This is a genomic window from Actinomadura syzygii (genome assembly GCF_008085905.1).
Lineage (GTDB): Bacteria > Actinomycetota > Actinomycetes > Streptosporangiales > Streptosporangiaceae > Spirillospora > Spirillospora syzygii.
Window position 1 is genome coordinate 1 of the sequence record NZ_VSFF01000023.1, and the last position, 57,671, is coordinate 57,671.

The window sequence follows — 57,671 nt, forward strand, 5'->3', positions numbered from 1 at the left end:
CGGCCTCCGGAGCCGTGCGCGCAGGTTCGAATCCTGCAGGGGGCGCACCACCATCACCAGCGGAAACACCCGCTGACCTGCCCGAAGAGATGCGGGAGCCATCAGACGGTGTAGGCGGCCAAGTGCCGCCGGATGCCGCTGATGGCGACCCGCTGTGGACCCACTGTGGACCGGACATTCACCTATAGCGGGCACCGGCCCCGCAGAGGCCCCGCCGCCACAGGCTGCCGCCCCTTCCTCCTCCGGGAAAGAAGCCAGACGAGAAGGCCGCCCCTTCGCAGGAGCGGAAGTCGACTGTCTTAATAAACGGTGCTCGGTTTGCAACAACCTGCCCCTCCTAGCGTGAACGCTCAGGTGGGTTGCGGGCATCCACAAGCGAGTCCAGTGACAGTGCGTTTGACAATCTCCTTGCTAACCTCGATTCCGAGAGCAGGTCAGGACAACGGAAATCGGACTTCGACGCTAGCCCGGAGGTCCACATGTCAGACGATTCGCCAGAGGGCCTGGCGCTCATTAGTCCGGAGCGACGTCCCGGGGTTGTCGATCACTCGACAGAGGCAGACAAAGCCAACGAGGATACACACTGTTTCGGCGACTGGCAGAGCAGCGCCAGCAGGTTCCCCTCATGGTGTTGGGCTGCGGATGAGTTGACGTGGACCCGCAAGATTATCCCGCGTGCTCGGGCCGGCCGCCTTTTCATCTGCATCCGGTCAAGGAAGCGGCGCGCCTTATCGCGGAGGGGGTGACCGAAAGTTGGCTGCGGGAGAAAGCACGTCTGCGGGAGACCCCGCATTGTCTACTGGCGGGGAAGTACATGTTCTCCGACAAGCACCTTCGCGAGATAGTGGCGCTGTTCGAGTGCCAGCCAGTGCCCCCGAACAACGCCCAACAGCGAAAGCAATCTCCCACTCCGCCCGCCGGGACGGCTCCTTTTACGGCGCGTCGTCCGCAACGAAGGCCAACCCAGGAATGAACATCGTTCGCAGGTAAGCCGATTCGCCGCCTTTCCAGACCCGTTTCAGTCACAGGTCATAGAACACATGCGCTCCTTACGGCTCATCAACGACGGAACTCAAGCCTCCAGAGGGGCATCCGGACCCGATCACAACGAGGTCTTGGCCGCTCGGCGGGTGGTTCTGACGTCCTAAGCGAACGTCCGGGCTCCAGTCCCTTGACACCGACCACACGACTTGACGCGGCACCGGGACTAACCCTGGCGCGAGGGCAGACGACAACGATCGCAGTGAGCACCGCTCGGACGATGTGGCGGGAGGCCGCCGCGTCCGGACGGCCGTGCTCGCAGGGCGGTGAAGGTATTCCGCGCGAGTCGGTCTGCTGGTTAGATTTCACCTGGAGCTGCTACAAGTGTAGTAGCGATGTGCGTCCGCCCTGTCCGTCGCATGACGGTAGCGACGACAACAGAAGAGAGGGACTCATGGGCTTCAGACGGCTATTTGGCGCCTTCGGTGTTGGCGGCCTTTCAGTCGAGACCGTGCTTGCTACCTCACAGGCCCGGCCTGGTGACTATCTGGCCGGTGAGGTCCGGATAGCGGGCGGGGGTCAGGACGTCGTTATTCACCAGGTGGCGCTCAGTCTGGTAACTCGCGCTGAGGACGAGCACAGTGACAACGAGTTCAGCGGTATCCGCGAGTTCTACCGGGGCGCGATCACAGGCGCGTTCGTCCTAGGGGCGGGTCAGCGTCAAGCCATCCCGTTCCAGATGCCGTTGCCGTGGGAACTGCCTGCGACCGAGGTGTACGGGCAGCACCTTCACGGGATGGTGATGGGCGTCAGCACGGAACTGGAGGTCGCGGGAGCGGTGGACTCCGGCGATCTCGACGCGATCTCGGTGAGTCCGCTGCCCTCCCAGCAGCGGGTCCTGGACGCATTCGGCGCCCTCGGGTTCGGGTTCAAGAACGCCGACGTGGAGGAGGGCCGCGTCGCCGGTGTCCATCAGGAGCTTCCCTTCTACCAGGAGATCGAGTTCTACGCTCCGCCGCAGTACAGCGGCCAGGTGAACGAGGTGGAGCTTACTTTTGTGACCGATCCGGGCGGCTTGGTGGTGATCCTGGAGGCGGATCGGCGCGGAAACATGTTCTCCGAAGGCGACGATGTTTTCGGTCGTTTCCACGTCACCCACGAGGAGGCGTTGCACACCGCCTGGGAACACGAGTTGAAGAGATGGCTGGGAGCCGTTGCCGGGCATCTGCATGGCGGCCACGGCTTCGCGCACCGTGTCCCGCACGATGCATACGGGCACCACGCCGGTCACCACGGTGAACACTCCAATGGGCACGGACCGGGCTGGGGTGGAGTGGCCGCTGGGGTGGTAGGCGGGGCGGCGGCCGGATTCGTGGCGGGCGCCGTCGTCAACGAAATGCTCGACGGTGACGATCAGGATGACGAGGAGCCGTCGGTCGGTGACGTGTTCGCCGATGCGGCCGATGACGCCGTCCAGGATGCTTATCAGCAGGTCGCGTACGAACAGGCCTACGAGGCCGCGTATCAGAATGCCTATGAGGAGACGCAGGAGGACTCCGCGCAATCCTTCGGCAGCGAGGTTTTCGAGAGCGAGGACTAGACAGCGGCACGGCCCACCGGCGACGTTCGTTGGTCAGCGCGGGCTTTGCGTGGCGCGCGTGATGATCCATTCGGTAGTGCGCCGGGTGTGGCTGATCCGGCGTTCCAGCCGTGTCCGGCGTACGGGTCGCCGGGCTGCAGGGTGGCGGCTCGGCATCTGTTCGTGGTGGGCGGCGGTGCGGGCGGTCTCGCTGAATCTGGTCGCCGCTTCGGCCAATGCGGCCAGTCGGTGCTGTTCCGAGTGCGGGTCGGCGGCCTCAAGCACGCGCGCGTACAGCGCTTCGAGTTCGGCCATTTGCACGCCCAGCCGCAATAGCCGGTTTTCGTCCATCTCCTCGTCGCTCCGGGCAAGGCGTCTGCTGGATTGTGCGTCTTCGGCTTCCAGGTTGACGGCCTTCTGCTCGGGAGGGCCGTCATTTCTCGGCCAGGACGATGACGCGGTCGGCAGCCGAGAAGTTGAGCAGCGCGGACTTGTCAAGGTTGTGGACCACGCCATAGGACGGGGGGGTGTGGAAGGAAGTTCGGAGGCGGTAGCCGAGCGCGGTCTCGCCGCGGCGGCGGGCGGCTTCGATGACGGTGGCGAAGTTGGCGGGCGTGCCGGGCTTGAGGTAGTCGGAGGCGGGTTTGAGGTAGATCTCCGAGCCGGTGGGGTCGAGCAGGTCGGCGAAAACGTGGAACAGGTGTCGGTTCTCGCTGAGCTGGGTGAGCATCAGGCTGATCAGCTCGTCGCTGACCACGAAGTCGTCGGCTTTGGTGACTTGGGCGATCTCCCGGTTGGCGTCGCACGGGCGTCGGCGTGGTCGGGGTCCTGGTCTTCGTCGGACAGGACGATGAGGTGCTTGCAGGAGCCGACGTCCAGGGTTTCGAGCTGGGTGCGGTTGGTGCTGTCGCAAGTCGTGTGGCCGACGGTGAGATTGGTCAGCCGCGGCAGGGCGTCGCGCGGGTCCTGGCCCAAGGCGGCGATGTCCAGGCGGGAGCCGGGTTCGACGAAGTCGTCCAGCAGGTCGTCGCCGGTGGCGATGACGGTTTCCATGGCCGGGTTCATCGTCACCGTGCCGTCGGCGTGCCAGAGGCCGACCGGGATGCCGAGTTCATAGGCGTTCAGCGCCTGGCCGTAGGTGGTGCCGGTCAGGGACGGTTCGGGGCGGATATGGAACTCGTGGCCCTCGAAGTCCAGCAGGTCGGTGTAGACGGTGGACAGGCCGGACTGGCGGTGTGACTGGACGATGAGGCGGATGGCGATGTCGTCGGCGTCGATGACGCGGGCGAGCGGGCCGCCGGCCAGCCGCGCCGCGGGCAGGCTGGCGGTGTTGTGCACGGCGCCGACCACGTGTGGCCGACGTCCATTTCCAGGTCCGCGCGCCCAGTGACGGCAGGACCTTGATCACGTCGGTGTCGGGGTCGGCGACCGGCGGCGAGATGACCATGATGGAGCAGGAGGTGTCCGGGCTGACCAGGCCGAGGTCGGCGACCTTGAGCGGGTTGCCGCGGCGGCAGACCATCCGGGCCGGTGTCGCCGAGGCGGGCGCGGATAGCGTCCTCCATTTCGACCTTGTCGCGGTCGGCCAGGATCGCCACGCAGGAGCGGCGCTCGCTCAGGTTGGCCTCGACGAGCTCGGGTCATCGCTCGGGTCGTCGGGGGCGTGTCGGCGGGACCGGACGCGCCATGGGCTGTCGCCGCGGAAGAGCCCCAGTCCCAGGGCCAGGATGATCAAGCCGATGATGCCGTCCAGCCAGTAGTGGTTGCCGGTCACCACGACGGTGTAGGTCATCAGCAGCGGGTGCGCCACGATGATCCACCGCCACCGGCTGCGCGCGATCGCCACGACCGTGATCGCGAAGAGGAACGACCATCCGACGTGCATCGAGGGCATGGCGGCGTACTGGTTGAACAGGCCGTGGTTCTCGTACGAGCCGCCGTACACGGCGTGGCCGAAGACCTGCGCGGTGTCGGTCATCCCAAGGTCGGGGCGCATCCGCGGCGGCGCCAGCGGGTAGACGAAGTGTCCCACGAGCTCCAGGCCGGTGATGAGGACGATCACCCGGCGGAACCAGCCGAAGCGCTCCGGGTGCCACAGCAGCAGCCAGGCGCAGATGATCACGAAGTCGGTGAGGTGGACGTACTTGTAGTAGAGATCCGCCGCGCGGATTCCGGGCTCCCACTGCAGCGCCCACCGCTGCAACGACGCCTCGCTCGGGATACGCAGCCACCGCTCGACGTGCCAGACGTCGTCGGAGTTCGCGAACGCGCGGCCGATGTGCCGCCCGGCGACCGCCCGGCCGAGGGTGTAGACCATCCAGAGCGCGGCGAGGATCAGCCCGTGCCGCAGGGCGTGCCGCCAGGTCGCCCAGGAGCGCGGCGACGGCATCGGGCCGACCGGCGCGCCCGCGTCGTCATCGGACGTCACGAGATGATCTTACGCCGGGCCCGCGACACGCGCCCTAGCATGCGCGGAGAAGCGCCGCCTCACTTCCCACTGAAAGATCAGTAAACTTTGCGAAAGATCAGTAAAATCTTGTGGATCATGGTCATTGGAGGATGCGGAGGCGCTCCATGGCAGGTCCAGGGGCTTATGTGTTCGGCGACGAGGAGAGGCGCGAGGTCGAGGACGTCCTCAGAGGCGGGCACCTTTCCCGGTACGGTTCCGGCGACGACCCCGGCTTCACCCAGAAGGTCCACAGCCTGGAACGCGAGTTCGCCGCGCACTGCGGCGTCGCGCACGCCGTGGCGACGAGTTCGGGGACCGGCGCCCTGCTCATCTCGCTGCTCGCCGCGGGCATCGGTCCCGGCGACGAGGTCCTGGTCCCGGGCTTCACCTACGTCGCGACCATGGGCGCCGTCGTGCACGCCCGCGCGGTGCCGGTCCTGGTCGAGGTCGACGAGTCGCTGACGATGGACCCCGAGGACCTGCGCCGCAAGATCACCCCGCGCACCCGGGCCGTGCTCGTCGTGCACATGCTGGGCAACCCGTGCGACATGCGCTCGATCCTCAAGATCGTCGAGGATCACGACCTCGTCCTGATCGAGGACGCCTGCCAGGCCGGCGGCGGCTCCTACGAGGGCCGGGCACTCGGGTCCTTCGGGGCCCTCGGCGCGTTCTCGTTCAACCGGTACAAGATGATGACGGCCGGCGACGGGGGCATTGTGGTCACCGACGATCAGGGGCTCTACGAGCGGGCGTTCGCCCTGCACGACCAGGGCCACATCCCGCTGCGGAGCGGCGGCAAGATGGCCGGTCACGCCCGCAGCCTGATCGGGCTCAACTTCAAGATGAACGAGCTGACCGGTGCCGTCGCGCTCGCCCAACTGCGCAAGGTGGACCAGATCGTCGCGACCCTGCGGGAGAAGAAGGCGACTCTGCGAGGGCGCATCCCCGACCTGCCCGGCGTGCGCGCCCGGGTGCTCAACGACCCGGCCGGGGACTGCGGCTCGCTGCTGACCTACCTGTTCGACGACCGTTCGCACGCCGAAGCGGTGGCCGAGCGCCTCGGCGTGCGCACCGTGGCCGCATCCGGCTGGCACGTGTACGGGCTGATGGACCAGATCGTCGAGCACAAGACCCCCGTGCCAGGCTGGTCGGAGCCGGCCCGGTACGCCCAGCCCGGCGACCTGCCGCGCACCGACGACATCCTCGGCCGCGCCGTCAACATCAGCGTCGGGGTCGTCGACACCGGCATCGGCGCCGGGTTCGGCATCAACATCAACTCCTCGGACGCCGAGATCACCTCGGTCGCCGAGCGGTTCACCGCCGCCTGCACGGCGGCCGCGTGAGCGCGCCCGGCGCCGCCCCGGCCACGCCCGTGTCCCGGCCGGTGCGGCTCGGCCTGATCGGGCACGGCAGACTCGGCGCCGTCCACGCCCGGCACATCGCCGCCTGCCCGGACACCGAACTCGCCGCCGTGTGCGACACCGAACCCGCCGCGCTGGCGGCGGCCGCCGCCGAGCACGGCGTCCCGGTCGCCACCGACCTCGACGGCTTCCTCGCCATGCCGTTCGACGGCGTCGTCATCGCCTCCAGCACGCAGGCGCACGCCGGCACATCCTGGCCGCCGCCCGCGCGGGCAAGGCGATCTTCGTGGAGAAGCCCGTCTGCCTGACCCTCCAGGACACCGACGAGGTGCTCCAGGAGGTCGTGGACGCGGGCGCGCCGTTCCAGATCGGTTTCCAGCGCCGCTGGGACTCCCGCTACCGGCACGCCAAGCGGATCATCGACTCCGGCGGCATCGGCGAACCCGTCCTGTTCAAGACGCACGGACGCGATCCCGACGCCTCCAACCCGGCGAACTGGGGCCTCGACCGCAACGGCGGGCTGTTCCTCAACTGCGCGATCCACGACTTCGACGCCGCCCGGTTCCTGCTCGGACGCGAGGTGCGCGCCGTCACCGCGACCGGCGCGGCGCTGGTCCACAAGGGCCTGCGGGACAAGGGCGACATCGACACCTGCTCGACCACCCTGCACTTCGACGGCGACACGATGGCACTGACCGAGTGGAGCCGCTACGCCACCTACGGCTACGACATCGCGATGGAGGTCGTCGGCACCGAGGGCATGGTGCAGTTCGGCCGCGAACGCGGCGAGGCGGTGCTGGTCCGGCCGTCGACCCGGGACGGGGCCTCCGTCTTCGACGTGTTCGGCGACGCCTACCGCAACTCCGTCGAGGCGTTCGCGGCGTCCATCGCCGACGGGACGCCGGCCTCGCCGGGAGTGGAGGACGCTCGGACGGCCCTGCACATCGCGCTCGCCGCCCGGCGCTCGTTCGAGACGGGGCGGAGCGTGCCGGTGGAGGCCCTGCCGCCGCTGACCCGCGGAGGTGCGGCGGTCCCCCAGCCGCCGCGCGGGATCCACCCGCCCGAAGTCCTGGCGCGGAGGCAAGACGGCCAGGCCGGAAACGGTGCGTATCCTCGGCCTGACGACGGGCGGACGGCCGTGCCACTGACGGACGGTGGAGGATGAGGCGCGAGCACGAAGCGGCGTCATGACCGGGCGCGCCGGGAAAGCCAGCGGGCAGTGCGGCCCGGTCACGAGGGTGGTCTCGTGACCGGCTTGGCCGCCCTGATCGCCGTCGCGTCCGGTGGCTGTTTCGCGCTCAGCGCCGCCCTGCAGCATCACGCCGCGCACCGGGAGGCCCGCCGCGTCGCCCGGGCGCCACGCACGCTGGACCCGCGCCTGCTGGCTCGCCTGGCACGGCGGCCGCTGTGGCTGGGCGGGCGGCTGGCCGCCGTCCTCGGCGTCGTCCTGCAGGCACTGGCCCTGCGCGCCGCGCCGCTGTCCCTCGTGCAGCCGCTGCTGATGATCGGCCTGGCTCTGTGCGTCGTGCTCGAACCCCGGCTCGGCGGCGACCGCGCCGACCGCCGCACCCTCGGGGCCGCCCTGCTGGCCACCAGCGGCCTGACGGTCTTCATGATCGTCGCCGAGCCCGCCGCAGGCGACCACACACCCACGGCGACCACGATGGGCGCCGTGGCGGGAGCGTGCGCGCTGACGATCATCGGCTGCCTGGCCGCGGCCCGACGCCGCCCCGACGCCGCGGGCGCCGCGCTCGGCACCGCCACCGGCATCGCGTTCGGGCTTACCGCCGCCGTGCTCAAGGCGGGCGCCGGGACCTTCGACGACCCGGTCGCGCTCGTGACGAACTGGGCGCCCTACGCCTACCTCGCCTGCGCCGCCGCGGCCCTGCTGCTCAACCAGAACGCCTTCCTGACCGGCTCGCTCACCGCCCCGCTGACCGCGATCACCCTGAGCGAGCCGCTGACGGCCCTGCTCATCGGCCTGACCGCCTTCCACGAACACCTCGACGTCACCGTCCCGCGAGCGGTGCTCATGCTGGCCGGAGCCGCCGCGATGGCCTCCGGCGTCCACCGCCTCGCCGGGACCCGCACCGCCGCAACGCCCTCACCAGCGCCCGCCGACACCGTCGCGACCGCCGCACCCGACCGGATCAAAGTCCACCCGGTATCCCTCCACAAGCCGTGAGGGTGGTCCGCCGCGGCGGCACCGTGACCACCCATGCGGCTGCCCACAGGCGCATGGCCGGGTCATCCCAGAGCTGACGGACGCGCCGGATCAGCGCCTGAGCGTCATGTCCCCCTCGCCATCTCCACGACCAAGCCGGACAAGCGCGTCAGAGCCAACTGGCTGAGCTCACTCACAGCACTGCCGGCGGAGACACCGCGCGGATGCTCCGCGCCCTCAAGTTGTGCGAGGAACTCGGCGAGGTCACCGAAGCTCTGGAGCACGTCACCGGCACCGACCCGTCGGGACGGTTCGCCTGGCAGGACGTCCACGCCGAACTCTGCGACGTCATCCTCACCGGCATGGTCGCCTCACTCTCGTCGTCCCCGGAAGCGGTCCTCCAGGCACGGGCGTACGAGCTGGCCGAACTGCCCACGCTCCCCGACGGGGACCTGTGGGAGGCGGCCCGGACGGTCACCCACCCGAGCAACGACTCCTCGGCAACCAGTCGGGCGGCGAGTGCTGGTCAGGAGCGTGCTCGGCGTAGGTCGGTTCGCCGTCGGATCGGGCTGAGGGTGGCGGACGTAGACGGTTTGGGAATGCGCAGTCGGCGATTCGTGCGACCTTCCGTTCGAATCCGTCGGCCGGACTCCAGTTCGGTTCTCAGACGGTCGAGGTGAACGAGGAGCTCACCATGGAGCGGCCAGTCAGGGCTGTCGGCCCGCAACATCTCGGTCAGATTAAGGCGCTCCACGCGCGCGGCGTTCAGATGGTAGGCGAGTGGGTCCTCGAGATCGGTGGTTCCTGTGGCGAACTGCTGGCGGCGCATTCGCCCGTAGGTGCTCATCGCCAAAGCCAGGTGCCCGATGGTCGCGGCCAGTCGGCTTCGAGTGTCGCTTTTGGACAGGGGGTCCTCGCGCTCCTGCTCAGGCTCGTTCGCGTGGTCGGCGAGGCAGCGTGCGAGGCCGCGGATGGTGATACCGCAGTGTTCCAGTGCGGCCAAGGTCTCCCGCAGCGCCACGGTTGCCCGCAGCATTCCGACCCCTTGCGGGTTGAGTCGAATGCTCTCCTCGGCCTGGAGAAGTTCGCCGTCCACGCGTTGGACTTGCCGGCCGAGGGAGCGGGCTTGGAAGAGCAATCCGTTAAATGTGCGTGGCTCAGGGCGTTTCTCCACCGCTTCGGCGATGTCGTGGAGGTGCCGGGCCATGGTGCCGCTGAGGCCCTCTAAGGCATCCTCTGCCGCTTGGATCTTGACGGGCGAGGTCAAGATCCCGGTGATCAGGCCGGTGAGCGCGCCGACGAGGGTCTCCACGATCCGTCCCTCGGCCGCGGCGCCGTTTTCGAGGGACAGGATGAGCATGGCGCTGATCGGCACCTCGAGGGTGTAGTTGCCGAGCCGCATGACGAATCCGCAGACCAGCGCGGCCGTGATGGCGAGGCTCAGGCTCCACCAACTGAATCCCACCAGGCTCGACAGCAGTGCCGCGACCAGCACGCCGACTACGACGCTGACGACGCGCTGCCAGACATGGTGAATGGTCTGGTACAGCGTGACTTGGACGACGAGAATTGCGGTCAGAGGGGCGAGTATGGGCCTTGGGCTGGTGCCGGGCAGCCATGACGCGAGTTGGAAGGAAAGGACCGCTGTCACGGCGAGGCGGGCGATCACGATCGCCGTAGGCTGCATACGCAGCCTCCTCAGCCCCACGCGCGCTCGCACCGGCGTGAGGACAGCGTCGGCGGCCGCGCGCATCTGCCGGTTACCGCTCATCTCGCGCCCTCACAGCCGGTCATCGGTTCAGGCGCGCGAACGCCAGGCGGACGGCCATCGCCCCCTCCCCCACCGCCGAAGCGACGCGCTTGATCGAACCGCTCCGCACGTCACCGGCGGCCAGCACGCCGGGCAGGCTGGTCTCCAGCGGCAGGGCCTGAGGGCCGCCGGTGAGCACGTATCCCTTGTCATCGAGTGCGACCGTGCTCGGCAACCAGTCGACACAAGGGTCGGCTCCGATGAAGACGAACAATGCGCGCACCTCGACTCGGCGGATTTCACCGGTCCGGTTGTTCTCCGCGAGAACCTCCTCCAGATGATCGTGTCCGTGCACTTCTCGGATCTCCGTGCGCAGGAACACCTCGATCTCGGGGCAGCGCTCGATCCGGTCGATGAGGTAGCGCGACATGTTCTCGCCAAGCTCCGCCCCACGGACGAAGAGCAGCACGCGTGTGGCGTGCCGGGCCAGGAACATGGCCGCCTGACCTGCCGAGTTGCCGCCGCCGACGATGGCCACCGGCACGCGCCTGCACTGCAGCGCCTCAACCTGGGTCGCCGCGAAGTACAACCCGGCGCCGTCGAAGTCGTCCAGATGTGGGACGTCCAGTCGGCGATACCGGGCACCGGTCGCGATGAGGACAGTGCGGCCCGACAGCTCCCTGCCTCCGCCGAGGTCGACGGTGTACCGGCCGTTGCCCGGCCGCAGTCCCGTGACGTCGCCGGGCACGTGGACCTTCGCCCCGAACTTCTCTGCTTGGATGAGCGCCCGATCGGTCAACTCCGGACCCGAGACGCCGGCGGGGAAACCGAGGTAGTTCTCGATCTTGGACGACGTGCCGGCCTGGCCTCCGGTGGCGATGGCGTCGACGACCATCGTGTCCAGGCCCTCCGAGGAGCCGTACACGGCCGCGGCCAGCCCGGCCGGGCCCGCGCCGATGATGAGCAGGTCATACGCCGAGGAGGCGGGTGCCGGTGGTGGCAGCCCGAGCAGCCGTGGGAGTTCGTCGTCCTCCGGATTGCGCAGCACCCGCTCCCCGTTGAGGATCACTACGGGTGTCTGCGACGCCGGGACGCCGAGTGCCCTGAGCAGCGATTCGGCGTCCTCATCGTCCTCGACGTCGATCCATCGGTGCGGCAGACGGTTGCGCGCGGCGAAGTCGCGCAGGCGCCGGGAGCGGGGAGAGAACCGCGAGCCGATGATCCGCAGCCCGGCGCCCTGCTCGATGAGCAGGGAGCGGCGGATGAGGAATGCGCGCAGGACGAGGTCACCGAACCAGGGTTCGCGGTAGGCCAGCTCACGTAGCCGCCGGGGCGGCACGGCGATCACCTCGCCAGGCTCGGTGACGCGGGCTGTGAGGAAGGTGGGCTGACCTGCCAGCAGGCCCACTTCGCCCAGGAAGCGTCTCGAACCGTGCACGTGGATGACCTCGCCCTTGTCCAGTATCGCCACCGTCCCTGCCAGGATCAGGAAGAAGTCGTGATCGCGGTCCCCTTCCGAGAAGAGAACATCGCCACGGCGGGTCGGGCGTCGTTCCCCGTATGCGGCGACCAGCCCGATCTGCTCCCAGTCGAGTCGGGGGTAGGCGCCGTACAGATCAGGTGTCTCTTCCAAGAGCTTCCTCCACCCAGGTTCGGAGCGGACCAGCAGGTACGGCGCCCGCTCTCTGGTCGAGCACCTTCCCGTCACGCATCAGCAGCAACGTGGGAACGGCACGTACGGCGAAGCGCTCCCGGGTCTTCGGCGCCCGGTCAATGTCGATCTTCACGAGCTTCAGCCGCCCGGCCATCTCGCGGGCGATGCGCTCCAGTACCGGGCTGACCGTGCGGCACGGCGCGCACCAGGTCGCCCACAGGTCGACGATGACCGGTACCGAGGAGCGCTCGGCGACCTCGGTGAAGTTCTCGTCTCCGGCGTCCGCGATCCACGGGAGCGGCCGGTGACAGTTGCCGCAGACCGGGGTGCCGTCGGCGGCGGACGGCACGCGGTTCTTCGTGCCGCAGTGCTCGCAGCGGACGATCATCGGCCCCCCGCTCAGGAACGATGTCACCGGACAGGTACACGCGGTACTCGAACCGGCCTCATCACGTAGGCGTCGTCGGTCTCGCTCACGTCGGCTGCGGGCGCCCAGGGCATCTCCGTGGTGGCACCGATGAAGGCCGCGTTGACCAGCTGTTCCATCTGCTCGTAGAGAGGGTCGAACGCTCGCGGCCTCGGGGAGTGCATCGTGTCTCCGGGACGGCGACTCCTGGACAGTGCCATGATCTGATCCCCTCGTTGGACGTTCCCTAAATGGGACGGTGCCCGTCCGGCTGGAGCGGCGCATCCTCAGAGTTGACAGGTCTGGGACGCCCGGCTTCCGACCAACCGACTTCCCGGATGTCGCGTCTGCTCATTCCCGTCGAGGGCGTCGGTAGGCCGGGGGCGGCTCGATCTCCGTGCGGTCGGAATCCTTCTTGGAACGCCCGTCGGGACGGTCGTCGGAATGTTCGAGGACCTGCCGAGCCAGTTCGACGCGCGAACGGACGCCCAGTTTGCGGAAGACCTGCCGCAGGTGGAACGCGACGGTGTGGGCGCTCACGAACAGCTGATCGGCGATGCGCCGGTTGGTGAGCCCTTGGGCGACAAATCCGCAGATGCGCTGCTCGGTCCCGGTGAGGCTCGCCCAGCCGGTCGCCGGCCGGTCGCGCTGTGTCCAGTGCCGGCGGCGTTCCCCCATCCGCCGCAGGCGTCCTCGGATCCGGGCCGCGTCCCGCTCGGAGCCGGCCGACGCGTAGCGGGAGAGAGCCTCGTCGAACCACTGGATCGTCTGACCGCGCGGGCCGTCCAGTCCGCCCAGCAGCATGCCGAGATCCTCGTAGGCGGAGGCGCACGCCCAGCGGTCGGCGTGATCTGCGGCTGCGTGTCGCAATAGGTCCGGATCGCCGTGCAGCAGCCCGCGTGCGTGCGCGGCGGCGGCGGCCAGGCTGGGCACCCCCGGGTTCATGTCGGCGAGCCGGACGGCCGCCACGGCGGCCTTCTCGGCCGGTCCGGTCTCACCCGCCGCGACCGCCGTCCGGACCAGCCAGGCCGCCGCGGTCGGATCACAGATCAGCGCCCGGTTGTGCTCCGCCAGGCCGTCGAGGAGCCGGCTCACCCGGGTCATGGCGGCCCGCGGCCCGTCGCGCGCCTCGATGACCTGCGCCCGGATCAGCTCGCTTCGGGCCAGGTCGAAGGGGGGAGGCGTGGGCGCGCCCGCGTTCTCTCGGCCGAGGGCGTGCTCGGCGGCCGTCTCGAGATCTCCGGAGCGCAGCGCCGCGACGGACAGCGCGGACCGGGCGGATGCGCCCAGCAGGTGCGCGCCGACCGCGTCGGCCGCCTCCAAAGCCGCCCTCGCCTCGCGGATCGCCTCCCCCGGGCGCCCCTCGGCGAGCTCGATGCGTGATCGCACGATCGCCGGTCCGGCAGCCCAGCCGTCCCGCCCGATCCCATCGGCCCCGCCGGTCCCCAGCGCCATCGTCCGCCGCGCCGCGTTCAAGAGCCTGACGTCCACCAGCAACGCGGCCAAGACCAGGCCCGGGTGGAGCCGGCAATCCGGCACACCGTCGTTGGACGCCTGCCGCACGCCGGTCCGTGCGAGGTCGAGCGCGCCATCCAGTTCGCCCTCGTCCCAGTCGTTCAGCGCGAGGACGATGAGCGCCCCGGACATCAGGGCCCGGCTGGGCTCGGTACCCGCATTGACGATCGCTCTGGCCCGGTCCGGTACGCCTGCGCTCTCGGGCAGCCCGGTCTCGGCCTGCAGGAGGGCGAGGTCAGCGCGGTCGCGCATCGCGTCAGGCAGATCCGGCATGCCCAGTACCGCCCTGGCCGTGTCCGACGCCCTGGCGGCCTGACCCATCGGCACCAACACGAAGGACAGCGTGGTCAGCAGTTCGGCGGTGGACGGCCCGGAGGCGCAGTGGTCGAGCGCGGCCTCCGCGAGTTCCGCGGCCCCGATCAGGTCACCGGCGGCGACGAGGGCGCGCATCGCCGCCATCGTGCGCGCGAACCATTGCGGGTCGGCGAGCTCGGTGAGGTCGAGCGCCCGGCGGATCAACTCGGCTGCTACCGCCGGGTGGGTGTCGAGCATCTCCGCGCTCGCTTGGTCCAGGCTTGGGAGGATCTCCGGGACGCCCGGGACCGCCCCCGCCATGAGATGGGACGCCGCGGCCTGCACCCGGCCGCCGTGCTCCAGCAGCGTCCTACCGATCTGGACGTGCAGCGCCTGCCGGACGGGGCCGGGAATATTAGCAATGACCGATTCGCGCACCACGTCGTGCCGGAACGCCAGAGCTTCCTCATGCACGGTCAGCAACCCGGTGGCCAGTATCGCCTCCAGGGACGGCAGCAATCCGGCGGGAGTGATGCCGAGCAGGTCGGCGGCGACCAGTGGGTGGAACGCGGCCCCCAGCATCGCCGCGACCTCGAGGAGCCGCCGGGCCGCCGGATCCAGATCGTCCAGCCGGTCTTGGACGGCGATGCGGACCCGCTCCGGAAGCCGGGAAGTGACGAGGCGGGCGTGGCCGCGGGAGATCACCACCCCGCCCTCGTCGCGCAGACCGTTCATCAGCTCGAGAAGCAGTAATGGATTGCCGCCCGCCTGGTCCGCGAGCCCGAGCAGGTCAGAGTCTGGGCGCGCCCCCAAAGCGGCGGTGGCCAGATCGGAGACTGCCTCACCTGAGAGGGGGCGGAGCTGGACCAGGACCGCGCCGGCCATCTGCAACCGGAGGAACAGCCGGTCAAGCCCGCTGCCACCGGCCCCGGTGCGGCGTGCGAGGATCCAGCGAACGGGAGACGACGCCAGCCAGAGCGGCAGCGTCCGAAGCGCGAGGACCGTAGCGGGATCGGCCCATTCGAGGTCGTCCAGCACGACCAGCAGCGAGGTGGTGCGGGCCCGCCGCTCCAGCGCGGCCCGCAGCCGTTCGGCCGGCTGGTCCTGGTCGTCGGCCGAGGGCAGATCCGAGCCGGGCTCGTCGAGCACCGACAGCAACAACTCCAGAGCCGCGGGCCGACGCAACTCGGGGGCCGGGTCGGCGACCACCGCGAAGCCTCCCCTGGCGGCCGCTCTTGTGGCCTCGGCGAGCAGCCTGGTCCGCCCGATGCCGGGCTCCCCCTCGACGAGCATGACCCTCGGGCCGTCGACGCGCGTCAGCAACTCGTCGATGCTCGCCTGTTCTCGTTGGCGACCAAAGGTCGCGCCCCCCGTCGGCGGCCTCCCATCCATACCGGGAACGTGCCCCAAATGCCCGGAACGATACGCGAGCGTCAACGCCGCAGGCCCCTTCTTGCCCCGTCACAGACCAAAATTCGGCAAAGGCGGGCCAATTGCCAGGGCCGGTAGACGCAGCGGTCCCGTCACAAGAGCAAATCGAAGATCCGCTGGACTCCTTCCCACTGCGTGGTCTGCGGGTTGCGCCGGTCCGGATACATGATCCTGAAGGCCTGTGACAGCGCGTGGGACAGGCCGCCCGCGATCTCGGAGAGTTTCTCATCGGTGATGTCGCTGAGCGCGAGATCCAGCGGTGGGCGCCTGGCCAGCAACTTCAGAATCGGCTCGATCTCGATCTCCTCGTCCAGCCGGCGGAACCGGTGGATGCTCTCCTGCAGGCCCTTCGTGATCGGCAGGTCGAACGGCTCGATGATGTCGCGCCCGGCCGCCTTCGCCTTGGCCTGTCCGATGAGGAGCAGGTCGTACAACTTGGCATCCAGGAACTCGTGGTACCGCCGCAAATCGCTCTTATCGACATCCAGCCCGCCGGCCACTCTGAAGAAGCGCTCAAACCTGCTGATTCCCATCACAGTCATGCAGCCACCTCGCCTGTCGTCACCTGCCCAGAGGAAAAGGGTCCCTTGCAGCTTTCCCGCTCGTGCGGATCGTCACATCGTCAGATCTAGTAGGGCCGGCCCCGCGCGGCAAGGCGGTGCGTCCGGGCCAGTCGGGTGTTCGGCCTGCGTGCCCGCCCGCCGGGTTGCCTCGCGTCCACGGTGAGTTCACGGACGCCCCGCGGTTGGGGCCAACCACGGACCTACACGGTCGGTGGATGCGCCCGATCACCTGGTGACGCAGCCTCGATCACGAAGGCGTTGCCATCTTCGGCAACGGCGCACGCCATCTCACCGCAGTGGCCGGTGAGAACCATCGGAGGGAACCTGATGGCCAAAGCAGTCGGCATCGACCTCGGCACCACCAACTCAGTCATCGCGGTGACCGAAGGCGGTGAGCCCCGGGTCGTCCCCAACGCGGAGGGGGCACGGACGACCCCGTCGGTGGTGGCCTTCACCGAACAGGGGGAAAGGCTGGTAGGGCAATTGGCCCGGCGGCAGGCGATCCTGAATCCGAAGGGCACCATCACCTCGGCGAAGCGCTTCATCGGGCGACACTACGACGAGATCGAGACCGAGAAGGACGCGGTCTCCTTCGACGTGGTCGCCGGGCCCGACGGGACGGCACGCTTCGACGTACGCGGCAAGCAGTACGCGCCGGAGGAGATCTCGGCGCTGGTGCTGCGCAAGCTGGTGGACGACGCCGGAAAAACGCTCGGGGAGAAGGTCACCGAGGCGGTCATCACCGTGCCCGCCTACTTCAACGACGCCCAGCGGCACGCCACCAGCGACGCGGGGAAGATCGCCGGGCTCGAAGTCCTGCGCATCATCAACGAGCCCACGGCGGCGGCACTGGCCTACGGCCTGGACAAGAAGACCAACGAGACCGTCCTGGTGTTCGACCTGGGCGGCGGCACGTTCGACGTCAGCCTCCTGAGCATCGGTGACGACGTGGTGGAGGTCCGCGCCACCTCCGGTGACGGCCATCTCGGCGGCGATGACTTCGACCGCCGGATCGTCGATCACCTCGCCGACGAGTTCCAGCGGGAGAACGGGATCGATCTTCGCGCGGATCCCCAGGCCCTGCAGCGACTGTTCGAGGCCGCCGAGAAGGCCAAGGTCGAACTGTCCTCCGTGACCCAGACACAGATCAGCCTGCCGTTCATCACCGCGGACGCAAGTGGCCCGAAACATCTGAACGCCTCGCTGATGCGCTCCACGTTCGAGCAGATCACCGCGGACCTGATCGAGCGCTGCGTCGGCCCGGCGGAACGGGCGATGAGCGATGCCAAGGTCACCGCCGACGACGTCGACGAGGTCATCATGGTCGGCGGGTCCACCCGGATCCCCGCCGTGCAGAGCCTCGTCCGCAGGCTGACCGGCGGCAAGGACCCCAACATGTCGGTCAATCCCGACGAGGTCGTGGCGCTGGGCGCGGCGATCCAGGCCGGCGTCCTCAAGGGCGAGGTCAAGGACGTCCTGCTCCTCGACGTCACGCCCCTGTCGCTCGGTGTGGAGACCATGGGCGGGGTGATGACCAAGATCATCGAGCGGAACACGACCATCCCCGCCCGCCGCACCGAAACGTTCAGCACCGCCGAGGACAACCAGAACGCGGTCGACATCGTGGTCCTGCAGGGTGAACGGGAACGGGCCGCCGACAACCGGGTGCTCGGCCGCTTCCGGCTGGAGAACATCCGGCCCGCGCCGCGCGGCGAACCGCAGATCGAGGTGACGTTCGACATCGACGCCAACGGCCTCCTCAACGTCTCCGCGCGCGACAAGGACACCGGCGCCGAACAGCGCATCACGATCAGCCAGAGTTCGAACCTCGACGAGAGCGAGGTCGAGCGCATGATCGCCGATGCGGAGCAGAACCGGCAGGAGGACGCCCGGCTGCGCGCGCAGGTCGACGCGCGCAACGAGCTGGACTCGGCCATCTACCAGGTCGAACACCGGCTCGGCGAACTCGGTGACACGGTGCCCGTGCATGAGAGGGCGCGGGCCGAGGGGCTCATCGAGGACGCCCGGCAGGCCATCAAGGAGGAGGCGCCGCTGGACCGGCTGCGCACGCTCACCTCCGAACTCCAGCAGATCCTGCACGGCTTGGGAACGACCACCGGAGCGGGCGCGGGCGAGCGTCCCGCTGGGGCCACGACGGAAGGCTCGGACGAGGATGTCATCGACGCCGAATTCACGACGGACTGAGCAGCGCCGGGAGTCGGCCGACCAGGGCCGGCCAATCGAGCAGCCCGAGCGCGCCGAGCAAGAGAGGGCCGAGCAGGAGAGGGCCGAGCAGGAGAGGGGCGCCGAGGCGGCCGGCCGGGACCACGGCGAGGTCGAACGGCTCAGGGCGCGGGTCGAAGAACTCGAGGACCTGTGGCGGCGGGCACTCGCCGATCTCGACAACCTGCGCAAGCGCATGACGCGCGAACTGGAGACGCAGCGCCGCGCTCAGCGGGCCGAGGTCACCGCGGCGTGGCTACCGGTTCTCGACGACCTCGAACGCGCCCTCCAGCACGCCGAGTCCGACCCGGCCAGCGTCATCGAGGGCGTTCGCAGCGTCCGGGACCGGGCCGTGGCGACGTTGCGCGACCTCGGCTACCCGCGCCGCGAAGACCTGGGGGTCCCGTTCGACCCGGCCCGGCACTCGGCGGTCGCCGTGCGCACCGACCCCGACGTTCCGCCCGGCACAGTGGTCGAGGTGCACCAGCCGGGCTACGGCGACGACGAGAACCAGTTGCGTCCGGCGCTGGTGTCGGTGTCGGCCAAGGCCGGGTGACCGATGACCGTCCAAGATCCGTACGCCGCGCTCGGGGTCTCCCGGGACGCCGACCAGGACGAGATTCAGCGGGCCTACCGCAAGCTCGCCCGTGCCCATCACCCCGACATCAACAAGGACCCCGATGCCGAGGAGACGTTCAAGGACGTCTCCGAGGCTTACGCCATCCTGTCCGATCCAGAACAGCGCCGCCGCTATGACGCCTTCGGACCCGACTTCCGGCGGGTTCCGGAGGACGTCGACCCGGACATGTGGGCGCGCTCCCGCGCGGGTGCCGCCGCCGGCGGCGCCGCCGGCCCCTACGCCACCACGGGCGGCGTCTACACCGGCGGGTTCGGGGAGGACATCGACGTGGAGGAGTTGTTCGGCGGGATCTTCGGCGGCCGTCGGCGGGGCGGCGGCCGCTGGTCCGCCTGGTCGCCGTCGCGCGGCGCCGACCAGGAGACCGAGATCGAGATCAGCGTCGAGGAGGCCTACCGAGGGACCAGACGCACCATCACCCTCGAACGTCCAGAAGGCCGGCAGAACCTGGACGTCACCGTTCCCGCCGGTGTGACCGACGGCCAGCGGATCCGGCTGGCCGGGCAGGGCGGGAGGGGCGACACCACTGGAGACCTCTACCTGGTGGTGCGGATCGCCCCGCATCCCCGCTATCGCGTCGAAGGGCGCGACGTGTACACCGACCTGCCGCTCGCTCCGTGGGAGGCCGCCCTCGGCACGACGGTGGGACTGCGGACGCCCGGCGGCGAGGCGAAGGTGAAGGTGCCCCCCGGCACGTCCAGCGGGCGGCGGCTCCGGCTGCGCGGCCGCGGGTTGCCCAACCCCCGCGGCGCCCCGGGCGACCTGTTCGCCGAGGTCCGGATCGTGGTGCCGCCCGAGCCGTCCGAAACAGAACGCCGGCTGCTCGAAGAGCTCGCCTCGGCGTCACCGTTCGATCCGAGGAGATCGTGATGGAACATCTGCTGCCCGGCACGGTCTACGCCATCATCCCGAACCGTCCCCGGCGGATGGACCTCGACGCCTTCGCTGAGGCCGCCGGAATCCATCCCGATCTGGCACGCCGACTGGTGCGTCTCGGGCTGCTCGACCCCGAACGCGACCGCTCCGGCCGACTCTGGTTCCCGCCCGCGCAAGTCGCCGCGTACGCACGCCTCGAACGCCTGCGGACGGGGCTCTGCCTCAACTACGCCGCGCTGGGACTCGTGGTCGACCTACTCGACCGCATCGCCGAACTCGAGCGGGAACTACGTATCCAACACCACACCGGAGGCCGAACGTGGACCCCAACCGCCTGACCCAGAAATCGCAGGAGGCCCTGCACGACGCCCAGACCAAGGCCCTGCGCTTCGGGCACATCGAAGTGGACGGCGAGCACCTGCTCCTCGCCCTGCTCGACCAGGCCGACGGACTGGTCCCGCGGCTGATCAGCGAGGCGAAGGCCGATCCGGCGCGGTTGCGCGAGGCCCTGGAGGCCGAGTTGGCGAACCGCCCCAGCGTGAGCGGTCCGGGGACCGAGCCGGGCAAGGTGCTGGTGACTCAGCGGCTCTCCCGCCTGCTCGACGCCGCCCAGCAGGAGGCCGAACGGCTGAAGGACGACTATGTCTCCGTGGAGCACCTGGTCATCGCGCTGCTGGAGGAGGGCTCGGCGACGGCCGCGGGCCGGCTGCTGAACCGTCAGGGCATTACCAGGGACTCCTTCCTGGAGGCCCTCACCCGAATCCGCGGCAACCAGCGAGTGACGTCCGCCATGCCCGAGGTCGCCTACGAGGCGCTGGAGAAGTACGGCCGGGATCTGGTGGCCGACGCCGCGGCAGGCAAACTCGACCCCGTCATCGGCCGGGACGCCGAGATCCGTCGAGTCGTCCAGATCCTGTCCCGCAAGTCCAAGAACAATCCGGTGCTGATCGGCGACCCCGGCGTCGGCAAGACCGCCATCGTCGAAGGACTCGCCCGGCGTATCACCGACGGCGACGTCCCCGAGGGCCTCCGCAACAAGACGATCTTCAATCTGGACGTGGGCTCGCTCGTCGCGGGCGCCAAGTACCGGGGTGAGTTCGAGGAACGCCTCACCGCCGTGCTCAACGAGGTCAAGGCGGCCGAGGGCCAGATCCTTTTGTTCGTCGACGAGCTGCACAACGTCGTCGGCGCAGGCGCCACCGAAGGTGCCATGGACGCCGGCAACATGCTCAAGCCGATGCTCGCCCGCGGCGAACTCCACATGATCGGCGCGACGACGGTGGAGGAGTACCGCAAGCACGTCGAAAAGGACGCGGCCCTGGAACGGCGCTTCCAGCCCGTCCTGGTCAACGAGCCCACCGTGGAGGACACCGTCTCCATCCTGCGCGGCCTCCGCGAACGCCTTGAGGTCTTCCACGGCGTGAAGATCCAGGACGCCGCCCTGGTCGCCGCCGTGACGCTCAGCCACCGCTACATCTCCGACCGGTTCCTGCCCGACAAGGCCATCGACCTGGTCGACGAAGCGTGCGCCATGCTGCGCACCGAGATCGACTCCCTGCCCGCGCCGCTGGACGAGCTCACCCGCCGCGTCATGCGGCTGGAAATCGAGGAGGCCGCGCTGTCCAAGGAGGAGGACACCGCGAGCAAGGCCCGCCTGGAGAAACTCCGCAAGGAACTGACCGAACTGCGCGCCGAGGCCGACTCCATGCGCGCCCAGTGGGAGGCCGAGCGCCAGGCGCTCCGTAAGGTGCAGACGCTGCGTCAGGAGATCGAACAGGTCCGGCAGGAGGCCGATCGGGCCGAGCGCGACTACGACCTCAACCATGCCGCGGAACTGCGGCACGGCCGGCTGCCTGAGCTGGAGCGGCGGCTGCGCGCCGAGGAGGAGCGGCTGGCCGCCAAGCAGAACGGCGGCCGACTGCTACGCGAGGTCGTCACCGAAGAGGAGATCGCGGTGATCGTGTCCCGCTGGACCGGCATCCCGGTGAGCCGCCTTCAGGAGGGCGAGCGGGACAAACTGCTCAGGCTCGACAAGGTCCTGCACGAGCGCGTGGTCGGGCAGGACGAGGCCGTCCAACTGGTGTCCGACGCCATCATCCGGGCCCGCTCGGGCATCAAGGACCCGCGCCGCCCCATCGGCTCTTTCGTCTTCCTCGGCCCCACCGGCGTCGGCAAGACCGAACTGGCCCGTACCCTCGCCGCAGCCCTGTTCGACACCGAGGAGAACATGGTCCGCATCGACATGAGCGAATATCAGGAGCGGCACACCGTCAGCCGACTGGTCGGCGCGCCCCCCGGCTATGTGGGATACGAGGAGGGCGGCCAGCTCACCGAGACCGTCCGGCGCAAGCCCTACTCGGTCGTGCTGTTCGACGAGATCGAGAAAGCGCACGGCGACGTCTTCAACACGCTGCTCCAAGTGCTCGACGACGGCCGCCTGACCGACGCGCAAGGCCGCACCGTCGACTTCCGCAACACCGTCATCATCATGACGTCCAACATCGGATCGGAGCATCTACTGCAGGGCGTCACCTCGGAGGGCGACATCGACGCGGACGCCCGCGACCGGGTGATGGGCGAGTTGCGCCGCCACTTCCGTCCCGAGTTCCTCAACCGGGTCGACGACATCGTCCTGTTCAAGCCGCTCACGCTCCCGCAGATCGAACAGGTGGTCGACCTGATGTTCAACGACCTCCGCGCCCGGCTCGCCGACCGCCAGATGCACCTGTCGATCGACGAGGACGCCCGGCAACTGATCGCCGAGCAGGGCTTCGACCCGGTGTACGGCGCCCGCCCGCTCCGCCGCTTCATCGCCCGCGAGGTCGAGACCCGCATCGGCCGCGCGCTCATCGCGGGCGATGTCCGGGACGGCGCGACCATCCACATCACCGTCGCGAACGAGCAGCTGAACGTCCGCTACGAGAACCCGGAGTGACGGCCCTGGGCGCGCCGATCCGCCCGGCGCGGCGGTCCTGACCCGGTTTCCAGCCGACGACGGCTACTTCCTGGGTCGGGAGACGGAGTTCGGCCTCGGCCAAAGCCTTGATGCGGTGAGACCCACGCAGGTGCATTCGCCGCTCGCCCTCGCCCGGATCGCCAAGGCCGACGCCTCAGCCCGCCCCCTGAAGGCATCCCCGCAGATCTGGCCAGCAGCACGAACCCGCGGCTGGGTGTCTGAAACGCTCACCGAGCACTGACCGCAGGGCAGGGCCCGATCATGAGGCATGGTGCTTCCTCTGCTGTTCCAGGCGGCTGCGTTGACGGATCCCGTACGCGGCGTCACGCACGGCCGACTCGTCCTCCAGCCCCGACCCGAGCGCACCACCGGCCATGCCCATGGACGTGGTGATCCAGGCCATCGACAAATAGAAGCTCCACTCGGCCCCATGGTCAAGGCTGGACCGCAGCGCATCGCCGGTGAGCACCACAGGCACCAGCACGATCGTTAGGGCGAAAACGGCCATATAAAGGCACAGCACACCGATCAGCAACGTCACCAGAGTAACGGCGTTGTACAGCTTGGCACGCTGGCGACTGATGACGCCGTCCGGACGTTCCCACAACTGATGGTCGATGATGAGCCACGCCAGCAAGGCCGCGACCGCCAGCACCGCCAAGACCGCCTGCCGGATCGGACCGAGCGTATCGGTGATATTCCAGACGGTGGAGTTGACCGCCGCGAACGCCGCAGTCGCCAACACCCCCGCCAGTGCCTTGGACAAGCCGGCGAACAACCGCCAAGGACGGTTCGCCCGGATCATGCCGGACAGCAGCCGGAGCCGGCCCAGCAGCCCCGGCGTCACAAACCGCTGCTCAGGCTGCCGTCCAGGATCGGCCCGGCGGACGGTGTTCTCCCGCGCGAACCTCGGCGGCGTCCCATCATGGATCAGCGCGATCAGATCCACCACGCCGCGGCGGGCCCGGCTCCGCCGACGGAACCAGCCAAGTGCGGGAAGCGACAACAAGGCGATCTTCTCGGTCCGGCTCACTTCCGCCAGGATCGGCTGAGTTCTGTAACGACGCGGCAGATCAGTCACGAACACGGCGACGTCGTAAGTTCCACTGGGGAACTGGCCGACCAGGGCGTCCGCCAGATGCTCTGCCTCCACCTGCTCGTCGGCCGTCAAGGCCCCAGGCTCTGCGTCGGCCTCCCAGTCCACCGCCACCTTCGACCGTTTCCGCATGTCGTCGGGTAGCGTCTCGGCGATCTGACGGGCGATCTCCAACGGGAGCCCAGGATCAGCACGCAACACCACTCGCACCACGTCGTCGGCCAACCCACCGCTCCCTCCGACACGAACAGGTCAGCCCCCTACCCGGACGCGGTAACGGAAACCTCGCACACGACTAATGGCTCCGGCCCCATCAACTGAGCAGGCACCCCGCAGGGATTCGCTTCCACCGCCTTGCCACGGGTGAGCATTAACAGCCCCTTCCTCACCGCCGCCCGATGCCGGCGACCATACTGATAGCGCCCGCCAGTATCCCGGGCCGAAGGCATACGCCTGCAAGGCATGCCCAAGGGCGGTTCGGCGGATCCGGGTGTCGGCGGGTTCACTTTCGGAGACCGCGAACGAGATTCCGAGGGCGAAGGTCATGTAGGCGCCAGGTCCAGGTAACGCTCAGCCCAGACAGCGAGACTGCCGTCGGCCGTAGCGAGGACATCCGGAAGATCGAATACCTTTCGTGAAGTGATTCTGCGGTGATCGTGGCCATCCGAAATCGGCGCCGGGGTGCTCATTGCGCCAACTTACTTCGCGAAAGAGCCATTTCCTGAATCATTCGGCAGCGTGCCCGGGACACTACCCGGCGCGAACTTAGCCTTGTGAGGGGGCCGCCGCGTCGAGACGGCGGGGCAGGAGACATGGATCTTCAGATCAGGGTCACCGGCGGCGATGAGGTCCACGAGTGTGCGGGGCTGCCGGAGCCGCCTGAGCTCCATGCGGCGTTCATCACCTCCATCGGCTTCAGCCCCGACGGCAAGACCATCGCCACATCCGGCAACAGCGGTATCCGATTGTGGGATGTCGCCACCGGCCGCGGCAGGCGCTTCCCAAGCCGCCGGCCAGCCTCCGAATCGCCGGACGGGCCAGCGATCTTCAGCGCCGACGGCAGGACGCTCTTCACGCCCTCCAGCGACACCCCATGGACGGGAGCAGTCCAGTCCTGGGATGTCCCCACCAGTCAAGTGACCAGAACATTCCTGCCTGCCTCTGCAGTTAACTACGCGGTGTCCGGCCTGGCTCTCAGCCGGGATGATAAGACCCTCGCCGCCAGCGTGCAGCGCGATGAAACACATGTCGACATCTGGCTGTGGGACGTGGCCACCGGCCAGCCAGTCCCGCCCCGGTGAGCCACTGCCGACCGTGGCCTTGTACCGGCTCGCCGACTACCTCGGACATTTCGCCCGCGCCGAACGTGCCCGCATCTTCCCACCGGCCTCCTGATCCTCACCAGCCAAGAAGGCGAACCGGACATGATGCCCCAAACGCTTGTCAGGCAGATGAGAGCACCGGAGATGTCGGACCGGTCGGGTCGGGGGCCGTCCAGCTGCGGCCCCCGAAAGGCAATCCGGTGCGGACACACCGCCGTAAATGCTGCGGACGCGGCCGAAGGTCATCGGCTGGCTGGCAGGTGGCGACGATCGGCGCTGGCTGCCGGCTCAAGCACCGAGCCGGCGCGCGGTCTTGATCACCGCGGCGGTGACTCCTTCAGGATCTCTTCGACAGCGATATGTGGCGCAGGCCGACCGATCCGTTCTTGACGCGGTCAATGATCGAGCGGCCTCCGGCCAGCGCCCACAGGGCGATGACGGGGTCGCAGAGGGCGCAGCCGAACGAGGAATCGTGAAAGGACGGGATGATCGGGTCGCCCTTGACATGGTGAACCACGTCCCACGCGGTATGAAGCAGCCAGCCGATCCCGATGAACGTCCACGAGTCCAGCCCGCGGTAGGCGACCAATGTGACGACCGCGGTGAACAGGAGTTCCCACAGCCCGAGGCCGCCGCCGCTGATGTAGGCGGCTCCCGCCCCGGCTACGAAGACGGCGTTGACCCGCCGCCGGTGCGGCTCCTGGATCAGCGACATCAGGGTGATGAAGCCGAGCCCGATCAGGATCGGCGCCACAACGGGAAGCAGCATCACTTTCTCCTCGCAGATACACGGTGCGGACGCGCGGTGCGCAAACGCGGTGACACCGTGGCACGGCCGGTCGGGTCGACACCGAAGATAAGCGGCCAGGAAACCCGTCTCCCAGTGGCACTCCTGCCATACACCAACGGAATAACGCCAACCGCGGAAAACCCTGTACGCCAGGCAAGATGAGGGCCGTTAACCCCGACCCGCCCCAGCGCGTAGCACAATTTGGCCATGCACAATGTGGCCGTCCTAGCACTGGACGGAGTCATCGCGTTCGATCTGACCACTCCGGTCGAGGTCTTCGCCCGCAGCCGCCTCCCCGATGGGCGCCCGGGCTACCAGGTGCGCGTCTGCGCCGAGACACCACAGATCGACGCCGGTGTATTCACCCTGCGCGCGCCTTGGGGACTGGACGACCTCAAAGACGCCGACACCATCATCGTCCCCGGCAACACCCACCCCACGACAGCCCCGTCACCGGCCGTCCAAGACGCGCTGAAGGCGGCCGCCGCCGACGGCGCCCGGATCGCCTCCATCTGCACCGGCACGTTCCTGCTGGCCTCGACCGGCCTGCTCAGTGGCCTGCGCGCGACCACCCACTGGTCCGCGGCCGCCCAGTTGGCCGCCGCCTACCCCGACATCGATGTGGACCCCGACGTCCTGTACGTCGACAACGGCCAGATCCTCACCTCCGCGGGCGCCGCCGCAGGGCTGGACCTGTGCCTTCACCTGATCCGCCGCGACTACGGCTCGGCGGTCGCGGCACACGCCGCCCGCCTGTCGGTCATGCCCCTCGAACGTGAAGGCGGCCAGGCGCAGTTCATCGTCCGGCCCTTCCCGACCACGCCCCGCGGCTCCGCGCTCGAACCCTTGCTCATCTGGCTTCAGGACAACCTGCCGCGCGACATCACCGTCACCGACATGGCCGTCCACGCCGGGATGAGCCCGCGCACCCTCATGCGCCGCTTCCGCGAGCAGACCGGAACCACCCCGCTCCAGTGGCTCCACCGCATCCGAATCCGCCAGGCGCAGCACCTGCTGGAGACCACCGGCCACACCATCGAGCGCATCAGCGTCCAGACCGGCTTCGGCTCCCCCACCGCATTCCGCGACCGCTTCAAACGCATCACCGGAGTCAGCCCCGCCGCCTACCGCCGCACGTTCGGACAACCGTCATGACGCGCCGCCCGGCGCGGATGTCGGCGTCGAAGACCAGGCCCAGCGGCGTCATCCGACACCAAGTTTGGTGCAGAAAACAACTCCCGCAGAGCAGGTGCTACCGGAACTCGATCCACCGAGCCTTACATTCCGTCAGATCCACGCCCGACGGCGAGCACTGCGAGCTCAAAGGTGGCGGTCAGTGACACTGGGGGCGATGAGGTAGATGCCGTAGACGATCACGGCGGCGCAACCGGTAAAGCACTGAGCGCTCGCGACGGCGACCCGCGGCCGCAGCGCCCCGGTCGCGATGGAGGTGTCGTGGAAACCGTTGGTGAAGTCGAAGAGCAACGCAGTGACGATCACGACGACCACCAGGAACATGACGTGTTCTACCAGTCCGCACCTTTCGGCTGGGCACCTCGACCGTAGCCCGCCCGGATGAACCGGCTGTGAACCGTTAAAGCGGGACCCAGCTTGCGATGAACCCTGGCCTCCGCCGGGCCCGTACGCTAACGCCGCACGGCAGCGCATCTCCGGAGTGCATGTGTGTCCGTCGGGTAAGTCCCCAGGTTTGGCGCGCCAAGGGCTATCTCTACCGTCTGCTCACCGGCGTCCGCGTCGCCGTGGCCGTATCTTCTGCCTCGCCCTCGCCGACGCGCCCCGCCCCGCTGCTCCTCGGCCTGGCTCTGATCGTCCTGCTCGGCATCCCCCTGGACGCTCGCCGTCCACCCGCCGCGTGACCACCGGCACCGGTGCCCGTCGTTGACCGATCTCAGCGCGGTGAGCCGAGAAGGGACGTCTCCAGCACGCGGCTCGCGCAGCGGCCCCTGACCGCGCCCTGCTCCGTCACCCGCGCCGCCAGGCCCGCGGCCAGGCGACCACGTGCTGCCCGCAACCTCGTCGACTCCACCGAAGCAGTGACCGGAACCCCGCCTCCAACGGGCGTCAGACGGCGGGGCGGAGGCGGACGGGCAGGGCGCGGTGACCATTGGAGATGAAAGAATCGAGCGGCAGCAGCTCACTCGGTTCCACGGCCAGCGCCAGGTCGGGAAATCGCCTGAACAGGGCGGGCAGTGCGATCGATGCCTCCAGCCTGGCCAGTGGCGCGCCGAGGCAGTAGTGGACGCCGTGGCCGAAGGCCATGTGCTCCTTGTCGGCGCGGGTGACGTCGAAGAGGTCAGCGTCGTCGCCGTGCGCGTCGGGGTCGCGTCCAGCCGCGGCGTAGCACGCGAGAATCGCCTCGCCCTTGCCGATGGTGACGCCGTCGTCCACCTGGATGTCCTCGACGGCGAAACGCAGCGGCAGGTTGGCCACCGGAGGCTCGGCTCGTAGCGTCTCTTCGATGACATCGTCCCAGGTCGCCTGCCCCGCCCGGACCATGGCGAACTGGGCGGGATGGGTGAGCATGGCGTGGATGGCGTTGTCGAGAAGGTTGACGGTGGTCTCGTGACCCGCGCTCAGGAACAGCGTGAGTGTGTCGACCAGTTCCTCCTCCGACAGGGACGAGCCTTCATCGCGGGCGATGATCAGGGCCGACGACAGGTCGTCGGTCGGGTGGGCTCGCTTCTCTTGGACCAAGCCGCGCAGGATCTCCTGCATCCGCGGTAACGCCGCGGCGGCCTCCTCCGGCCCGGTGGTGGTGCGGAAGAACACGTCGACGCAGCGGCGTATCTCCTCACGCGCGTCCGGGTCCTCGACTCCGAACAGCTCGCAGATCACCCCGATCGGGAGGGGGTAGGCGTAGCGGTCGCGCAGGTCCACCGGTTCGCCGGGTGCGGCGGCGTCGAGTTCGTCGAGTAGCGCGGTGACGATCGCCTCGACGCGGGGACGCAGCGCGGCGGTGCGGCGCGTAGTGAACGCGCTGGTCACCAGCCGCCTCAGCCGGCGGTGGTCGTCCCCGTAGGCGGTGAGCATGTTGCGCACCACGACCCAGGCGAACAGCGGCCATCCGGGGCCGACCTCCCCGTTGATCAGGGGCGGCCAGTGCAGGTGGGCGTCCTTGGAGACCCGGTCATCGGTCAGCAACCGCCGCAGCAACGCGGGACTGCTCACCGCCCACGCGCCCACACCGCCGGGCAGCTCTATGCCCGCGGCGGGTCCCCGCGCGCGGAGTCGGGCCGCATCGCCGTGCACGTCGCGGCCGGTGGGATCGATGACGAACGGACCGACGTCTTCAGAGGTACGCATCGGGCTCTCCCAGGGTCTGCTTAACGATGCCGGATGATCGTCCGGTCACACCGGCTGGGGCGCCGGTGCGCGCGGCCTCGGTCATGGGGCTGTTCCAGGCGTTCATCAGCCCCACCAGACGTCCGCAGTAGCCGCGTTCGGCCTTGATGTAGGTGTTCGCGCCGGGGCCGAAGGACCAGGCGACGGCGTTCATCTCCTCCTCGTCCCGCGACGGAGCGGTCCGGAAGAAGGCGGCCAGGCGTTCGCCGACGGCGGGGAACCGGGAGGCGGGGAGTTTGAGGGCGTAGATTCCGACCCGCTGGATCTCGCCGTCGCTCACGCGCATCGTCACCGAGAAGGTGTGTCCGTCCGGCGGTGTGAACGCCGCGAGGTCGGCGAACAGGGACGGTCCGGGTGGATCACCCGCGGCCAGGGCGACCAGCCGCTCGCACACGCCCGGTGTGATCTTGCGGATGGTCCGGAAGTAGAGGTTCGCGGTATCGCCCGCGTAGTCGACGGCCACATGCCGAACGACGTCCAGGCCCAGCGCCCGGAAGCGACTCTCGTGCCTGCGCAGCGCCTGCGGCACGGCGGAAGCTCCGAGCACCTGCTCGACCGGGCGCGTTCCACCGAGGTAGACCCAGGTTTTAACGATCCCGCGCGCGGCGTCGAAGTCGCACAGTTCGGTGGATGCACCGCCGTAAAGCGAACTCCATGAAGAGATCAGGTTGATCAGCGCGTTCTTCGGATCGAGGAGGTTCGCGCGGATCGCCGTGCCGATCGAGTCGGTGGGCCGCCGTTCGTAGAACCGGTAGTTGAGCGCGCCGCCGGGCTTGTCGGTGGTCCGCCACAGGACGGCGCCGTCGCGGAAACTTTCGCGGTAGGCCGCCAGGACCGTCCGCGTCACCGGCTCGGAATAGGGTGCGCCGATGGCCTCGGCCGTCACCCGGATGTCGCGCAGGAACCGGTGCTGCGAGAACGCGACGGACTCCGCCATGGTCACTCCGTTCCGAGGTACCCGAGGCGAGCCCAAGCCCCGTAGTGGGTGTTGCCCAGGACCATGCTGCGGCTCCGCTGCACCGCCCGCTCAAGCTCGGCAGAGAGGGAATCGTCGACCGCGACACCTTCGGGCAGGGCGACGCCCGCCTGGACCAGGAGCGGTTCGACGGCCTGGACCGCGCTGCCGAGCCAGGTGAAGACGGCCGATCCGGGCCTGCCGCCGGTCATGGCGCCGGAGTCGACGTCCGGCCATGGCAGCCCGGCGTCGAGGAAGACGCGGGTGAGATGCCGCCCGAAGTCCGGCGCGATTCCCCGAGAACGGAAGAGCGCACCGAGTAGTGCGTAGCAGTCGTTCCATATCCGGCAGGTTGGAAAGCTCACATCCGGATTGCTCACGTCCATGTCGTGCATCACGACGATGCCGCCCGGACGCACGAAACCGGCGAGGCGTTTTAAAGCCCCGGCAGGATCGGGCAAATATTGCAGGACGAATCTTCCGACCAGCGCGTCGAACCGCTGGTCGGTGTCGAAATCGGTAAGATCGGCATTCTCGAAACGCACCGTCCCGGCGTATCCTCCGGCCTCGGCGCGGTGGCGTGCCGCCTGCACCGCGACCGGCTCCCGTTCGAGGCCGACCACCTGCCCGCCCGGACCGACGATCTCGGCCGCGATGAACGACACGTCGCCCAGCCCCGAGCCGATGTCCAGGACGGACATTCCCTCCCTCAATCCGGCGCGGCGCAGGAAACGCACCGTCCAAGGACGCACGTAGGACGCCTGGATGAGCAGCCGTCGGCGCTCCAGCGCGGAATGGCCGAGCAGATACGCGCTTCGACGGTCCGATAATTCTGTCACGAGCCCGCCTCCAGAGCTTCCTCGCCCATTTCAGGTGCCCGCGCCGCAACCGTTAGGGCTCCGTTCAGGCGGTTCGTTTCAGCGCAGTGACCGGAATGCGGTTCGCATCTCTGTGGCGAACAGGCCGGGCTGTTCCCAGGCGGCGAAGTGACCGCCGCGGTCGAGCCGGTTGTAGTGAACGAGGTTGTCCGGGTAGGCGCGCTCGGCCCAACTGCGCGGAGCCTGGTACAGCTCGTCGGGGAAGACGCTGATGGCGAAGGGGATAGTGATGTCCTTGGCGTCGAAGAAGTCTGCCTTGTTCTCCCAATAGAGACGGGCCGAGGAGACACCGGTGCCGGTCAGCCAGTACAGCGTGATGTTGTCCAGGATGTCATCGCGGGTGAGGTCGCCTTTCAGGCGCCCTTGCAGGACCTGTTCGACCAGACCGGGCTGACCGGTGCCGTCGCCGTGATCGAGCATGAACGCGGCCAGGTCGACAGGCGAGTCCACCAGCCCGTACATCGTCTGCGGCCGCGTCGACAGGATTTGCGCATAAGCCACGTGCGAGGCGTAGAAACGGCTCAACTGCTCATAGGCGCGTAGTTCCTCGTCAGAGAGGCCCGATGGCGGCGGGTCGCCGCGTTTGACCGCCGCGTTGATGGCGGCGGGAGCGGTTCCGGGCATGTTGGAATGGATGCCGAGCAGTTCCGGGGCCGCCTGCACGCCCATCTGCTGGGTGACGGCCGCGCCCCAGTCGCCGCCCTGCGCCACGAACCGGGTGTAGCCAAGGCGCTTCATCAGCGTCACCCATGCCCGCGCGATACGGACCGGGTCCCAACCGGGCGTGGTCGGCTTGGCCGAGAACCCGTACCCCGGCAGCGACGGGATCACCAGATCGAAGGCGTCCCGCGCGCTCGCACCGTGCGCGGTCGGGTCGGTCAGCGGCTCGACGATCTTCAACTGCTCGATGACCGAACCGGGCCATCCGTGCGTGACGATGAGCGGCAGCGCGTCCCGATGCCGGGACCGGACGTGGACGAAGTGGATGTCGAGCCCGTCGATCTCGGTGACGAAGTGCGGCAGTTCCGCCAGCCGCGCCTCGCACCTTCGCCAGTCGTAGGCCGACCCCCAGTAACCCGCCAGCTCCTGCATTAACGACAGCCGCACACCCTGCGAATCATCGGTGACCGTCTCACGCTCAGGCCACCTGGTCGCATTCACACGCCTGCGCAAATCGGCCAGTTCCGCCTCCGGGAATCCGACCTGGAACGGACGCACCGCACTCTCTTCAGCGGCCACCTTCGTCTCCTCAACTCTTGGGAATGCCCGCACGGCCTGCGCAAGCGTCGGGCGCCGACCGCCGCTCATGCGACACGACGGCCAGTAGGACCAGGGGGACGGGACGACGGTGAGCCGACAACACTTCACGGCGTCCACGGTCGCACTGTGAGCCTCCCCAACGCCCGCGTCAACAACCCTGACCCACCACGGCCAGCGCCCGTCCGGGGCAGCGCCCGCCGCGCGCCACACCACTCACCCCGCCCTCGTTAGCACGCTCATGACCGCATTGATCGGCAGGGGACCGGTGAGGCGAAGGAGGGAGCCAAGCCCGTCGCGCCCAGGCCGTCGGCCGCAGCATCCCTTGGGTCAAATCAAGACTCGACAGTGACGTGCTGGGCGCCGACCGGCGCACAGCGGCCGGGGTCCGATCGTGCAGGGCCCCGGCCGCCTGCGCGTGCCGTCTGGTTACTTGGGCGGCATCAGGACCGAGTCGATAATGTAGACGGTGGCGTTGGCGGTCTGGACGTTGCCGCAGACCACGTTCGCCTTGTCGGTGCCGACCGTGTAGGAGTCGCCCGAACCGCTGGTGGTCAGGGCGGCGCTCTGCAAGGTCTTGAAGCTGCCGGCCGACAGTCCGTCCGGCGTGATCTTCTGGCCGACGACGTGGTAGGTCAGGATGCTCTTCAGCGTCTCCTTGTCGGCCATCACCTTGTCGAGCGTGCCCTTGGGGATCTTCTTGAACGCGTCGTTGGTCGGCGCGAACACGGTGAGGTTCTGGGCGGAGTTGAGCGTGTCGACGAGCCCGGCCTGCTTGACTGCGCTGACCAGTGTCGACAGCACCGGGTTGTTGGACGCGGCGGTCGCGACGGGGTCGGTGGACATGCCGCTGAAGCTGCCCTTGCCGGACGCGGGGACGGCCGAGCACGCCGGGCCGAACGGCTTGTCCGTCGCGGGCGCCGCGGCTCCGGTGCTGGACGGGGCGGGAGCGGACGTCCCGGCGGACGCGGTGCTGGAGCCGTTGTCGTCGTCTGCGCCGGAGCAGGCTGCGAGCCCGGCGGTCAGGGCCGCCGCGGACAGGACGCCGAGGGCGATTCGGGTGCACTTCATGATGGGTTCCTTCGGGATAGGTGAACTGTCGATTTCGGCGGCTGCCGCGGTCAGGTCACGGTGACCACCACCGAATGCCAGCCGGTGGCCCCGTCCGGGACGGGGGGCGACCGGTGCTCGGGTTGGGTCGTTCCGGTCTTGTCGGTGGCGCGGACGCGGAGCGTGTGCGAGCCCGGCAGGGCGTCCCACTCGGCGACCCACTGCCGCCAGGTGTCGATGCCGGGGACCGGGGCGAGCCGCGCCGGACGCCAGGGCCCGTCGTCGACCTGCCATTCGACGGCGTCGATGCCGCGGTGCTGAGCCCAGGCGGTGCCGGCGACGGTGATGGGCCCGGCTGTGAGGCGGGCGAACGGCTTGGGGACGTCGATCCGGGAGAAGGTCTTCACGGGCGCGCGTTCGGCATAGCCGCGTCTGGTCCAGTACGCCTGGTCGGCGGCGAACCGGGTGACCTTGAGGTCGACGACCCACTTGGTCGCCGACACGTATCCGTACAGGCCGGGCACCACCATCCGGGCGGGGAAGCCGTGCGCCACCGGCAGCGGCTCGCCGTTCATCCCCACGGCCAGGAGCGCGTCGCGGCCGTCCAGCACGCTCTCCAACGGGGTGCTGAGCGTCATGCCGTCGGACGAGCGGGACAGGATCTGGTCGGCCCCCGGCCGCACCCCGGCCCTGCGCAGCAGCGGCGCCAGCGGTACGCCGAGCCAGCGGGCGTTCCCGGCCAGGACGCCGCCGACCTGGTTCGACACGCACGACAGGGTGATGTCGCGTTCGATCAGCGGTTGGCGCAGCAGGTCGTCGAAGGTCAACTCGACGGGGTGGGCGAGCATGCCGTGGATCCGCAGCGTCCAGTCCCGAGGATCGACCTGGGGCAGGACGAGCGCGGTGTCCACCCGGTAGAAGTCAGCGTTGGAAGTGCGAAACGGCGTCATGCCCGGGACCCGTACCTGGGCGCCCGCCGGAACCGCAGGCGCCGGGTCGGCCGGACGCGGCAGCCGCACGTCCGCCCGGACCGACGAGACGTCACCGCGGCGCAGCAGCACCCGCCCGGACACACCGCTCACCACAGCGACACCGAGCACGCCCGCACCCGTCAAGAGCACCCGCCGCCGCCCCATCTCGACACCGGGAGTGGGGACTCGCTCGGCCTCGGAGTCCTGCTCGGGCTCCATCGCGGGCTCGGGTGCCGTCGCGGGCTCTGGTCCGGTGGTGTCGGGACGGCGTCCTGGCCCGTCCGTCCAGCCCCTGACCTCGGCCTCGGTTGCGTTGCCGCCGGCCGGGGTAGCGGTGGCGGGAGCCGCGTCGCGGGACTCGGGAGTCGGTTTGGGAAACAGGCGGGCGCCGGGCGTCAGCAGGGTCAGTGCAGCCATGCCCGCGAGCGCCCCGACCGTGCTCGGCACCGCGTCGACCGGTTCAGCGACCGGCCTGGTCAGCGCCGCGACGACCCCGACGGTCCCGAACACGGCCAGCCCGATCAGGCCCCAGGCGAGCCGACGCCTGCCCAGCACCCCGATACCCAGCGCGGCCACGACGATCCCCGCGCCGAGTCCGATCAGCAGGACCGTCTTGTCATCGCTCCCGAAACGGCGGATCGCGAAATCCTTCAACCACACCGGGGTGAGATCGATGAAACCCGCACCGACCGCGAGCAGCGGCGAGGACGACACACGGCCGAGCGCACCGGCCGCAAGCTCCGCGACGCCCATCGCCGCTGCGGCGGCGAGAAGTCCGCGCAGGGCAGCGGTGACCGACCGCAGTCGCCTGGTCGCTCGTCTCGCTGTCACACCGGATGTTCGGGGCAAGGCGACGGGTGGATGGGTCGAGTTTTCACCGAGTTCTGGACCCATCCATGAGGACGTCGGCGCCGAACCACCGATGTGGAGATGACCGAGCCAACCGGCAAGCCCTCCAGAACACTGAAGCCGGTCGGAGACGCGACGAGAGAACCGCCCGATCTGGCCGCGTTGCTCGGCCGTGTCGCTCGCGGCGACCAGGACGCGTTCGGGCAGGTGTACGAGTTGATGTCCAGGCCGGTGTACGGGTTGGCGCTGCGGGTCGTCCGCGATCCGGCGCAGGCGGAGGAGATCGCGCAGGACGTGCTGGTCGAGGTGTGGCGCAAGGCGTCGCACTACCGTCCCGAACGCGGCAGCGCGACGTCATGGGTCCTGACCGTGGCGCACCGCCGCGCCGTCGACCGGGTCCGCTCCACCCAGGCCGACCGCGACCGCGAGGAACGCACCGCCGCGCCCTCGCCCGACTACGACGAGGTCGCTGAAGAGGTCGGAACCCGGCTGGAACACCAGCAGGTACGCCGCTGCATGCGCGGCCTCACCCAGACGCAGCGCGAATCGATCACCCTGGCCTACTACGGCGGCTACACCTACCGCGAGGTCTCCGAACTGCTCGGCGTCGGCCTCGCCGCCGTCAAGACCCGGATGCGCGACGGACTCATCCGGCTGCGCGACTGCCTGGGAGCGCAGCCATGACCCACGACCCGCACGACCTGGCCGGCCCCTACGTGTTGGACGCGCTCGGCGACACCGAACGACGCCGCTTCGAACACCACCTGCCGCGCTGCGCCGCCTGCGCCGACGAGACCGCCGGACTCCGCGAGACCACGACCTGGCTGGCGCTCGCCGTCGCCCACCGCCCGCCCGACCGGCTCCGCGCACGCGTCATGACCGAGATCGCCCGGACCCGGCAGTCGCCCCCTCCGCTCGGCCGCCGCCTGCCGTCCCCCCGCACCGGCGGGCTGAGCCGACTCGCCGCCGCGGCATGCCTGGTCCTAGCCCTCATCGGCGGCGGCACGACATGGCACTTCCACCGCTCCGCCGAACACGCACAAGCCCTGAACCGTCGAGTCACGGCAGTGATGACAGCACCGGACGCGCACACCTCCACTGCCCGCGCCCAAACGGCCACCATCACCGTCGTGTCGTCCCGCTCGCTTGGCGAAGCCGTCGTCACCACAGCCCGCCTACAACGCCTGCCACCGGCCAAGACGTACCAGATGTGGTGGCTCGGCCCGACCCCGCCGCGCTCCGCCGGGACCCTGAACCCACCGGGAAGACCGCGCCCGCTCGTCACGACCGGCCTCGGCAACGCGCAACGCTTCGGCGTCACCATCGAGCCCGCCGGCGGCTCGCAGCAGCCGACCAGCGCGCCGATCCTGACGGTCGCACTGGGCTGACCATCACACTGGGCTCAAGCACTGCTGGCCGCGTGTCCCGAACGAACTCCCGGGAGGCGGAGGAGTTCGGAACCGTCTGGGGTTGAGTGTCGGGACTCGCGAAATTTGATCTCCCCTGGTCACCGGAAGCGGGGAGAACCGGACCCGGAGGGTCTGGGCTTGTGTGACGGTCAGCGCCTTGCCTCACGCCACCTCCAGGACGCGCCACAACGTGGAGGCTTCACCGAGACCGAAGTCCTGTGGGTCGGCCACGGACCGCTCCCCGTAGCCGGTCGGTTCCCCGGGGAGTCCGTGGACGGCAGGAGTGCGGTATACACAAATACGCCGTATCGATCCGTAAGCTATGACTGATATGTGATAACAAGTGGTCATGCGCGCCATCGATCTGCTGAACGGGCGGCTCAAGCTCCGCCACCTGGTGCTGCTGGTGACCATCGCGGACCAGGGCAGCGTGCTGCGTGCGGCGGAACACCTTCACCTGGCTCAGCCCGCCGTCACCCGCAGCCTGCGCGAGGTCGAGCAGCTCCTCGGCGTCGAGCTGTTCACCCGCGGGGCGCGCGGGATGACGCCGACGCTGTTCGGCGAGGCGTTCATCGAGCATGCCCGGGCCGTGCTCGCCGAGCTGCGCAGGGCGGGCGAGCGCATCTCCGGCCTCGCCGACGGCGAGACGGGCACCGTGGCCATCGGCACTCTCCTGGCGGGATCGAACGTGCTGCTGCCCCGCGCCATCGCGGCGCTCAAACGCGACCGGCCGGGCATCACGGTCATCGTGCGCGAGGCGACGTTCGTCGAGCAGGTGCCGCGCCTGCTCGACGGGGAGATCGACCTGGTGCTCGGCCGGCTCAACCCGATCGAGGACGTACGGGGCGTGCGGCAGCTCACGCTCTACAGCGAGCCGGTCCGGCTGGTGGCCAGGGTGGGCCATCCGGCGCACGAGCTGGGGCGGCCGGTCCTCGCCGACCTGCTCGCCTACCCGTGGGTGCTGCCCCTGGAGCAGACCGCGCTGCGCCACGAACTGGAGCAGGTGTTCGCCGCCGCGGGGCTGCGTCTGCCCGGGAACCTGGTGGAGTGCACCTCGATCCTCACCGTGCGCACGCTCATCCAGGACACCGACATGATCGCGGCGCTGCCCGAACTGGTGGCCATGACGTCCGAGGGCATCGCGCCGCTGCCGATCCCGCTGGACCCGGTCCGGCGGCAGGTCGGCGTCACGCTGCCGGACCGGCGGCCGCTCACGCCCGCGGCCAGGCTCATGCTCGACCACCTGCGCGAGCAGGCCGCGCTGGTCACACGGACCGGATCAACCTGACCAGCGCCCGGCTCACCGCCGAGCCGGGGGCGGCCAGGTCGAGGACCACGTCGAAGTGGTCGCGGTCCGGGACGACCATCAGATCGGCCGCCGGTCCCCAGTGGGCCCGGAACCGTCTGCTCTGCTCGGCGAAACCGGGACCGTCGTGCTCGGCGACCACGACGACCGCGGGGAAGCGCCGCCCGGCGGGGAGCAGCGCGGGACTGAGCGCCGCCGCCCTGGCCAGGTCGAGCCCGATCGTGTCGTTGACGTACGTCCTGGTGATCGGCCTGATGTCGAACAGCCCGCTGAAGGGCATCGCCGCCTTGACCGCGTCGTCGGGGACGCCGAACTCGCGCTGCCAGCCGTCCACCATCAGCATCCCGGTCAGGTGGCCGCCCGCCGAGCTGCCGCCGACCACGATCCGGCCGGGATCCAGCCCGTGCGCACGGCCCTCGCGGTGGATCCAGGCGATCGACGCGCGCACCTGCCGGACGATCTCCTCCAGCGTGGCCGCCGGCGCCAGCGTGTAGTCGGGCACGACCGTCGCGACCCCCTGGTCGCTCAGCGACCTCGCCATGAACGCCGACTCGTGCCTGGACAACGCCATCCAGTAGCCGCCGTGCAGGAACACGAACACGGGCCGCGCCTCGCCCGGCGCGGCCCCCCACACGTCGAGCCGTTCGCGGTCGTAGACCACCGAACGTCCGGGCAGTCCCGCAACCGCCTCCCGCGACAGGCGCCGGTAGCGCTCCATGTGCGCCGCGAACGCCTCGGGCCCCGCCTTGCGCCTGACGTTGTAGGCGCGGTCGAGCGCCTCCTCGTCGAGGTCGCGGCCGGGCCAGGACGCGAGGTTCACCCTCCCGCGCCCGCCGTGAACGCCAGGCCCGCCGTGAACGCCAGGCCCGCCGTGAACGCCAGGATCGCCTCGGAGATGGTCTCGGGCGAGTCGAGGGTCGGGAAGTGCGTGGGGCCGCCCAGCCAGCGCGGCTGGAACCACGGGTGCTCGGCGCTGAAGGCGCGCTGCTCACGCCGGTGCTCGATGTCGCTCGGCTGGGAGAACAGGTGCGCGATCGGCCGCTCCTGCTTGATCGCGAGCATTCGCTCCAGCGGTGAACCCCAGGTGGCGTACGCGGCCTCGATCACCCGGCACGACCTGGTCCACATCTCCTCGTCGAAGCCGGCCATCTCCTCGTACAGGTGGCGCCTCACCCCGGAGTCGTCGGAGCGGTCGAGCCAGAGATCGAACAGCTCCTGACGCCCCTCCCGCCAGGTGCCCGGGTGGTAGCCGGTCCGCAGGCCCTCGATGAACTCCGGCGAGGCCCTGCGCACCAGCCAGTCCACGACCACCAGGCGGGGGACGCGCGCCACGCCGAGCCGGTCGGCGAGTTCGAGGTTGGCCCAGCCTCCGTGCGAGGTCGACACGGGGACGACGCGCGGCACCGCCAGCTCGTCCAGCAGCGCGGCGGCGTCGTCGGCCATCTCCTCCGGCCCGAAGTCGCCCGCGACCGTGCGCCGCGTGCCGTGCCCGCGCCAGTCCATGCGGATGACCCGCCGCTCCCCGGCCAGGATCGGCAGTACCCGGGAGAACAGCCGATGGTCCTGGCACCAGCCGCTCAACAGCAGCAGCGCGGGCTCGTCGGTCGCGGCGCCCGAGACGTCGAAGTCGATCTCATGGCCGTTCAGTCTCGTCGTCCTCATGGCACCACACCCTCGTCCCCGGACGCGACCCGGGGCAAATACCTGTCCGGGGTGCCCGTATCACAGAATGGGTATGACGTGCGGCTTCATGGCCACAGAGATGGGTCGGAGAGAGCCAGGCCGCCCCGGGGCGGGTATGACGCCGTCGGTATAGGGGCCGTTCGAAGCGGTATTGGCCGTCACGTCGCGGCCCGCCGGATGATTCTCGTCACCACCCCCGACCCGACACGGGAGCGATCATGAGCCAGCAGGTGCTTGACGCCGTCCGCGAGTTGCTGCCGAGCCTGCGCGAGCGCGCGCAAGAGACCGAGGACGCGCGCAGGGTGCCTGAAGCCTCCATCAAAGCGCTGCGCGAGACCGGCTTCTTCCGGCTGCTGCAGCCCGCGAGCTACGGCGGCTACGAATGCGACCCGGTGACCTTCTACACCGCGGTCCGGCTGGTCGCCGGCGCCTGCGGGTCGACCGGCTGGGTCGCCTCCGTGCTCGGCGCCCACCAGTGGCACGTCGCGACGTTTCCCGCGCAGGCCCAGGACGACATCTGGGGGCAGGACCCCGGCACGCTGGTCTCCTCCGCCTACGCCCCGATCGGACGGGCGAGCGCCGTCGAGGGCGGCTACCGGCTGTCGGGCAAGTGGAGCTTCTCCTCGGGCGTCGACCACGCGGGCGCCGTCCTTCTCGGCGGGGTGATCCTCGGCGACGACGGCGCGCCCGCCGACTGGGCGGCCTTCCTGGTGCCCGCTCAGGACTACACCGTGCACGACGTCTGGCGCACCGTCGGGTTGCGCGGCACGGGAAGCAACGACGTGGAGGTCCAGGACGTTTTCGTGCCGGCCCACCGCGTCCTCAGCTTCAGCGCTTCCTTCAACTGCGTCTGCCCCGGCCAGGAGGTCAACACCGGCCCGCTGTACCGGATCCCGCTCTACTCCCTGATGACCACCACGATCGCCACGCCGCTGGTCGGCATGGCGACGGGAGCCTACGACGCGCACGTCGCCCACCAGCGCGAACGGGTCAGGGTCTTCGCCGGGCAGAAGGTCAAGGACGACCCGTTCGCCAAGGTCCGCGTGGCCGAGGCCGCCAGCGAGATCGACGCGGCCTGGCTCCAGCTCACCCGCAACATCACCGAGATCTATGACGCCGCCCGCGCGCGGGAGCCCATCGCGACCGCGCTGCGGCTGCGGCTGCGGCGCGACCAGGTGCGGGCCTCCGAGCGGTGCATCGCCGCGCTGGACCGGCTGTTCGAGAACTCCGGCGCGGGGGCGCTCGCGGACGGCACGCCGATCCAGCGCTTCTGGCGCGACGCCCACGCCGCGCGGGTCCACGTGGCCAACGACCCCGAGTCGGCGCTGAAGATTTACGGAGACGGGGAGTTCGGCGAGACCGTCACGGTGGGCATGCTGTGAGACGCGCGCTGGACGCGCCGGACGTCCGGCGCGACACGTCCACGGCGGTCGACCATGGGACGTTCCGCCGCGTCCTCGGTCACTTCTGCACGGGCGTCGCCGTGATCACCGCCTTCGACGGGGCACGTCCCGTCGGCTTCGCCTGCCAGTCCTTCGCGGCGCTCTCCCTGGACCCGCCCCTGGTCCTGTTCTGCCCCGCGAAGACCTCGGGCACCTGGCCCGCGATCCGGCGAGCGGGCCGCTTCGCGGTCAACCTGCTCGCCCACGACCAGCGTGACGTCAGCTCCCTGTTCGGCCGAAGCGGCGCCGACAGGTTCACGGCCACCTCCTGGCGCCCCTCCCCCGGCGGCGCCCCGCTGCTGGACGGCGCGCTGGCCTGGGTGGACTGCACGGTGCACGCCGTACACGACGGCGGCGACCACCACATCGTCGTGGGCGGGGTGGACCACCTGGCCGCCGGCGCCGGAGAGCGCCCGCTGCTGTTCTACCGCGGCGGTTACACCGTCACCGAACCCCCAGCCGCGCCCGCCCCCGCCCAGGCGCACTTCCTCACCTGGGCAGACCCCGGCGAGTGGTACTGACCGCCACGCCGACCGCCCTTCGCCGGGATCCCGGCGCCACACCCACCCCTTGGAGGTTGAACCCTTGAGCAGCGTCCGCAAGGTCGTCACCGGCGGCCACGTCATCACCATGGACGACCGGTACGGAGACCTGCCCCACGGTGCCGTGCTCATCGAGGACGGCCGCATCGCCGCCGTCGTCCGCGACGCGGCCGAACTCGCCGGCGCCGACGCGGAAACGATCGACGCGGACGGCGGGATCGTCCTGCCCGGCCTGGTCGACAGCCACCGGCACACCTGGATGGCGCTGATGCGGGCGATCTCCGCCGACCAGTCGCTGCCGCAGTTCCTCGGCACGACCTTCGGCGGCACCGGCTCCTTCCTCACCGCCGAGGACCTCGGGACCGCCTCGCTCGTCGGCGCGCTGGAGGCGCTGGACGCCGGCACAACGACGATCATGGACTGCTGCGACTGCGTGAACACCCCCGCCCACGCCGACGCCGCGATCGACGCGCTGCGCACCGCCGGCATCCGCGCCGTCTACGCGTACGGCATGCAGAAGTGGGACTTCACGCCCACCCCGTTCGCCGGCCACGACGACCGCCTCAAGGATCTCCGGCGCGTCCGCGACGAACTCCGCGACGGCCTCGTCACCCCCGGAGTGCTGCTGAGCGACTTCGGCACCGTGCCGTTCGAGCACACCGCGGCCGAGGTGCGCCTCGCCGCCGACCTCGGGGTGGTGATCAGCTCCCACACCGCCGCCGCGACCGGTTCCATCCTGCTCAAGGGCCTACGCGAGATGCGCGACCACGGCCTGCTCAATCCCGGCCACGTGCACATCCACTGCCCCGCGCTGGACGAGCGGGAATGGCGGATGATGGCCGACACCGGAGCGAAGATCACCATCGCGCCGGAGACCGAGATGCAGATGGGCATGGGAATCCCACCGCTCCGCCCGGCGATGGACGCGGGAATCGCGCCCGGCGTCAGCACCGACATCGTCTGCGTCGGATCGGGCGACCTGTTCTCGCAACTGCGGCTCGGCCTGCAGACCCAGCGGATGCTCGACAACGACCGCGTGCACCGCACCGGCACCATGCCGTGGACCATCGGCCTGACGACCAAGGACGCGCTGGCCTGGGGCACGACCAACGGCGCCGACACCCTCGGCCTGTCCGACCGCATCGGCTCCCTCACCCCGGGCAAGCAAGCCGATCTGATCGTCCTCAAACCTCGGATGGACCTCGTCCGCTCCAGCCACCCCACCGGCACCGTCGTCCTGCAGTCCACCGCCGCGGACGTGGACACGGTCCTGGTCAACGGCGAGATCCGCAAGCGGAACGGGAGGCTGCTCGGCGTCGACCTGGCCGCGGTGCGCGCCCGAGCCGAGGCCGCGCTCACCCGCATCCACGAAGGCCACGCCGAATTGCCGGACCTACGGCCCGAAGACCTCCGTGCCTGGTGGGAGACCGCCGAGCGGATGGCCACCCGCTCCTTCGGCTCCGCCTACGCCGACGGCATCCCCCAGCCGTCCTGACAATTACGCGCAGGGTGCGACCCGCGACCAGAAGGTGCCCCATCGCGATGACGGGAAAGTCCCGTCGCCATCTGGCTTCCAGCGGCCGACGGCACCCTCGACCGCCCCGCGATGGGCGTACCGGCGGCCCTTCACACGGCCGACCGACCGCGGGATCGGCCTGCCAGCCCCGCCTGGCTCGGTCAGGCGATCGGGGGAGGGGATCCCGCCGGGGCCGACGAGGTCGTCGGGGCGCGCCACCGGCCCACGACCCGGGTGATGGCCGACGGCCTGAACAGCGCCGTGGGCGGGACGTTCATGCCGAAGACCCGGAAGATCGTCCGGCAGGTGGCCGGATCGACGTTGCCCGCCGCCACGACGTGGTCCATGTACTGGTGCAGCAGCCTGACCTTCGCTCCCGGCGGGCGGCCTCGCGTCCAGGGGAAGCGGAGGTCCTCCCCGGTAGCCAGGCCCCACGCGTTGGCCGACTGCGCGGCGGCCACCCGTTGCAGGCGCGCGGAGTCGCGGCGGATCCGGGCGGGATCCATCCCGTCGATCTCGTCGGCGATCGCTTTGGCGGACATGGCCGCGACCGTCATGCCCTGGCCGTAGACGGGGTTGAACCGGCACAAGGCGTCACCCAGCACCATGAAGCCGCGCGGCCAGCGGTCCAGGGACTCGTAATGGCGCCACTCGTTGGCGGTGTTGCGGAACGCCTGGGCGTCCGACAGGGGCTCGGCCTCCCGGAGGGCGTCGTACAGGACGGGGCTGCGCAGGCTGCGCGCGTAGGCGAGGAACCGGTCGTCCCTGGTGGGCGGGATGCTCTCCTCGCCGCAGCCCAGGAGCGTGGCCATCCAGCGTCCCCCTTCGACGGGCACCAGCACCCCGCCGCGAGGGGTGTTCGGGCTGGTCTGGATGTAGATCGCCTTCCAGTCCTGCACGCTGGAGTCCGGCAGCTTGTAGTAGCGGCTGGAGTAGCCGAAAGCGGCGTCATAGCGTTCCACCGCCGGCGAGGGGTAGCCGAGTTCGGTCAACCACCCGGTGGCCTCGGACCGGCGTCCGCTGGCGTCAGCGACCAGTCCCGCGCCGAGGACCCGCGGCTCGGCGGTGCCCGCGCCGCGCACGTGGACGCCCTTCACGCCGTCCCCGTCCGGAGAGGGGACCAGCCCTGTGACCTGGCTTCCCTCCAGAATCTCGATGCGGTCGTCGGCCGCCGCCATGCGCCGCAGCGTCCAGTCGACCAGGGCCCGGCTACAGGTCAGGTCGGCGGTGCCCGAAACCCGGGGGAACCAGCCGACGGGGCTCAGCCACAGGAAGTCCCTGGGGACGATCAGCCGGTGGGCGCCGTGGTCGGTGAGTTCCCGGGTCAGGCCGGGGAGGAGGTGTTCGGCGCAGTCGACACCGTGCTTCCAGAACGCATGGATCTGTGGGGACTGCGGGATCCCCGGCCGGAAAGCCGGCTCCTGCGGCAAGGTGTCGCGCTCGACGATGGTGACGCGGGCGAACCGGCGGGCCAGCGCCCGAGCGGCGAGGATCCCGCTGACACCGGCGCCGATGACGATCGCGTGATCGTCGACATCTCCCATGGCCAGCCTCCCTTTCGGCACCGACCCGGTCACCGGGCCCGCCACCTGCCCGGCGGATGCGTCGCCTCCCCTTCTCCACGACGCTCGGCACGTAGTCGATCACAGTGAGTGGTCTGCATCGCAAGGATGGAGGCTGCCTGGGGGACGGGTCAACGGAGATCGAGTGAGCCTGGTGTCACCTTTTGTTCACAGAGGTACGGCGGCCCGCAGACAAGCTCCCGGCCGTGCTCGCATCCTTGTCAGTGCTAGCCGACCGGGCGCGGTTCGCCGTCCGTCCGCTCTGGCGTTCGCCGACCCGCGGCCGGAATGTCGAAGTGCACTTCGACCTGACCGGATCGTTCAGAGGGGAAGGGCGTCTCCGGGGAAGCCGTGGCACGGATGTACGTCGCAGCGCATCATTCCGGCTTGCACGCAAGGGTCTCCGGCCATGATCTCAGCGGCTTCCTCAGCCGGCACGGTCATGATCACGACGCCTGCCACGGTGTCCGAGGCGACCGGGCAGAGAATGGCGATCACCCCGTCAGCACGAAGCGACACCATGCGTCGCTGATGCTCGAGCTCTATCGCATCCGCGCCGTTCATGGTTCGCTCCGGTGTCCACTGAAGGAGCGCCAGGCTGTAAGGCTTCGCGGTCGAAGCCAGAGCTTGAATCTGTTCGTCGGTCACCGTCGTGCTCACGGAGTCTCCTCTACTCATGGATGCGCTCGTCTTGGACGCGCTCGGCCAACGAGACAATGATTCCTTCAGGCCCGCGAACGTAGGCCATCCGCGCGTAGTCGGGCAGTTCGATGCCGTTGATCGCGCGTCCGACCAGCTCGGTGAACCATTCGCCGGTGAAATCGGGGCGCGGCTCGGCGTCCGGCCCGGGGACGTCGCGGCTGCGGGCGTTCAACCGGCCGATCTCCTCGTTGGCCTCGACGAACGAGCGCATCCGCGCCTCGTAGCGGGCGAACCCGGCGTCGGGGTCCCATCCGGCGGCGGCCAGTTCCCCGGCCAGCACGTAGGCGCCGACCAGGGCCAACCCGGTGCCCTGCCCGGACATCGGCGAGGAGCTGAACGCCGCGTCCCCGAGCAGCCCCACCCGTCCACTCGACCAGCGGTCCATCACCACCTGGGCTACCTGGTCGAGGTAGAAGTCCGGGGTGTCGTCCAGGTGCGCGAGGATGTCCGGGGTCAACCAGCCCAGTCCCGCCATCCGCTCACGCAGCAGGGCCTTCTGAGCCGCGACGTCACGGTGGTCGACCTCGAAGTCACCCGAGGGGAAGTAGAACATGGCCATCGCCCGGGTGGCGTCCTGGATGGGCCGCAGGAGGGCAGAGCGCCCGGACTCCTGGTCCTGGTGCTCAAGCAGCCAGCGGTCCATCCCGAACTTGTTGGGAACGCTGTAGAAGGCCAGCACGTGCCCGAGGTGGCGCAGGAACCGCTCATGCGGCCCGAAGACCATCGCTCGCAGCTCCGAGTGCAGCCCGTCGGCCCCGATTACCAGCTCGAAGCGCCGCCGGTCGCCGCCCGCGAAGACCACGTCGACACCGTCCGCGTCCTGGGCGACCCCCGCGATTCGGTCGCCGAAGACGTACTCGACACCGTCGCGGGTGTCGTCGTAGAGCACCCGGGCCAGGTCCCCGCGCAGGATCTCGATGTCCGCGATGAACCCGTCGCCACCGTCGTCGTCGGCACGGAAGGTCTCCAGCACCCGCCCGTCGGCGTCCACGGTGTGCGCGCCGGCGGTGTCGGTGCACGCCGCGCGCACCGCCGCGTCCAGCCCCATGCGCCCGATGACCTCCCTGGCGACCCCGCGCGCGTCCACCGCCTGCCCGCCGGGACGCAACTCGGGAGCCCGCTCCACCACGGTCACCTCGGCGCCCCACCGACGCAGCCAGTGGGCCAGCGCGGGCCCTGCGATGCTCGCCCCCGCCACCAACACCCTGGGACCGCTCCCCCGCGTCCCCTGCTCGCCAGTCCGAATGGTGTGCTCCTGCTCGGTGTCGTCGACGCTCACCACTGCCTCCACGTGCTTCCTCCCGCGCCGGATCGTCCCCAGCGCAGGCCCACCCCTGTCGGTGTTGCCAGCCGTATCGACCAGGGATCCGCACAAAACTCATCGGCACCTACCGAAACCGCGTCCACGCTCGCGCAAACACCCTGGACTCGGCATGAGCGGATATCCAGCTAAGGACCCGTGATACGAGTGGTTCTCGGTGTTCACCGCCACGAAGACGATTCCGCGCCGAGTACGTTCACGCGCGATGGCTTCACAGTGACGCTGTGGACCTACTACCAACCCGTGACGTCTCACACCTCACCGGTCGACTACGCCAAGGCGCTGGAGCGGCTGCACGCTGGAATGCGCAAGGTCGACGTGCCGAGCCCGCGGTTCACCGATCGCATCGCCGAGGCCGAAGACATCGTCGCCAACCCCAGGCTCTCGCCAGAGCTCGCCGACGCCGACCGCGTGTTCCTCAGCAGCAGACTCACAAGCCTGCGACGGGCGGTCGAGGACCGCGGCCCCGTGGAGCAGCTGCTCCACGGCGAGCCGCATCCAGGCAATGTGCTCGGCACCAAGTACGGCCCGTTGTTCATCGACCTCGAGACATGCTGCCGCGGACCCGTCGAGTTCGACCTCGCCCACGTCCCCGAGGCGGTCTGCGAGCACTATCCGAATGTCGACCAAGGACTGCTGGACGAGTGCCGACAGCTCGTTCTCGCGATGGTCGCGGCCTGGCGCTGGGAACTAGGCGACCAGCTTCCGAACGGAAGACTCTTCGGAGAGCGACTCCTGCGCTCACTGCGCGAGGGTCCCCCTTGGCCGACACTCGACACGATCACCAGGCGACTGGACGGTCTGTAGAAAGCGCCGAAGGCCGTCTGAAGGCGGTACGGGACGAAGCGACCGTCGCCCGCCGCCGCGGTCCTGGGCACCCGAGGCGCGGCGCGTTCATGTACCGGCGGTAGGCAACCGCATCAGTCGATCTACGAAAACCTGTGCTGAACAAGGTAGATATTCGCTCCGGTGTGAGGTACTGTTCCTGTCATCGAAGAGGAACAAGTCCATGAGACGCGGCAGATGACGAACTGCCCGCACAGATGGATGACGCGGGCCGGACGTGCCGGGGTCAACGCAGTGAAAGGGACCCCGGCAGACGGCTTCGCGTCCGGCGGCCAACGGGTCGCCTGTGGCACGAAGGCAAGCCGCAACAACGCAAGAAACACAGGTAACGCAGGTAGGAAGAACACGGAAGGAGGGTCTCGGCACCATCGGGATCGCCCGCAGCGGGCTCCAGTCACGCCGCGCGGGTACCGCAGCCCCACAGATTGGACGGTGGTCTACGGTCACGCATCCGCGATCCCCGCGCCCCCGCCCAAGGCGGTCGGCGCGGAAGTCAACCGGCGACAGCGCCGGATAGATGGTGTTGTACCTCATTGGCCCCGGCGCCGCCTTTTTGGCGCCGGGGCCCTGTCGTTCGGAACGCATCCGGCCTGCATCCGGCGTCTACCTCCAACGACAGTACGGAAGGTTTTGTGAGAGCACCCCAGCCGGCTAAGCCCGGCACCCATTCAGACCAGCACGACCCGCACCCCGTCCAGCCCGATCCGGTGCAGGACGACCCCGGTGCCGACCCCGACACGGGGCTCGACAGCAGGCTGGACGACAAGCTCGACGACGAGGACTACCCCGCCTACAGCATGGGCCGCGCCGCCGAGATCCTCGGCGTCACCCCCGGGTTCCTGCGCAGCCTGGACGCCTCCGGGCTGTTCGTCCCGCAACGCTCGGCCGGCGGCCACCGCCGCTACTCCAGATACCAGCTGCGCCTGGCCCAGCGCGCCCGCGACCTGGCCGACCAGGGCACCGCACTGGACGCGGCCTGCCGCATCATCATTCTGGAAGACCAGCTCACCGAGGCCCAGCGCATCAACACCCAACTCCAAAGGCGCATCGACACCGACGCCGAACGGGACTGACCCGCTCTGGCCCCCGCACCGCTGCGGCTGGTGATGGTGGGCTCCGGGACGTCGACCAACAGCGCAACATGCCCCCGGCCGGAAACCCGGCCGGGGGCGGCGGTGACGAGCAGGACCGCTACCCGAACGTGAACCGCCCGCGTACCGCACCACGTGCGGAGTCCCGTCGGAGGCGGCGGAGCTGACGTCGATCTTCGGGGCCGAGCTCATGCCGGTCTGGCCCGGACGCACCCCACCGGCTGGGAGGCTGGACCCGTGATCACCGTCCTGGTGCTGCTGGCCGCCTGCGCCGCGGCGTTCGCGCTGGCGCTGTTGTCAGCGGTGGCGGGGTTCGGCGGCGGGGTGCTGCTGCTGCCGGTGTTCACCGCGCTGTTCGGGCTGCGGTTCGCCGTCCCGATGCTCACCCTCACCCAGCTGTCCAGCAACGGCAGCCGGGTCTGGCTGAACCGCCGCGACCTGAACCGGCGGCTGATCGGCTGGTTCGCCCTGGGCGCGGTCCCGTTCGCGCTGGCCGGTGGCCTGCTGCTGGCACACGCTCCGCTGGCGCCCCTCAAACGCGCGCTCGGCGTGTTCCTGATCGGCGTGGTGGTCTGGCGGCGCCTCAACCCCCACCCTCGCAAGCCCAGCGCCCGCGCATTCATCGGAGTCGGCGCGGCCTCCGGGCTCGGCTCGGCGCTGCTGGGCTCGGTCGGCCCGCTGACCGCCCCGTTCTTCCTGGCCTACGGCCTGGCCCGCGCGGCCTACATCGGCACCGAGGCCGCCGCCGCCCTCACCATGCACCTGACCAAACTCGCCGCCTACGGCGCCGGCGACCTGCTCACCACCAAGATCCTGGTCTACGGCGCCGCACTCACCCCCGCCACCCTCGCCGGCGCCTGGACCGGCAAGAAGATCGTCGACCGCATCAGCGACCGCGTCTTCGTCCACCTCGTCGAAGCCGGACTCCTCACCGCCGGAGCCCTCTTCCTCCTCGGCCTCTGAGCCAGTTCGCCCCTTACCTCGATCGTCCTTGCGGACCGGCCTCGGGATTCTGTGCGTATACGACCGCGCCCATCTTCTGGCTGATCTGCGCGAGCTTCTCGGCGCTGCCCTTGATGGCGTCGACGTCGGTGCCCTCCAGGGCCTTCTTGACCTCGGCGACGGCGTCGCTCACCTCGGTCTTGAGCTCCTCGGGGACCTTCTCGTCGTTCTCGCGCAGGAACTTCTCGGTGGAGTAGGCCAGGGTGTCGGCCTGGTTGCGGACCTCGGCCTCCTCCTTGCGCTGCCGGTCCTCCTCGGCGTACTGCTCGGCGTCGCGCATCATCTTCTCGATGTCGTCCTTGGGCAGCGCGCTGCCGCCGGTGATGACCATCGACTGCTCGCGGCCGGTGCCCTGGTCCTTGGCGCTGACGTTGACGATCCCGTTGGCGTCGATGTCGAAGGTGACCTCGATCTGCGGGACGCCGCGCGGCGCCGGCGGCAGACCGGTCAGCTGGAAGGTGCCGAGCTTCTTGTTGTACGCGGCGATCTCGCGCTCGCCCTGGTAGACCTGGATCTCCACCGACGGCTGGTTGTCGTCGGCGGTGGTGAACGTCTCCGACCGCTTGACGGGAATCGAGATGTTCCGCTCGATGATCTTGGTGAAGATGCCGCCCCCGGCCTCGACGCCCAAGCGGTGCCCGGGGCTTGTCTCAATGCCCAGGCTCAGCGTGGTCGCCTCCAGGAGCAGGAGGTCCTTGACCTCGCCCTTCAGCAGGCCCGCCTGGAGGCTGGCACCGATCGCGACGACCTCGTCGGGGTTGACGCCCTTGTTGGGCTCCTTGCCACCGGTCAGCTCCCTGACCAGCTCCGACACCGCGGGCATCCGAGTCGAGCCGCCCACCAAGACGACCTGGTCGACGGCGTCCACCGAGTAGCCCGCGTCCTTGAGCACCTGCTCGAACGGCGCCTTGGTGCGCTCCAGGAGGTCGGAGGTCAACCGCTGGAACTCGGCGCGGGTGATCTTCTCGTCCAGGTGCAGCGGACCCTCACTGGACGCGGTGATGTAAGGCAGGTTGATCTGCGTCTCGGCCGATCTGGACAGCTCGATCTTGGCCTTCTCCGCGGCCTCACGAAGCCGCTGCAGGGCCATCTTGTCCCTCCGCAGGTCAACCCCTTTTGCGCTGCGGAACTTCTCCACCAGCCAGTCGACGACCTTCTGGTCCCAGTCGTCCCCGCCCAGGTGGTTGTCGCCGGACGTGGCCTTCACCTCGACGACCCCGTCGCCGACCTCCAGCAGGGACACGTCGAACGTGCCGCCACCGAGGTCGAACACCAGGATCGTGGCCTCGTTCTCCTTCTCCAAGTGGTACGCCAGGGCAGCCGAGGAAGAATCGTTGATGATGCGCAGGACGTTCAGCCCCGCGATCTGCCCGGCCTCCTTGGTGGCCTGCCGCTGGTGGTCGGAGAAGTAGGCCGGGACGGTGATGACCGCGTCGGTGACCGTCTCGCCCAGGTAGGACTCGGCGTCCCTCTTCAGCTTCTGCAGCACGAACGCGCTGATCTGCTGCGGGGTGAAGTCCTTGCCGTCGATCTGGGTCTTCCAGTCGGTGCCCATCTCGCGCTTGACCGAGCGGATCGTCCGGTCAACGTTCGTCACGGCCTGGCGCTTGGCGACCTCGCCCACCAGGACTTCACCGTTCTTGGCGAAGGCGACGACGGACGGCGTGGTCCGCGACCCCTCCGCGTTCGCGATGACCGTGGGCTCTCCGCCCTCCAGGATCGCGACGACCGACTGGGACGTTCCGAAGTCGATGCCGACCGCCCGACCGTGCCGCATTGGCGGCAACTGCTCTACAGGAACACCCCAATCCAAATCTACGTGCTCGTCAGGATCGGCCGATTCCCACTCACTGTGAACCGACACGGAAAATTCAAAGCGGCGTAGCAAGCTCCCGGCCTGTCGCCTCACTTCGGCGTCCGGGTCCCCGGCCAGGAGAGTCAGTGCTTTGCGTGCGGCGTCGCTTGCTTCATCTCGCTGGTCGGCCAGTTCACTCACCAGCAAATGAAGCGCACCATAACGCTGCCATGCCTCCTGGTGATGCACAGCGCTGATGACTCGTCCTGGAAGCCCTTTGAACTCGGGATGCAATACATAGCTCGGGCTACGGGCCAGGTAAATGCTGCCTTCGGCGCTGTTCACGCTCAAGGTCGGAGTCTGACGCGGCTCGGCTTGCTTCACACGGTCGTAGACGAAGTTGTACAACTCCTCCACGGCGACGAACCCGTCCCCGTCGAGGTCGGCCTCCCCGGACTTCAGACCATGGATCACCGCAGCCGTGAACAATGCGGGATCGAATTCCCGTCGGCTACGCTGCTCTCCCTCGAAGCTGTACTGGAGCGAGGTTGAAGAGGTCATGACCACCCTGCCCCGGCCACTGAACGGCTGGGCGACATCGACCTCGGGAACGGCGGCACGTGCACGCATGCCCTTGCTGAAGGCACCGCTGTAACAGCAGTCGAGCATCACCACGATGCTCTTGGATCGACTTTCCTCGATCTGATCGTTGATGAATTCCGCGGCGATCCCTGTGGACGCGAGCAGTGCCGTATCGGTGTCGCTCGCCGCGAACACCAGGCGGCTCTTCCGATCCTTCAGGCCGTGACAGGACAGATGCAGCAGCAGGAGGTCGTTGTGCGCGGCGCCCTGGAAGAACCCCTCGATGCGAGACTTAGCGATCAACGCCTGCTCATCGATCAGGGTGTCCACCGCGAACTCGCCGATGCGCCTGTCGGAGAGCACGCCAGAGAGCTGTTCAGCGTCGGAGACCGCACTCGGTAGATCACCGAGAGCCTCATCGCCGTAGACGCTGCTGGCGATGATCAACGCCCGCTTCCGCATGGCCTCAGCCGGTGCCGTGCTTCGCGAGGAAGAGCTCTAGAAGACGTTCCTGCTCTTCCAGCGAGATTCTGCTCAACTTGATGGTGTCGCCGGCAATGCTCAGTTCGACGCTGCGCGCCCTGGATCTCTGCAACCAGCCTCGCACGGCCCGCACGATCGACAAGACCGCTCCCGGACCGGCCTTGACCAGCACCTGTCCGAGCGCGGCCGCTTCAAGCGCACGTGTGCCGGGAGGCGCTTTCCCTTCCACCACGGGCTCTAGCGCATCAACATCCAACAGGGCGAGTTCCTCGCTCAACTCACTCCGGAGCGAGTCCAACTCTTCCGCATCGCCATCGGCGACTACACCGATCAGCATCTCGACATTAAGCCCCACGGGACTAAAGCATACGCAGCACCCACCACTAACGGACGCAAAACATCCCTGGTGGGGCCCCTTCCGGCCAGCGGACGAGGTTGGTGCCTTCCGCGTCGCCTCCGAGGAAAAACGGCATCCTCTTATGCCGCCTGTGGTCAGCTTGGCGTCCGGCACTAGGTCGGTTAGGTCGGGCCGTTGTTCTCGGTGGGGTGGAGGTAATGGAGGTCAGCCGGTACGCCTTGGCGCCACATGTCGCATAGAGCCTGATTGATCGTCGCCTCCGCTGCCGTGTCCGTCGGCAGCGGCATGTGGAGGGCCGTCAGGAGGTCGAACCTGTGCAGGTCGAACGCGACGTGCACGACCTCGGCATAGGCGTGCGCGGCCTGCACCGTCCCCGCGTAGGCCAGTACCGCGATACCGAGCGGAATGAGCGAGAGCAGGTGCCACCAGCCGGTGCCCACGAGCAAGGCCGTGCCGATGACGGTGACGAGGGCGGAGGTGACGGTCAGCCGGGCGGCGGTGTCGAGCATGTCGCGCCTGTCATCGACGAGGGCGCGGGTGCGGTCGCTGAGCTGGGGATACAGGCGAGGCCAGGCGATCACGCCGTCGAGGCCGTAGGTGCGGCCCGCGGTGTCTTCCATCGCCGCGAGGATGTTGCCGAGCCTCGTCGGGCGGACGAGGTGATCCGACATGGGAAAGGAGCGTCTGAGCTCTGCCCCCAGTCGTCCCGCGCGTTGGAGGACGGCAGGGGACGGCTCCTCGGGAGCGGTGCCTGCGCTTTCGGGGTCTGCCGGCGCCGGAAGTTCGGCGGCGCGTTCGAGACGGTGTTTGCGGCGTAGTTGCCGTCCGCGGGCGAATCCGCTGCCCAGCAGGCGGGGCCACCGCCCCTCCAGGGTGCGCACCATCGCCATCTGCAATGGTGCGGCGAGCACCGCGATCAGCAGGATCGTCAGGATGATCAGCGTGAGCTGCCCGAGTCCGAGCTTGCTCGCCGTCCGCCAGACCCGGCCGAAGTCCAGCGGACCGACCGGCGCTCCGGCCCACACCAGCGTCAGCAGGTACCAGGCGGCGGCGAAGGTCGGGAGGTAGCCGACCAGGGCGAACCTGCTGGACAGCGACTCCGAGGGCGGTTTGGCGAGGTCTTGTGGGTTCACTTCCGCAGCACCATGGAACCGTGCTCCGGATTCGCGCAGACCGGCATCGCACGTTCGTCATAGAAGGTGCGGAAGACCTGGTGGTCGCAATGAGGGCATCGAAAGCGAAGGAGGCGGTACTGCGTCGACTCTCCGGGCTGGCTCGCCCGGTCCGCGTCACCGACAGAGCGAGTGACGCCGGGGAATCTCTCAGCAAGAAATGCCCGCGAGGTTGTGCCTAGTCGCCGTTCCCCCATATACAAGGCCACGGTCGTCACGGTGGCGTCGCGCAGCAGCACTTCTTCGAGGGCGTTTGCCGCGGCGAACAGGGATGAGCCAGGTGGAAGGCGCAGGACGGTCCTCGGACGCTGGGCCGATGGCTCGGGGTCGAGCAGATCGCCGAACTCGGATGTCGCGCTCATCGGGTGCCCTTCTGATGCAATGCCGTCACGCTCCGATGTGAATGTAGGGCGCCCAGATCTCTGGCTGGTCGGGGTACCGATCGTGCAGCCACACCACTGCCGCGTCGAGCGCCGCGGCGGCATCGCTTAGATCCAGGCGGCCCTCGCCCGCCAGGACCCGATATACCCGGTCCGCCACGGCGCTGGAATCGCGGTCGCTCACCGCCCACAGCGAGGCGATGACATTCCGGTATCCGGCCAGGTTCAGCGCGCCCGCGAGATGCATCGCTTCGTCGATGAGCCCGATCCCGCCCACGGCGGTGTCACATGCCGACAGATAGGCGAGCCCACCGCGTTTTGGACGGGCAGCGGCAATGTCACGAACGGTGAGGCGGGCTTGATCCCACAGTTCGATTCCTCCGTTGCCCGGGTCGTCCATGTCCTGGCTACCGTGACAGGCGAAATGCACCCAGTCGTGGTCCTCAAGCGCCGCGCGGACGTTGGCGCGCGTCGCCCGCGAGCCGATGAGCTGGGCGACTTCGGCCAGCGGCTCCAGGTGCCCGGCGACGATGTCGGCCTCCTCCTCCGCGTGCGGCAGCCTGCGCAGGCCGGGTGTTTCCGGCAAAGCCACGGCCAGCGCGGAGACCCTTCGTCCGGCCGCGCCGGATTGGTTCCTCGATCTGATCAGCGCGGACAGCGTGGGCGTATAGGAGGAGATCACCCGGTCGATGACGGCGCCGGGAGCAGGCGAATCCGGCTCGTGGTCGCCGGCCGCGTGCAAGGGAAGGAACGCGAGCGGCCCGACGGGGCACCACCACACTCGCGGTTTCGATTGACCTTCGGGCGGCGGGCCCAGATGCCCCAGAGAGCGCAGCACCGGCTCGGCCGCGAAGCGCCACAGAAACTTCATCGCCGATTGGACGTTCCCGCGCATGGCGATCGTTCCGGCGAGGCCCATCGAAGGCGAATAGCGGACGGTCGAGACGAAGCCTTCACAGAATTGCAGGATCAGCTCGGCAGTGAGGTTCGGCAACGGAACCACGCTGACGCCCTCGCCGGTCACGACCAGAGCATCGCAACGTCTCCGGCTGACATTGACCAATATCGCCGGTCCCTCCGCCGCTGCCTCGGCGAATTCGGTGAAGCGAGTCGGCGTGAGGAGGTTCTCCAGTCCGGGGATGCGTCGTGCCTGGGTGAGGAGATCGTCCCATTCAGCGGCCAGCCGCGCTCGTTCGTCCCTGCGCCTACCCGCCGCGGACGAAAAAGTCTCTGTTGCGTGCGGATGGCTTGGAACCACGGCAATGGGCAAGCCGCCGACTTCCGGTTCGGCGCTGTCCAACAGGTTGCGGACCTGCGCCATTCGGGCCGCCAGCTCCGGCGCGGCACGTTCGAGCTCGGAAAGATCGCCTCGGATTTGCAACGAACGGTCGGCCAAGACCGATCGTCCCTGCTCCAGGAGTTCCACGGCCTTCTCCGGCAGCCCGAGCTCGATCGCGCATGCGGCGGCATCGGCCGCCAGCCCGGCCCATTCACTCAGCCTTCGTTCTTGCGTGGCCTGGTCCACGCCGTGCCACGCCACGAGAGGAAGCAGGCTCACGGCGAGGGTGAACGCCCGAAGCTCCGCATCGTGCCTGCCCAGGCGCCCGCTGATCTGAGCACAGCGGATTGCGGCCAGCATTCTTCCGTGGACGTCGGTGAAAGGGGTTTCCGCAGCCGCATGAAAAGACTCGGCCGCTTCGATCAGGTCACGATCGTCGGCGACCCGGTCGGATCTCATCTGCAGGACGGCGCCGAGACCGAACAGCGCTTTCCCACGTTCGGCGTCGTCCGGCGAAAGGGCGGCGACCTGCTGCCTTCGCAGCTCGATCAGCTCATCGAGTTCCTCCCCGCGGCTGCTCCTCGCATGGCTGAGCGCCGCGCTCATGACATCCAGGAGATCAGGGTCGGGTTCGGCGAGTCCCGCGGATGCCTCCCGGCATATGCGCAGTGCTTCCTCCCGGTCCGCTTCATGACCAGGGAGCGTGGACCGAAGGATGAGCGCACTGGCGAACTCGGCGATCAGGCTATTGTGGACAGGGCCACCGGGTGGACATTCGTCCATCGCCTGCCGCGCAAGATTTACCGCTTCCCGCAGATCCGCTTCTTCACCGAACTCCGTATAGCGGAGCCGCAGGACGTTCGCCAGATTGCTCGTGATGGTCGCGCGTCCAACCTGGTCGGGAGCCCCGGCGGAGGCGGCTCGTCGGGCCAGGCCGACGGCGTCCTCAAGATCTGCTCGCTGGCCCGTACGGAGATATCTGAGCACGAGCGTCGTCTGGAGATTGGCGAAAAGACCCCCCGCGTCGGGTACGGCGGCGGGTCCGACCTCGACGGCCTGGCGGGCCGTCTCGATCGCCTTGTCGAGATCGTCCGGACGACCGGCCCGTTCGAATCTGCGTAGCAGCGCCCCCGCAAGCCCGGTCAGCAGAGTGCCCATATCCGGATGGCCGTCGGGAATGGTCTCCCGCATGTCATGAAAGGCATCGATGACCGCGTCATTGTCGGCCATGCTCCTGGTATGGGCCGCCTGACGCACCAGGCACAGGCACCAACTGAGCCGGAGTTTGACGAGTTCGGCGGCGTCCAACCGGGGCATGTCCAGTGCCTGCCTGAGCAGATTCCGCCCCTCGGTCAGATCGGTGGCCTGCCCGGTCTTGTCGTAGCGAATGAGCAGGGCGTTGGCGAGCGTCCGCAACCGATGCGCGATGTTCTCGTGGCCGGGCGGGGTCAACTCCAGGGCTTCGCGTGCCACCGCGATCGACTCGTCGAGCATTTCGGCACGGCCACTGCTTTGAGCATGGATGCGCAAGGTCGAGGCCATGTTGGCGAGAAGCAGCGCCCGATCCGGATGGTCCGATGGGGCGAGTTCCACCCCGCTACGGTGCGCCTTGACCGCCTCGTCGAGATCGGCCTGATCACCCGAGTGCTCGAAGCTGTTCTCCAGCAGAATTCCCAGCCGAGAACAGTACAAGGGAAGGGTGGGATCTGTGTCGGGCGCGCTCTGCACGGACGCCTGGGCCGCCCGCACCCCCTCCGCGATGTCCGCCGGTGACCTCGTGATCTCGTGACGCGCCGACAGCGCCGTGGCCAGCCCCGACAGGCATGCCGA

At 69.1% G+C, this 57,671-nt stretch carries 47 protein-coding genes and 3 pseudogenes (1 of these 50 running past the window's edge); 21 read left to right on the forward strand and 29 right to left on the reverse strand.

Annotated features, from left to right (window positions below; all coding sequences use genetic code 11):
* Positions 1-1,435: 1,435 nt before the first annotated feature.
* Positions 1,436-2,581 (forward strand): sporulation protein, encoded by a 1,146-nt coding sequence (locus FXF65_RS42765; protein WP_148356219.1) that lies wholly within the window; start codon positions 1,436-1,438, stop codon positions 2,579-2,581.
* Between the two features lie 33 nt (positions 2,582-2,614).
* Here FXF65_RS42765 and FXF65_RS42770 read toward each other — a convergent pair whose 3' ends face one another.
* From FXF65_RS42770 to FXF65_RS42780, 4 genes are all read right to left on the reverse strand, one after another.
* Positions 2,615-2,911 (reverse strand): hypothetical protein, encoded by a 297-nt coding sequence (locus FXF65_RS42770; protein ID WP_148356220.1) that lies wholly within the window; start codon positions 2,909-2,911, stop codon positions 2,615-2,617.
* Between the two features lie 82 nt (positions 2,912-2,993).
* Complete coding sequence (locus tag FXF65_RS45705; RefSeq protein ID WP_246199502.1) at positions 2,994-3,317, reverse strand: hypothetical protein; 324 nt, start codon at positions 3,315-3,317, stop codon at positions 2,994-2,996.
* Positions 3,299-3,910 carry a CASTOR/POLLUX-related putative ion channel gene (locus tag FXF65_RS45710; protein WP_246199503.1) on the reverse strand — a complete coding sequence of 204 codons (612 nt, stop codon included), beginning with the start codon at positions 3,908-3,910 and terminating at the stop codon, positions 3,299-3,301. The genes FXF65_RS45705 and FXF65_RS45710 overlap by 19 nt, the downstream gene beginning before the upstream one ends.
* A gap of 265 nt (positions 3,911-4,175) precedes the next feature.
* Positions 4,176-4,988, reverse strand: a complete 813-nt coding sequence (locus tag FXF65_RS42780) for a phosphatase PAP2 family protein (RefSeq protein ID WP_148356221.1) — start codon at positions 4,986-4,988, stop codon at positions 4,176-4,178.
* A gap of 146 nt (positions 4,989-5,134) precedes the next feature.
* Here FXF65_RS42780 and FXF65_RS42785 point away from each other — a divergent pair, with 146 nt between their 5' ends.
* The 4 genes and pseudogenes from FXF65_RS42785 (at position 5,135) to FXF65_RS42800 (ending at position 8,555) form a co-directional block, all read left to right on the forward strand.
* Positions 5,135-6,352, forward strand: coding sequence for a DegT/DnrJ/EryC1/StrS family aminotransferase (locus FXF65_RS42785; protein WP_148356222.1), 1,218 nt, complete (start codon positions 5,135-5,137; stop codon positions 6,350-6,352).
* Positions 6,353-6,393: 41 nt separating this feature from the next.
* Positions 6,394-6,686: pseudogene (locus tag FXF65_RS45715) on the forward strand (Gfo/Idh/MocA family protein); the annotation flags it as partial.
* A 27-nt stretch (positions 6,687-6,713) separates the two neighbouring features.
* A complete protein-coding gene (locus FXF65_RS42795) occupies positions 6,714-7,535 on the forward strand; it encodes a Gfo/Idh/MocA family protein (RefSeq protein WP_246199509.1) in 822 nt (273 codons plus the stop codon).
* 81 nt (positions 7,536-7,616) lie between these two features.
* The gene (locus FXF65_RS42800; protein ID WP_148356224.1) at positions 7,617-8,555 is read left to right on the forward strand and encodes a DMT family transporter; all 939 of its coding nucleotides are present in this window, start codon (positions 7,617-7,619) and stop codon (positions 8,553-8,555) included.
* A 505-nt stretch (positions 8,556-9,060) separates the two neighbouring features.
* Here FXF65_RS42800 and FXF65_RS42810 read toward each other — a convergent pair.
* The 5 genes from FXF65_RS42810 to FXF65_RS42830 form a co-directional block, all read right to left on the reverse strand.
* Positions 9,061-10,305 (reverse strand): FUSC family protein, encoded by a 1,245-nt coding sequence (locus FXF65_RS42810; protein ID WP_148356225.1) that lies wholly within the window; start codon positions 10,303-10,305, stop codon positions 9,061-9,063.
* A 19-nt stretch (positions 10,306-10,324) separates the two neighbouring features.
* Entirely contained in the window at positions 10,325-11,917 is a 1,593-nt protein-coding gene (locus FXF65_RS42815) for an FAD-dependent oxidoreductase (RefSeq protein ID WP_148356226.1), read from the reverse strand.
* Entirely contained in the window at positions 11,901-12,353 is a 453-nt protein-coding gene (gene trxA / locus FXF65_RS42820; protein ID WP_246199504.1) for a thioredoxin, read from the reverse strand. The genes FXF65_RS42815 and trxA overlap by 17 nt, the downstream gene beginning before the upstream one ends.
* A gap of 342 nt (positions 12,354-12,695) precedes the next feature.
* Positions 12,696-15,545, reverse strand: a complete 2,850-nt coding sequence (locus FXF65_RS42825) for a LuxR C-terminal-related transcriptional regulator (protein ID WP_148356227.1) — start codon at positions 15,543-15,545, stop codon at positions 12,696-12,698.
* Between the two features lie 131 nt (positions 15,546-15,676).
* Positions 15,677-16,126: a DUF1931 family protein gene (locus tag FXF65_RS42830; RefSeq protein WP_148356228.1), complete on the reverse strand. Its 450-nt coding sequence runs from the start codon at positions 16,124-16,126 to the stop codon at positions 15,677-15,679.
* Between the two features lie 348 nt (positions 16,127-16,474).
* Between FXF65_RS42830 and dnaK (FXF65_RS42835) the strand changes: the two genes are divergently transcribed.
* From dnaK (FXF65_RS42835) to clpB, 5 genes are read left to right on the forward strand one after another with little or no spacing between them, the layout of a single operon-like run.
* Positions 16,475-18,352, forward strand: a complete 1,878-nt coding sequence (gene dnaK / locus FXF65_RS42835; protein ID WP_148356229.1) for a molecular chaperone DnaK — start codon at positions 16,475-16,477, stop codon at positions 18,350-18,352.
* Positions 18,321-18,926, forward strand: a complete 606-nt coding sequence (locus FXF65_RS42840; RefSeq protein WP_148356230.1) for a nucleotide exchange factor GrpE — start codon at positions 18,321-18,323, stop codon at positions 18,924-18,926. The genes dnaK (FXF65_RS42835) and FXF65_RS42840 overlap by 32 nt, the downstream gene beginning before the upstream one ends.
* A 3-nt stretch (positions 18,927-18,929) precedes the next feature.
* Complete coding sequence (locus tag FXF65_RS42845) at positions 18,930-19,877, forward strand: DnaJ C-terminal domain-containing protein (protein ID WP_148356231.1); 948 nt, start codon at positions 18,930-18,932, stop codon at positions 19,875-19,877.
* Positions 19,877-20,221 carry a chaperone modulator CbpM gene (locus FXF65_RS42850; protein WP_148356232.1) on the forward strand — a complete coding sequence of 115 codons (345 nt, stop codon included), beginning with the start codon at positions 19,877-19,879 and terminating at the stop codon, positions 20,219-20,221. Before FXF65_RS42845 ends, FXF65_RS42850 begins: the two co-directional genes overlap by 1 nt.
* On the forward strand, positions 20,203-22,818 hold the full coding sequence (gene clpB / locus FXF65_RS42855; protein WP_148356233.1) for an ATP-dependent chaperone ClpB: 2,616 nt from the start codon (positions 20,203-20,205) through the stop codon (positions 22,816-22,818). Before FXF65_RS42850 ends, clpB begins: the two co-directional genes overlap by 19 nt.
* 280 nt (positions 22,819-23,098) lie before the next feature.
* Here the strand turns inward: clpB and FXF65_RS42860 are convergent, their stop codons facing one another.
* On the reverse strand, positions 23,099-24,160 hold the full coding sequence (locus FXF65_RS42860; protein WP_148356234.1) for a hypothetical protein: 1,062 nt from the start codon (positions 24,158-24,160) through the stop codon (positions 23,099-23,101).
* A 587-nt stretch (positions 24,161-24,747) separates the two neighbouring features.
* On the opposite strand from FXF65_RS42860, the gene FXF65_RS42865 reads away from it, so the two are divergent.
* Entirely contained in the window at positions 24,748-25,236 is a 489-nt protein-coding gene (locus FXF65_RS42865; protein ID WP_148356235.1) for a WD40 repeat domain-containing protein, read from the forward strand.
* A gap of 358 nt (positions 25,237-25,594) precedes the next feature.
* On the opposite strand, the gene FXF65_RS42870 is transcribed toward FXF65_RS42865, so the two are convergent.
* Positions 25,595-26,026, reverse strand: a complete 432-nt coding sequence (locus FXF65_RS42870; protein ID WP_148356236.1) for a DUF6010 family protein — start codon at positions 26,024-26,026, stop codon at positions 25,595-25,597.
* A 228-nt stretch (positions 26,027-26,254) separates the two neighbouring features.
* Between FXF65_RS42870 and FXF65_RS42875 the strand changes: the two genes are divergently transcribed.
* Positions 26,255-27,202 carry a GlxA family transcriptional regulator gene (locus FXF65_RS42875; RefSeq protein ID WP_148356237.1) on the forward strand — a complete coding sequence of 316 codons (948 nt, stop codon included), beginning with the start codon at positions 26,255-26,257 and terminating at the stop codon, positions 27,200-27,202.
* A 165-nt stretch (positions 27,203-27,367) separates the two neighbouring features.
* Here FXF65_RS42875 and FXF65_RS46080 read toward each other — a convergent pair whose 3' ends face one another.
* The 7 genes from FXF65_RS46080 to FXF65_RS42910 all read right to left on the reverse strand — a co-directional run bounded on the left by FXF65_RS46080 (position 27,368) and on the right by FXF65_RS42910 (position 35,352).
* Positions 27,368-27,565, reverse strand: coding sequence for a hypothetical protein (locus tag FXF65_RS46080; protein ID WP_148356238.1), 198 nt, complete (start codon positions 27,563-27,565; stop codon positions 27,368-27,370).
* 564 nt (positions 27,566-28,129) lie between these two features.
* The gene (locus tag FXF65_RS42885) at positions 28,130-29,371 is read right to left on the reverse strand and encodes a cytochrome P450 family protein (RefSeq protein WP_148356239.1); all 1,242 of its coding nucleotides are present in this window, start codon (positions 29,369-29,371) and stop codon (positions 28,130-28,132) included.
* Positions 29,358-30,347 (reverse strand): aromatic prenyltransferase, encoded by a 990-nt coding sequence (locus FXF65_RS42890; protein ID WP_148356240.1) that lies wholly within the window; start codon positions 30,345-30,347, stop codon positions 29,358-29,360. Before FXF65_RS42890 ends, FXF65_RS42885 begins: the two co-directional genes overlap by 14 nt.
* 2 nt (positions 30,348-30,349) lie before the next feature.
* Entirely contained in the window at positions 30,350-31,204 is an 855-nt protein-coding gene (locus FXF65_RS42895) for a class I SAM-dependent methyltransferase (protein ID WP_148356241.1), read from the reverse strand.
* A gap of 78 nt (positions 31,205-31,282) precedes the next feature.
* A complete protein-coding gene (locus FXF65_RS42900) occupies positions 31,283-32,482 on the reverse strand; it encodes an epoxide hydrolase family protein (RefSeq protein WP_222869061.1) in 1,200 nt (399 codons plus the stop codon).
* A 447-nt stretch (positions 32,483-32,929) separates the two neighbouring features.
* Positions 32,930-33,571, reverse strand: coding sequence for a fasciclin domain-containing protein (locus FXF65_RS42905; RefSeq protein WP_148355067.1), 642 nt, complete (start codon positions 33,569-33,571; stop codon positions 32,930-32,932).
* 50 nt (positions 33,572-33,621) lie between these two features.
* Positions 33,622-35,352 carry a molybdopterin-dependent oxidoreductase gene (locus FXF65_RS42910; protein ID WP_425458773.1) on the reverse strand — a complete coding sequence of 577 codons (1,731 nt, stop codon included), beginning with the start codon at positions 35,350-35,352 and terminating at the stop codon, positions 33,622-33,624.
* 99 nt (positions 35,353-35,451) lie between these two features.
* On the opposite strand from FXF65_RS42910, the gene sigK reads away from it, so the two are divergent.
* The 3 genes from sigK to FXF65_RS42925 all read left to right on the forward strand — a co-directional run bounded on the left by sigK (position 35,452) and on the right by FXF65_RS42925 (position 38,067).
* A complete protein-coding gene (sigK, locus tag FXF65_RS42915; protein ID WP_148356242.1) occupies positions 35,452-36,054 on the forward strand; it encodes an ECF RNA polymerase sigma factor SigK in 603 nt (200 codons plus the stop codon).
* A complete protein-coding gene (locus FXF65_RS42920) occupies positions 36,051-36,758 on the forward strand; it encodes an anti-sigma factor (RefSeq protein ID WP_148356243.1) in 708 nt (235 codons plus the stop codon). Before sigK ends, FXF65_RS42920 begins: the two co-directional genes overlap by 4 nt.
* Before the next feature lie 370 nt (positions 36,759-37,128).
* On the forward strand, positions 37,129-38,067 hold the full coding sequence (locus FXF65_RS42925) for a LysR substrate-binding domain-containing protein (protein ID WP_148356244.1): 939 nt from the start codon (positions 37,129-37,131) through the stop codon (positions 38,065-38,067).
* Here the strand turns inward: FXF65_RS42925 and FXF65_RS42930 are convergent.
* Both FXF65_RS42930 and FXF65_RS42935 read right to left on the reverse strand, forming a co-directional pair.
* Entirely contained in the window at positions 38,045-38,905 is an 861-nt protein-coding gene (locus FXF65_RS42930) for an alpha/beta hydrolase (RefSeq protein ID WP_246199506.1), read from the reverse strand. The genes FXF65_RS42925 and FXF65_RS42930 overlap by 23 nt on opposite strands.
* A complete protein-coding gene (locus tag FXF65_RS42935) occupies positions 38,902-39,747 on the reverse strand; it encodes an alpha/beta fold hydrolase (protein WP_148356245.1) in 846 nt (281 codons plus the stop codon). Before FXF65_RS42935 ends, FXF65_RS42930 begins: the two co-directional genes overlap by 4 nt.
* 239 nt (positions 39,748-39,986) lie before the next feature.
* Here FXF65_RS42935 and hsaA point away from each other — a divergent pair, with 239 nt between their 5' ends.
* From hsaA to FXF65_RS42950, 3 genes are all read left to right on the forward strand, one after another.
* Positions 39,987-41,150 (forward strand): 3-hydroxy-9,10-secoandrosta-1,3,5(10)-triene-9,17-dione monooxygenase oxygenase subunit, encoded by a 1,164-nt coding sequence (hsaA, locus tag FXF65_RS42940; RefSeq protein ID WP_148356246.1) that lies wholly within the window; start codon positions 39,987-39,989, stop codon positions 41,148-41,150.
* Positions 41,147-41,731, forward strand: a complete 585-nt coding sequence (gene hsaB, locus FXF65_RS42945; RefSeq protein WP_246199507.1) for a 3-hydroxy-9,10-secoandrosta-1,3,5(10)-triene-9,17-dione monooxygenase reductase subunit — start codon at positions 41,147-41,149, stop codon at positions 41,729-41,731. The genes hsaA and hsaB overlap by 4 nt, the downstream gene beginning before the upstream one ends.
* A 64-nt stretch (positions 41,732-41,795) precedes the next feature.
* Entirely contained in the window at positions 41,796-43,247 is a 1,452-nt protein-coding gene (locus tag FXF65_RS42950) for an amidohydrolase family protein (RefSeq protein WP_148356247.1), read from the forward strand.
* A 182-nt stretch (positions 43,248-43,429) separates the two neighbouring features.
* Here the strand turns inward: FXF65_RS42950 and FXF65_RS42955 are convergent, their stop codons facing one another.
* The 3 genes from FXF65_RS42955 to FXF65_RS42965 all read right to left on the reverse strand — a co-directional run bounded on the left by FXF65_RS42955 (position 43,430) and on the right by FXF65_RS42965 (position 46,811).
* Complete coding sequence (locus tag FXF65_RS42955) at positions 43,430-44,812, reverse strand: NAD(P)/FAD-dependent oxidoreductase (RefSeq protein ID WP_148356248.1); 1,383 nt, start codon at positions 44,810-44,812, stop codon at positions 43,430-43,432.
* A 339-nt stretch (positions 44,813-45,151) separates the two neighbouring features.
* The gene (locus FXF65_RS42960) at positions 45,152-45,490 is read right to left on the reverse strand and encodes a YciI family protein (protein WP_148356249.1); all 339 of its coding nucleotides are present in this window, start codon (positions 45,488-45,490) and stop codon (positions 45,152-45,154) included.
* A gap of 10 nt (positions 45,491-45,500) precedes the next feature.
* A complete protein-coding gene (locus FXF65_RS42965) occupies positions 45,501-46,811 on the reverse strand; it encodes an FAD-dependent monooxygenase (RefSeq protein ID WP_222869062.1) in 1,311 nt (436 codons plus the stop codon).
* A 189-nt stretch (positions 46,812-47,000) separates the two neighbouring features.
* On the opposite strand from FXF65_RS42965, the gene FXF65_RS42970 reads away from it, so the two are divergent.
* The 3 genes from FXF65_RS42970 (at position 47,001) to FXF65_RS42980 (ending at position 49,753) form a co-directional block, all read left to right on the forward strand.
* Positions 47,001-47,660 (forward strand): phosphotransferase family protein, encoded by a 660-nt coding sequence (locus FXF65_RS42970; protein ID WP_246199508.1) that lies wholly within the window; start codon positions 47,001-47,003, stop codon positions 47,658-47,660.
* Positions 47,661-48,496: 836 nt separating this feature from the next.
* Entirely contained in the window at positions 48,497-48,772 is a 276-nt protein-coding gene (locus FXF65_RS42975; protein ID WP_148356263.1) for a MerR family transcriptional regulator, read from the forward strand.
* Between the two features lie 255 nt (positions 48,773-49,027).
* On the forward strand, positions 49,028-49,753 hold the full coding sequence (locus FXF65_RS42980) for a sulfite exporter TauE/SafE family protein (protein ID WP_148356251.1): 726 nt from the start codon (positions 49,028-49,030) through the stop codon (positions 49,751-49,753).
* Between the two features lie 37 nt (positions 49,754-49,790).
* On the opposite strand, the pseudogene dnaK (FXF65_RS45725) reads toward FXF65_RS42980, so the two are convergent.
* From dnaK (FXF65_RS45725) to FXF65_RS43005, 6 genes and pseudogenes are all read right to left on the reverse strand, one after another.
* Positions 49,791-51,569, reverse strand: a pseudogene (dnaK, locus tag FXF65_RS45725) (molecular chaperone DnaK); the annotation flags it as partial.
* Positions 51,570-51,974: 405 nt separating this feature from the next.
* A pseudogene (locus FXF65_RS45730) lies at positions 51,975-52,631 on the reverse strand (caspase family protein); the annotation flags it as partial.
* A gap of 4 nt (positions 52,632-52,635) precedes the next feature.
* Positions 52,636-53,007, reverse strand: a complete 372-nt coding sequence (locus FXF65_RS42990) for an effector-associated constant component EACC1 (RefSeq protein WP_148356253.1) — start codon at positions 53,005-53,007, stop codon at positions 52,636-52,638.
* Between the two features lie 164 nt (positions 53,008-53,171).
* A complete protein-coding gene (locus FXF65_RS42995) occupies positions 53,172-54,143 on the reverse strand; it encodes a hypothetical protein (protein ID WP_148356254.1) in 972 nt (323 codons plus the stop codon).
* On the reverse strand, positions 54,140-54,544 hold the full coding sequence (locus tag FXF65_RS43000; RefSeq protein ID WP_148356255.1) for a hypothetical protein: 405 nt from the start codon (positions 54,542-54,544) through the stop codon (positions 54,140-54,142). Before FXF65_RS43000 ends, FXF65_RS42995 begins: the two co-directional genes overlap by 4 nt.
* Positions 54,545-54,569: 25 nt before the next feature.
* Positions 54,570-57,671, reverse strand: partial view of a CHAT domain-containing protein gene (locus tag FXF65_RS43005; protein WP_222869063.1) — the 3' portion only. 309 nt of this gene lie beyond the right edge of the window; only the last 3,102 of its 3,411 coding nucleotides appear in the window; the start codon falls outside the window, past its right edge — the gene reads right to left on this strand; it ends in the stop codon at positions 54,570-54,572.

Excerpts from the sequence above, each read along its gene's own strand:
- FXF65_RS42810 (WP_148356225.1), bottom strand. The coding sequence starts at position 10,305 with ATGAGCGGTAACCGGCAGATGCGCGCGGCCGCCGACGCTGTCCTCACG.
- FXF65_RS42975 (WP_148356263.1), top strand. The coding sequence starts at position 48,497 with ATGGGCCGCGCCGCCGAGATCCTCGGCGTCACCCCCGGGTTCCTGCGC.
- FXF65_RS42850 (WP_148356232.1), top strand. The coding sequence starts at position 19,877 with ATGGAACATCTGCTGCCCGGCACGGTCTACGCCATCATCCCGAACCGT.
- FXF65_RS42920 (WP_148356243.1), top strand. The coding sequence starts at position 36,051 with ATGACCCACGACCCGCACGACCTGGCCGGCCCCTACGTGTTGGACGCG.
- FXF65_RS42935 (WP_148356245.1), bottom strand. The coding sequence starts at position 39,747 with ATGAGGACGACGAGACTGAACGGCCATGAGATCGACTTCGACGTCTCG.
- FXF65_RS42925 (WP_148356244.1), top strand. The coding sequence starts at position 37,129 with ATGCGCGCCATCGATCTGCTGAACGGGCGGCTCAAGCTCCGCCACCTG.
- FXF65_RS42870 (WP_148356236.1), bottom strand. The coding sequence starts at position 26,026 with ATGCTGCTTCCCGTTGTGGCGCCGATCCTGATCGGGCTCGGCTTCATC.
- FXF65_RS42890 (WP_148356240.1), bottom strand. The coding sequence starts at position 30,347 with ATGGCGGAGTCCGTCGCGTTCTCGCAGCACCGGTTCCTGCGCGACATC.
- hsaA (WP_148356246.1), top strand. The coding sequence starts at position 39,987 with ATGAGCCAGCAGGTGCTTGACGCCGTCCGCGAGTTGCTGCCGAGCCTG.
- FXF65_RS42785 (WP_148356222.1), top strand. The coding sequence starts at position 5,135 with ATGGCAGGTCCAGGGGCTTATGTGTTCGGCGACGAGGAGAGGCGCGAG.
- FXF65_RS42840 (WP_148356230.1), top strand. The coding sequence starts at position 18,321 with ATGTCATCGACGCCGAATTCACGACGGACTGAGCAGCGCCGGGAGTCG.
- FXF65_RS42905 (WP_148355067.1), bottom strand. The coding sequence starts at position 33,571 with ATGAAGTGCACCCGAATCGCCCTCGGCGTCCTGTCCGCGGCGGCCCTG.
- dnaK (WP_148356229.1), top strand. The coding sequence starts at position 16,475 with ATGGCCAAAGCAGTCGGCATCGACCTCGGCACCACCAACTCAGTCATC.
- FXF65_RS42825 (WP_148356227.1), bottom strand. The coding sequence starts at position 15,545 with ATGGATGGGAGGCCGCCGACGGGGGGCGCGACCTTTGGTCGCCAACGA.
- sigK (WP_148356242.1), top strand. The coding sequence starts at position 35,452 with ATGACCGAGCCAACCGGCAAGCCCTCCAGAACACTGAAGCCGGTCGGA.
- FXF65_RS43000 (WP_148356255.1), bottom strand. The coding sequence starts at position 54,544 with ATGAGCGCGACATCCGAGTTCGGCGATCTGCTCGACCCCGAGCCATCG.
- FXF65_RS42885 (WP_148356239.1), bottom strand. The coding sequence starts at position 29,371 with ATGCGTACCTCTGAAGACGTCGGTCCGTTCGTCATCGATCCCACCGGC.
- FXF65_RS46080 (WP_148356238.1), bottom strand. The coding sequence starts at position 27,565 with ATGTTCCTGGTGGTCGTCGTGATCGTCACTGCGTTGCTCTTCGACTTC.
- FXF65_RS42845 (WP_148356231.1), top strand. The coding sequence starts at position 18,930 with ATGACCGTCCAAGATCCGTACGCCGCGCTCGGGGTCTCCCGGGACGCC.
- FXF65_RS42770 (WP_148356220.1), bottom strand. The coding sequence starts at position 2,911 with ATGGACGAAAACCGGCTATTGCGGCTGGGCGTGCAAATGGCCGAACTC.
- FXF65_RS42830 (WP_148356228.1), bottom strand. The coding sequence starts at position 16,126 with ATGACTGTGATGGGAATCAGCAGGTTTGAGCGCTTCTTCAGAGTGGCC.
- FXF65_RS42865 (WP_148356235.1), top strand. The coding sequence starts at position 24,748 with ATGGATCTTCAGATCAGGGTCACCGGCGGCGATGAGGTCCACGAGTGT.
- FXF65_RS42875 (WP_148356237.1), top strand. The coding sequence starts at position 26,255 with ATGCACAATGTGGCCGTCCTAGCACTGGACGGAGTCATCGCGTTCGAT.
- FXF65_RS42955 (WP_148356248.1), bottom strand. The coding sequence starts at position 44,812 with ATGGGAGATGTCGACGATCACGCGATCGTCATCGGCGCCGGTGTCAGC.
- FXF65_RS42765 (WP_148356219.1), top strand. The coding sequence starts at position 1,436 with ATGGGCTTCAGACGGCTATTTGGCGCCTTCGGTGTTGGCGGCCTTTCA.